Source organism: Leifsonia sp. Y878 (assembly GCF_057669685.1).
The window spans coordinates 282,255-337,704 of record NZ_JBYHFS010000003.1 but is presented as its reverse complement, the minus strand read 5'-3'; the positions used below and the strand labels follow the sequence as shown (position 1 = coordinate 337,704).

General features: G+C 64.0%; 54 protein-coding genes, 2 tRNA genes and 1 pseudogene (2 of these 57 only partly in view). 23 read left to right on the top strand and 34 right to left on the bottom strand.

Annotated features, from left to right (window positions below; all coding sequences use genetic code 11):
- A tRNA-Arg gene (locus tag AC25Y4_RS12735) sits at window positions 1-23 on the bottom strand (it extends 52 nt beyond the left edge of the window).
- A gap of 118 nt (window positions 24-141) precedes the next feature.
- Entirely contained in the window at window positions 142-1,197 is a 1,056-nt protein-coding gene (locus AC25Y4_RS12730) for an adenosine deaminase (RefSeq protein ID WP_488120785.1), read from the bottom strand.
- A 371-nt stretch (window positions 1,198-1,568) separates the two neighbouring features.
- On the opposite strand from AC25Y4_RS12730, the gene AC25Y4_RS12725 reads away from it, so the two are divergent.
- Both AC25Y4_RS12725 and cls read left to right on the top strand, forming a co-directional pair.
- Complete coding sequence (locus AC25Y4_RS12725; protein ID WP_488120784.1) at window positions 1,569-2,726, top strand: AI-2E family transporter; 1,158 nt, start codon at window positions 1,569-1,571, stop codon at window positions 2,724-2,726.
- Window positions 2,727-2,758: 32 nt separating this feature from the next.
- On the top strand, window positions 2,759-4,198 hold the full coding sequence (gene cls, locus AC25Y4_RS12720; RefSeq protein ID WP_488120904.1) for a cardiolipin synthase: 1,440 nt from the start codon (window positions 2,759-2,761) through the stop codon (window positions 4,196-4,198).
- 46 nt (window positions 4,199-4,244) lie between these two features.
- On the opposite strand, the gene AC25Y4_RS12715 is transcribed toward cls, so the two are convergent.
- The 4 genes from AC25Y4_RS12715 to AC25Y4_RS12700 form a co-directional block, all read right to left on the bottom strand.
- Window positions 4,245-5,300: a CHAP domain-containing protein gene (locus AC25Y4_RS12715; protein WP_488120783.1), complete on the bottom strand. Its 1,056-nt coding sequence runs from the start codon at window positions 5,298-5,300 to the stop codon at window positions 4,245-4,247.
- 106 nt (window positions 5,301-5,406) lie between these two features.
- Window positions 5,407-5,904 (bottom strand): HNH endonuclease, encoded by a 498-nt coding sequence (locus AC25Y4_RS12710; RefSeq protein WP_488120782.1) that lies wholly within the window; start codon window positions 5,902-5,904, stop codon window positions 5,407-5,409.
- Between the two features lie 329 nt (window positions 5,905-6,233).
- A complete protein-coding gene (locus AC25Y4_RS12705) occupies window positions 6,234-7,022 on the bottom strand; it encodes a C40 family peptidase (RefSeq protein ID WP_488120781.1) in 789 nt (262 codons plus the stop codon).
- A gap of 268 nt (window positions 7,023-7,290) precedes the next feature.
- Window positions 7,291-8,064 (bottom strand): iron-dependent transcriptional repressor DtxR, encoded by a 774-nt coding sequence (locus AC25Y4_RS12700; RefSeq protein ID WP_488120780.1) that lies wholly within the window; start codon window positions 8,062-8,064, stop codon window positions 7,291-7,293.
- Between the two features lie 88 nt (window positions 8,065-8,152).
- Between AC25Y4_RS12700 and serC the strand changes: the two genes are divergently transcribed.
- Together serC and AC25Y4_RS12690 are read left to right on the top strand one after the other, a co-directional pair.
- Window positions 8,153-9,271 carry a phosphoserine transaminase gene (serC, locus tag AC25Y4_RS12695; RefSeq protein WP_488120779.1) on the top strand — a complete coding sequence of 373 codons (1,119 nt, stop codon included), beginning with the start codon at window positions 8,153-8,155 and terminating at the stop codon, window positions 9,269-9,271.
- An 8-nt stretch (window positions 9,272-9,279) separates the two neighbouring features.
- A pseudogene (locus AC25Y4_RS12690) lies at window positions 9,280-9,444 on the top strand (DUF2530 domain-containing protein); the annotation flags it as partial.
- Here the strand turns inward: AC25Y4_RS12690 and AC25Y4_RS12685 are convergent.
- On the bottom strand, window positions 9,385-10,158 hold the full coding sequence (locus AC25Y4_RS12685) for a DUF3027 domain-containing protein (protein WP_488120778.1): 774 nt from the start codon (window positions 10,156-10,158) through the stop codon (window positions 9,385-9,387). The pseudogene AC25Y4_RS12690 and the gene AC25Y4_RS12685 overlap by 60 nt on opposite strands.
- Window positions 10,151-10,531: a cold-shock protein gene (locus AC25Y4_RS12680; RefSeq protein ID WP_488120777.1), complete on the bottom strand. Its 381-nt coding sequence runs from the start codon at window positions 10,529-10,531 to the stop codon at window positions 10,151-10,153. Before AC25Y4_RS12680 ends, AC25Y4_RS12685 begins: the two co-directional genes overlap by 8 nt.
- A 92-nt stretch (window positions 10,532-10,623) precedes the next feature.
- On the opposite strand from AC25Y4_RS12680, the gene AC25Y4_RS12675 reads away from it, so the two are divergent.
- Genes AC25Y4_RS12675 through AC25Y4_RS12665 form a run of 3 tightly spaced genes read left to right on the top strand, consistent with a single transcriptional unit; the run spans window position 10,624 to window position 14,453 of the window.
- Window positions 10,624-10,899 carry a hypothetical protein gene (locus tag AC25Y4_RS12675; protein WP_488120776.1) on the top strand — a complete coding sequence of 92 codons (276 nt, stop codon included), beginning with the start codon at window positions 10,624-10,626 and terminating at the stop codon, window positions 10,897-10,899.
- A 5-nt stretch (window positions 10,900-10,904) separates the two neighbouring features.
- Entirely contained in the window at window positions 10,905-12,764 is a 1,860-nt protein-coding gene (locus tag AC25Y4_RS12670) for a helicase-associated domain-containing protein (RefSeq protein ID WP_488120775.1), read from the top strand.
- A 45-nt stretch (window positions 12,765-12,809) separates the two neighbouring features.
- A complete protein-coding gene (locus tag AC25Y4_RS12665) occupies window positions 12,810-14,453 on the top strand; it encodes a DNA repair helicase XPB (RefSeq protein WP_488120774.1) in 1,644 nt (547 codons plus the stop codon).
- Here the strand turns inward: AC25Y4_RS12665 and AC25Y4_RS12660 are convergent.
- The 3 genes from AC25Y4_RS12660 to AC25Y4_RS12650 are packed head-to-tail and all read right to left on the bottom strand — an operon-like array spanning window position 14,450 to window position 17,418.
- Window positions 14,450-15,193 carry a pyrimidine reductase family protein gene (locus AC25Y4_RS12660; RefSeq protein WP_488120773.1) on the bottom strand — a complete coding sequence of 248 codons (744 nt, stop codon included), beginning with the start codon at window positions 15,191-15,193 and terminating at the stop codon, window positions 14,450-14,452. The genes AC25Y4_RS12665 and AC25Y4_RS12660 overlap by 4 nt on opposite strands.
- Window positions 15,194-15,195: 2 nt before the next feature.
- Window positions 15,196-16,104: a dihydropteroate synthase gene (folP, locus tag AC25Y4_RS12655; RefSeq protein ID WP_488120772.1), complete on the bottom strand. Its 909-nt coding sequence runs from the start codon at window positions 16,102-16,104 to the stop codon at window positions 15,196-15,198.
- A 9-nt stretch (window positions 16,105-16,113) separates the two neighbouring features.
- Window positions 16,114-17,418: an NAD(P)/FAD-dependent oxidoreductase gene (locus tag AC25Y4_RS12650; RefSeq protein ID WP_488120771.1), complete on the bottom strand. Its 1,305-nt coding sequence runs from the start codon at window positions 17,416-17,418 to the stop codon at window positions 16,114-16,116.
- Window positions 17,419-17,569: 151 nt separating this feature from the next.
- Between AC25Y4_RS12650 and AC25Y4_RS12645 the strand changes: the two genes are divergently transcribed.
- From AC25Y4_RS12645 to AC25Y4_RS12635, 3 genes are all read left to right on the top strand, one after another.
- The gene (locus AC25Y4_RS12645) at window positions 17,570-18,262 is read left to right on the top strand and encodes a response regulator transcription factor (RefSeq protein WP_414802590.1); all 693 of its coding nucleotides are present in this window, start codon (window positions 17,570-17,572) and stop codon (window positions 18,260-18,262) included.
- A gap of 31 nt (window positions 18,263-18,293) precedes the next feature.
- Window positions 18,294-20,030 carry a sensor histidine kinase gene (locus tag AC25Y4_RS12640; RefSeq protein WP_488120770.1) on the top strand — a complete coding sequence of 579 codons (1,737 nt, stop codon included), beginning with the start codon at window positions 18,294-18,296 and terminating at the stop codon, window positions 20,028-20,030.
- 94 nt (window positions 20,031-20,124) lie between these two features.
- Window positions 20,125-20,415: a WXG100 family type VII secretion target gene (locus AC25Y4_RS12635; RefSeq protein WP_488120769.1), complete on the top strand. Its 291-nt coding sequence runs from the start codon at window positions 20,125-20,127 to the stop codon at window positions 20,413-20,415.
- A 10-nt stretch (window positions 20,416-20,425) separates the two neighbouring features.
- Here AC25Y4_RS12635 and AC25Y4_RS12630 read toward each other — a convergent pair whose 3' ends face one another.
- The gene (locus AC25Y4_RS12630; RefSeq protein WP_488120768.1) at window positions 20,426-21,343 is read right to left on the bottom strand and encodes a hypothetical protein; all 918 of its coding nucleotides are present in this window, start codon (window positions 21,341-21,343) and stop codon (window positions 20,426-20,428) included.
- A gap of 13 nt (window positions 21,344-21,356) precedes the next feature.
- Between AC25Y4_RS12630 and AC25Y4_RS12625 the strand changes: the two genes are divergently transcribed.
- Window positions 21,357-21,539, top strand: a complete 183-nt coding sequence (locus AC25Y4_RS12625) for a hypothetical protein (protein WP_488120767.1) — start codon at window positions 21,357-21,359, stop codon at window positions 21,537-21,539.
- Between the two features lie 140 nt (window positions 21,540-21,679).
- Here the strand turns inward: AC25Y4_RS12625 and AC25Y4_RS12620 are convergent, their stop codons facing one another.
- From AC25Y4_RS12620 to AC25Y4_RS12595, 6 genes are all read right to left on the bottom strand, one after another.
- Window positions 21,680-22,771, bottom strand: a complete 1,092-nt coding sequence (locus AC25Y4_RS12620) for a hypothetical protein (RefSeq protein WP_488120766.1) — start codon at window positions 22,769-22,771, stop codon at window positions 21,680-21,682.
- A 155-nt stretch (window positions 22,772-22,926) separates the two neighbouring features.
- The gene (gene groL / locus AC25Y4_RS12615; protein WP_488120765.1) at window positions 22,927-24,555 is read right to left on the bottom strand and encodes a chaperonin GroEL; all 1,629 of its coding nucleotides are present in this window, start codon (window positions 24,553-24,555) and stop codon (window positions 22,927-22,929) included.
- 118 nt (window positions 24,556-24,673) lie between these two features.
- On the bottom strand, window positions 24,674-25,684 hold the full coding sequence (locus AC25Y4_RS12610; RefSeq protein WP_488120764.1) for a DUF3048 domain-containing protein: 1,011 nt from the start codon (window positions 25,682-25,684) through the stop codon (window positions 24,674-24,676).
- 154 nt (window positions 25,685-25,838) lie between these two features.
- Window positions 25,839-26,042, bottom strand: coding sequence for a cold-shock protein (locus AC25Y4_RS12605; RefSeq protein WP_488120763.1), 204 nt, complete (start codon window positions 26,040-26,042; stop codon window positions 25,839-25,841).
- A gap of 188 nt (window positions 26,043-26,230) precedes the next feature.
- On the bottom strand, window positions 26,231-26,800 hold the full coding sequence (locus tag AC25Y4_RS12600; protein ID WP_488120762.1) for a LytR C-terminal domain-containing protein: 570 nt from the start codon (window positions 26,798-26,800) through the stop codon (window positions 26,231-26,233).
- A gap of 12 nt (window positions 26,801-26,812) precedes the next feature.
- Window positions 26,813-27,202 (bottom strand): DUF3263 domain-containing protein, encoded by a 390-nt coding sequence (locus tag AC25Y4_RS12595; protein WP_488120761.1) that lies wholly within the window; start codon window positions 27,200-27,202, stop codon window positions 26,813-26,815.
- 237 nt (window positions 27,203-27,439) lie between these two features.
- Between AC25Y4_RS12595 and msrB the strand changes: the two genes are divergently transcribed.
- Window positions 27,440-27,838: a peptide-methionine (R)-S-oxide reductase MsrB gene (gene msrB / locus AC25Y4_RS12590; RefSeq protein WP_488120903.1), complete on the top strand. Its 399-nt coding sequence runs from the start codon at window positions 27,440-27,442 to the stop codon at window positions 27,836-27,838.
- Between the two features lie 73 nt (window positions 27,839-27,911).
- Here the strand turns inward: msrB and AC25Y4_RS12585 are convergent, their stop codons facing one another.
- A complete protein-coding gene (locus AC25Y4_RS12585) occupies window positions 27,912-28,940 on the bottom strand; it encodes a LacI family DNA-binding transcriptional regulator (protein ID WP_488120760.1) in 1,029 nt (342 codons plus the stop codon).
- Between the two features lie 131 nt (window positions 28,941-29,071).
- On the opposite strand from AC25Y4_RS12585, the gene AC25Y4_RS12580 reads away from it, so the two are divergent.
- On the top strand, window positions 29,072-30,853 hold the full coding sequence (locus AC25Y4_RS12580; protein ID WP_488120759.1) for a glycoside hydrolase family 35 protein: 1,782 nt from the start codon (window positions 29,072-29,074) through the stop codon (window positions 30,851-30,853).
- Window positions 30,854-30,916: 63 nt separating this feature from the next.
- On the opposite strand, the gene AC25Y4_RS12575 is transcribed toward AC25Y4_RS12580, so the two are convergent.
- From AC25Y4_RS12575 to AC25Y4_RS12555, 5 genes are all read right to left on the bottom strand, one after another.
- A complete protein-coding gene (locus AC25Y4_RS12575; RefSeq protein WP_488120758.1) occupies window positions 30,917-31,825 on the bottom strand; it encodes a carbohydrate ABC transporter permease in 909 nt (302 codons plus the stop codon).
- Window positions 31,822-32,844, bottom strand: a complete 1,023-nt coding sequence (locus AC25Y4_RS12570; RefSeq protein WP_488120757.1) for a carbohydrate ABC transporter permease — start codon at window positions 32,842-32,844, stop codon at window positions 31,822-31,824. Before AC25Y4_RS12570 ends, AC25Y4_RS12575 begins: the two co-directional genes overlap by 4 nt.
- A 98-nt stretch (window positions 32,845-32,942) precedes the next feature.
- Window positions 32,943-34,250: an ABC transporter substrate-binding protein gene (locus AC25Y4_RS12565; RefSeq protein WP_488120756.1), complete on the bottom strand. Its 1,308-nt coding sequence runs from the start codon at window positions 34,248-34,250 to the stop codon at window positions 32,943-32,945.
- A gap of 356 nt (window positions 34,251-34,606) precedes the next feature.
- Window positions 34,607-34,679: transfer RNA gene (locus AC25Y4_RS12560), tRNA-Thr, on the bottom strand.
- A 106-nt stretch (window positions 34,680-34,785) separates the two neighbouring features.
- Window positions 34,786-35,706 (bottom strand): DsbA family protein, encoded by a 921-nt coding sequence (locus AC25Y4_RS12555; RefSeq protein WP_488120755.1) that lies wholly within the window; start codon window positions 35,704-35,706, stop codon window positions 34,786-34,788.
- 305 nt (window positions 35,707-36,011) lie between these two features.
- On the opposite strand from AC25Y4_RS12555, the gene AC25Y4_RS12550 reads away from it, so the two are divergent.
- Together AC25Y4_RS12550 and AC25Y4_RS12545 are read left to right on the top strand one after the other, a co-directional pair.
- A complete protein-coding gene (locus tag AC25Y4_RS12550) occupies window positions 36,012-37,109 on the top strand; it encodes an ABC transporter ATP-binding protein (protein ID WP_488120754.1) in 1,098 nt (365 codons plus the stop codon).
- Between the two features lie 110 nt (window positions 37,110-37,219).
- On the top strand, window positions 37,220-38,530 hold the full coding sequence (locus AC25Y4_RS12545; protein WP_488120753.1) for a DUF4032 domain-containing protein: 1,311 nt from the start codon (window positions 37,220-37,222) through the stop codon (window positions 38,528-38,530).
- 20 nt (window positions 38,531-38,550) lie between these two features.
- On the opposite strand, the gene AC25Y4_RS12540 is transcribed toward AC25Y4_RS12545, so the two are convergent.
- From AC25Y4_RS12540 to AC25Y4_RS12520, 5 genes are all read right to left on the bottom strand, one after another.
- Window positions 38,551-39,180, bottom strand: a complete 630-nt coding sequence (locus tag AC25Y4_RS12540; RefSeq protein ID WP_488120752.1) for a GNAT family N-acetyltransferase — start codon at window positions 39,178-39,180, stop codon at window positions 38,551-38,553.
- 120 nt (window positions 39,181-39,300) lie between these two features.
- A complete protein-coding gene (gene rlmB / locus AC25Y4_RS12535; protein ID WP_488120751.1) occupies window positions 39,301-40,416 on the bottom strand; it encodes a 23S rRNA (guanosine(2251)-2'-O)-methyltransferase RlmB in 1,116 nt (371 codons plus the stop codon).
- On the bottom strand, window positions 40,416-41,831 hold the full coding sequence (gene cysS / locus AC25Y4_RS12530) for a cysteine--tRNA ligase (protein WP_488120750.1): 1,416 nt from the start codon (window positions 41,829-41,831) through the stop codon (window positions 40,416-40,418). The genes rlmB and cysS overlap by 1 nt, the downstream gene beginning before the upstream one ends.
- On the bottom strand, window positions 41,828-43,075 hold the full coding sequence (ispD, locus tag AC25Y4_RS12525; RefSeq protein WP_488120749.1) for a 2-C-methyl-D-erythritol 4-phosphate cytidylyltransferase: 1,248 nt from the start codon (window positions 43,073-43,075) through the stop codon (window positions 41,828-41,830). The genes cysS and ispD overlap by 4 nt, the downstream gene beginning before the upstream one ends.
- Window positions 43,076-43,184: 109 nt before the next feature.
- The gene (locus tag AC25Y4_RS12520) at window positions 43,185-43,667 is read right to left on the bottom strand and encodes a CarD family transcriptional regulator (RefSeq protein WP_488120748.1); all 483 of its coding nucleotides are present in this window, start codon (window positions 43,665-43,667) and stop codon (window positions 43,185-43,187) included.
- 156 nt (window positions 43,668-43,823) lie between these two features.
- On the opposite strand from AC25Y4_RS12520, the gene AC25Y4_RS12515 reads away from it, so the two are divergent.
- Window positions 43,824-44,318 carry a hypothetical protein gene (locus AC25Y4_RS12515; protein WP_488120747.1) on the top strand — a complete coding sequence of 165 codons (495 nt, stop codon included), beginning with the start codon at window positions 43,824-43,826 and terminating at the stop codon, window positions 44,316-44,318.
- Window positions 44,319-44,393: 75 nt separating this feature from the next.
- Here the strand turns inward: AC25Y4_RS12515 and AC25Y4_RS12510 are convergent, their stop codons facing one another.
- Window positions 44,394-45,074: a response regulator gene (locus AC25Y4_RS12510; RefSeq protein WP_488120746.1), complete on the bottom strand. Its 681-nt coding sequence runs from the start codon at window positions 45,072-45,074 to the stop codon at window positions 44,394-44,396.
- The gene (locus tag AC25Y4_RS12505; protein ID WP_488120745.1) at window positions 45,071-46,225 is read right to left on the bottom strand and encodes a sensor histidine kinase; all 1,155 of its coding nucleotides are present in this window, start codon (window positions 46,223-46,225) and stop codon (window positions 45,071-45,073) included. The genes AC25Y4_RS12510 and AC25Y4_RS12505 overlap by 4 nt, the downstream gene beginning before the upstream one ends.
- A 180-nt stretch (window positions 46,226-46,405) precedes the next feature.
- Here AC25Y4_RS12505 and phoU point away from each other — a divergent pair, with 180 nt between their 5' ends.
- From phoU to AC25Y4_RS12480, 5 genes are all read left to right on the top strand, one after another.
- On the top strand, window positions 46,406-47,062 hold the full coding sequence (phoU, locus tag AC25Y4_RS12500) for a phosphate signaling complex protein PhoU (protein ID WP_488120744.1): 657 nt from the start codon (window positions 46,406-46,408) through the stop codon (window positions 47,060-47,062).
- Between the two features lie 285 nt (window positions 47,063-47,347).
- The gene (locus tag AC25Y4_RS12495) at window positions 47,348-47,698 is read left to right on the top strand and encodes a PadR family transcriptional regulator (protein ID WP_488120743.1); all 351 of its coding nucleotides are present in this window, start codon (window positions 47,348-47,350) and stop codon (window positions 47,696-47,698) included.
- Between the two features lie 2 nt (window positions 47,699-47,700).
- Complete coding sequence (locus AC25Y4_RS12490; protein WP_488120742.1) at window positions 47,701-48,069, top strand: DUF1048 domain-containing protein; 369 nt, start codon at window positions 47,701-47,703, stop codon at window positions 48,067-48,069.
- Window positions 48,066-48,896 (top strand): ABC transporter ATP-binding protein, encoded by an 831-nt coding sequence (locus AC25Y4_RS12485; protein WP_488120741.1) that lies wholly within the window; start codon window positions 48,066-48,068, stop codon window positions 48,894-48,896. Before AC25Y4_RS12490 ends, AC25Y4_RS12485 begins: the two co-directional genes overlap by 4 nt.
- Window positions 48,896-49,660, top strand: a complete 765-nt coding sequence (locus AC25Y4_RS12480) for an ABC transporter permease (RefSeq protein WP_488120740.1) — start codon at window positions 48,896-48,898, stop codon at window positions 49,658-49,660. The genes AC25Y4_RS12485 and AC25Y4_RS12480 overlap by 1 nt, the downstream gene beginning before the upstream one ends.
- Before the next feature lie 97 nt (window positions 49,661-49,757).
- Here AC25Y4_RS12480 and AC25Y4_RS12475 read toward each other — a convergent pair whose 3' ends face one another.
- Window positions 49,758-50,507 carry a phosphoglyceromutase gene (locus tag AC25Y4_RS12475; protein WP_488120739.1) on the bottom strand — a complete coding sequence of 250 codons (750 nt, stop codon included), beginning with the start codon at window positions 50,505-50,507 and terminating at the stop codon, window positions 49,758-49,760.
- Window positions 50,508-50,539: 32 nt separating this feature from the next.
- Between AC25Y4_RS12475 and AC25Y4_RS12470 the strand changes: the two genes are divergently transcribed.
- Together AC25Y4_RS12470 and AC25Y4_RS12465 are read left to right on the top strand one after the other, a co-directional pair.
- Window positions 50,540-51,364 (top strand): class I SAM-dependent methyltransferase, encoded by an 825-nt coding sequence (locus tag AC25Y4_RS12470; RefSeq protein WP_488120738.1) that lies wholly within the window; start codon window positions 50,540-50,542, stop codon window positions 51,362-51,364.
- A gap of 463 nt (window positions 51,365-51,827) precedes the next feature.
- Window positions 51,828-53,603 carry an HNH endonuclease signature motif containing protein gene (locus tag AC25Y4_RS12465; RefSeq protein WP_488120737.1) on the top strand — a complete coding sequence of 592 codons (1,776 nt, stop codon included), beginning with the start codon at window positions 51,828-51,830 and terminating at the stop codon, window positions 53,601-53,603.
- Window positions 53,604-53,722: 119 nt separating this feature from the next.
- Here AC25Y4_RS12465 and AC25Y4_RS12460 read toward each other — a convergent pair whose 3' ends face one another.
- Window positions 53,723-55,054, bottom strand: coding sequence for a CoA transferase (locus AC25Y4_RS12460; protein ID WP_488120736.1), 1,332 nt, complete (start codon window positions 55,052-55,054; stop codon window positions 53,723-53,725).
- A gap of 41 nt (window positions 55,055-55,095) precedes the next feature.
- Window positions 55,096-55,450: the 3' portion of a TetR/AcrR family transcriptional regulator gene (locus AC25Y4_RS12455; protein WP_488120735.1), read on the bottom strand. 323 nt of this gene lie beyond the right edge of the window; only the last 355 of its 678 coding nucleotides appear in the window; the start codon falls outside the window, past its right edge — the gene reads right to left on this strand; the stop codon is at window positions 55,096-55,098.

The following is a 55,450-nucleotide window of genomic DNA, read 5'->3' as shown; positions in this document are numbered from 1 at the left end:
CTCTTCCGTTGAGCTACAGAGGCTGACCAGACGAGCTTACCGGCAACTGGCGACCACGTCGAAATACCGGATGCGGCCTGGCCAAGCCACGTACGGTGTTTCCGCACACGGCCTGGCCCGACCACGACATCCGCCGGTCAGCTACGCCTGCAGGTCAACCCAGGCGTCGATCTCCTGGTGGAGACGCTGCTTGCCGTCTTCGTCGAGGAAGGAGGAGGTGATCGAGTTGCGTGCCAGGCGCGCAAGCGTCTCTGTGTCGAGCTCGAACTGCTTCGTGATCGCCGCGAAGTTCGCGTCAACGTAGCCGCCGAAATACGCAGGGTCGTCCGAGTTGATCGAGATGAGCAGGCCCTTGGCGAGCATCGTCTGCAGCGGATGATCTGCCATGGTGTCCACGTTCCGGAGGCGCACGTTCGACAGGGGGCAGATCGTCAGCGGTACCTGTTCGGCAGCGAGCCGCGCGACGAGTGCATCGTCTTCGAGACAGCGGTTGCCGTGGTCGATGCGCTCAACGTGCAGGAGATCGAGGGTGTCTGCCACGTACTGTGCAGGGCCTTCCTCGCCGGCATGGGCGACGACATGCAGGCCGTTCTCCCTCGCAAGCGCGTAGACATCGACGAAGAGCTCAGGCGGATAACCCAGCTCGGCAGAGTCGAGCCCGATACCGTCGATTCTGGCGCCGGTCGCAATCAGGGTCCTGAGGATGTCCAGTGCCTCAGCCGCCGGCCGATCCCGCCAGAACGAGACAAGCAGCTTCGTCGTGATGCCATAGTCAGCCTCACTGACGTCGAGGGCATCGCGGATGCCGCCAACGACGACATCCAGCGGAATGCCGCGCAGGATGTGGGCCTGCGCGTCGAAGGAGACTTCAGCGTGACGAACGCCTGCAGCCGCTGCTCGCTGCAGGTAGCTGAGGGTCATCAGCTCAAAGTCGGCCCTGGTCTGGAGCACCTCGAGGTTTGCGTAGAGCAGGTCGAGGAACGACTGCAGGTTCGTGAAGGCGTAGCGACTCTTCAGGTCGTCGAGCGACTTCCATGGCAACCGGATGTTGTTGCGAGCCGCCGTCTTGATGATGAAGTCTGGCTCGAGGGTGCCTTCGAGGTGCAGGTGCAGCTCAGCGATGGGGAGTTTCATCTGGCGCCCACCGCCTGGCCTGTCTGTGGTGGATCTCTGGGCCGGCGGTGTGGGGACAGTCATGTGGTTCCTTTCAGGTACTGCATGTTTCTCGCTCGTCAGGGTGCTCACGGAGCCGAGGGGCATGCAGCCCAATCACGCCTGACTACTCGTTCAGCGTGCGGGTCATGCCCCTACCTGAGGGATGGTTCTGAGCCATTCCAAAACCTAACCACCTATAGAAGGGGTTCGCAAATTGCGGAAACGAGGGAACTCCTCCACCACTCCACCCGTTTGGTCACACGGAAATCGGCGAGAGCACACCGCGCCTTCGCTGGAACGGAGTGACGATGCCGATAGGATCGCGGCGCGGGCACTGCACGGGCATTCGAGCGTGAGCGCGCAGCTACCGAAGTGCCAGGTCTAACCACCGCCCCCAGCTCGAGGAGATCCAGATGGCCATCGTCCCGCCTGCCGACAGTCCCACCCTGAACCCGGCTGTCGCGGCCACTTCCCCCGTTCTCGGCGACACCGCTCATCCCGTCGGCGGCTTCGCGAGCAGCACGGCTGCCCTGTTCCGGAACGGGCCGTTCAAGCTCGGCTTCATCTCCACCCTCGGCGTGTTGCTTGCCCTGTTGCTTGGCTCAGCCATTGCCTCCCTCAGCTCGGCGCTCACACTCATCTTCTTCGCGGGCTTCGTCAGCCTCGGCCTGTACCCGCTGGTTCGGAAGCTCGAGTCAATGCGCGTCTCCCGCACCGGCGCAGTGCTCATCGTGCTCGCCAGCTTCGTCGCCATCATGGTGCTGCTCGTGAGCCTGATCGTTCCGATCATCGGCGAGCAAGCCAACGAACTCATCTCGCGACTGCCGTCGAACCTGGACAACATCGAGGGCCAGGTGTGGTTCGTCGATTTCAATACCACGATGAACGGCTACCCATTGCAGCTGCTCGGCTGGCTTGAGCGTTCTGCCGCCGACCCGAACGTCTGGCTGGCCGTCGGCGGCGGTGCTCTCCACGTGACGTCAACGCTGATCAACGGTACCTTCGCCGTGATCTTCGTCGTCGTACTCACGCTGTACTTCGTCGCCTCTCTCGAGACCATCAAGCAGAGCCTTTACGAACTGATCCCGATGAGCAAGCGCCAGGGCTTCATTGACATCGCCGAGGAGATCGCAGATTCCGTCGGCAAGTATCTCGGCGGGATGTTCATCCTCGCTGTCATCAACGCCGCCTTCACCTTCATCCTGCTCAGCATCGTCGGCGTGCGCTATGCCGCGATCCTGGCGGCGCTTGCCCTGCCCATCACCCTCATCCCGCTCGTCGGAAGCGTGATCAACACGGTGATCGTCACCTTCGTCTCCCTCTTCACCTCCCCGGGAACCGCACTCGTCGTCTTGATCGCGATGCTCGTCTACATGCAGATCGAGGCCTACATACTGACGCCCCGCGTGGTCGGCAAGGCGATCAGCATCCCCGGCTCGCTGGTGCTGATCGGTGCACTCATCGGTGGCACGCTGCTCGGCCTGCTCGGCGCGCTCATCGCCTGCCCGACCGTCGCCTCGATCCTGCTGATCATCAAGAAGGTCGTCGTTCCCAAGCAAGCCGTGAGCTGACCGCGAGCGTGAATGCATTGTCAGATCTCGATATGTCCGCGCTGGCGCTGGTCATCATCCACGTCGTCCTCGGCACGATTGCCATCATCATCATCTCGGCAAACCGGCGCCCTTCGACCGCCATCGCCTGGCTGCTCGCCATCATTTTCATCCCGTTCATCGGCGCCATCGCATTTCTCCTGGTCGGCTTCAGCCGCCTGCCCCGTGCTCGCCGCGAGAAGCAGCGAGGCGTGAGCCAGAGCATCCTGCAGCGCACCGTCGGCCTCGATCAGGTGAGCCACGGCAACGAATGGCCGGTCTGGCTGCACTCGGCAGCCCAGCTCAACCTCAACCTGGGCGCCCTGCCCATGGTGGGCGGAAACCGTATCGATCTGAGCGACGACTATCAGGGCTCGTTCGACGCCATGGCGGCCGAGATTGATCGCGCGACGAGTTTCGTGCACGTCGAATTCTTCATTCTCGTGCGCGACGCAAGCACGGCCGGCTTCTTCGACGCACTGGCTCGCGCTGCGGCACGTGGCGTGCGCGTGCGAGTTCTGGCCGATCACGTGGCCAGCCTGATGTACCCGAACCGCCGCGAGACCGAGGGGTTCCTCCGCGACAACGGCATCGAATTCGAGGCGATGCTTCCGCTTCGTCCCCTGCGCGGGCAGTGGCAGCGCCCCGACCTCCGCAACCATCGCAAGCTCGTCGTCGTTGACGGCGCCGTCGGTTTCACGGGTTCGCAGAACCTCATCGACGACCAGTACCACAAGCAAAAGAACATCGATCGCGGCCTGCACTGGCACGAACTCATGATCAGGCTTGAGGGGCCCGTTGTGCGCGAGCTCGATGCCGTCTTCGTGACCGACTGGTTCAGCGAAACGGATGCGCTCCTCCCGCTCAACACCACCCCCGTCGTACTCGCCCCCGATCCGTCTCTCCTCGACGCGCAAATCCTGCCGAGTGGCCCGAGCTTCGAGAATGACAACAATCTCAAGCTCTACACCATGCTCATCCACAACGCCCAGCGGCGCATCAGCATCACCAGCCCGTACTTCGTGCCTGAGGAATCCACTCTCCTCGCGATCATCACCGCAGCCTCACGCGGAGTGGATGTCGAACTCTTCGTATCTGAGATCGGCGACCAGGTGCTCGTGTACCACGCGCAGCGTTCCTACTATGAGGCGCTCCTGCGAGCCGGCGTGAAGATCTACCTGTATCGCCCGCCGACGGTGCTGCACTCCAAGCACTTCACCATTGATGACTGCGTCTCCATCGTCGGCTCCAGCAATATGGACATCCGCTCATTCAGCCTCAACATGGAGGTCTCTGTGCTGATCCAGGGCGAAGAATTCGCCGAGCGGATGCGCGTCGTCCAGGACGGCTATCGGGCCAACAGTTCGCTGCTCACCCTCGATGGCTGGCAGGAACGCCCCGTCATCGAGAAGGTCGGCGACAGCCTGGCGCGGCTGACCTCGTCACTGCAGTAGCGGTCTCGAGACGGCCGTGGCCGGCCTCCTCGACCAACGAGAGCGTCTAAACCGGCGGGTAGAGGTACAGCGCGACGTCGCCAGGCGCCACCGTTCGTGTGTGGTACGCGTGGCTGCCCATCCAGTTGTACTCCTCGAGCACGACCGAGCCGTCGGCACCGACGGACTGCACGTATGCCACGTGGTTGTAGTTGAACCAAGCGACTGCTCCGGCGATGGGAGTGTTGCTCGTCGCCCAGCCGTGGCCCTCCCACGCCCCAGCCCAGCTCGATGCGTTGCCGCCGCCGGGTGTCATGCTGTTCCACGTCCAGCGCCATCCGCCTGATGTCGCCCCAGCGTCACGGTTGAGTCGCCAGGCGACGAAGTCAACGCACTCGCGGTAGTAATAGCCGAGCGGTGAGAGCCCGCCGCCCTGCCCGTCGGTCGCTTCATACGGCCAGGGGTAGTCGTCACCTTCGGCCCGCACCCCACGCACGGCGAACTCAGCGGCCGATGCCCTGGCTGCCTCGATCGCGGCGGTGCGCTTGGCATCGAGCGTGCGCTGCGTGAGTTCTTCCTGGCTGGTCGCCGTGAAGTTGTCGCGCGACACGCTTACGAGAGCCGCACCGGCCGAGACTTCGAGTCCCTGTGCGCCTGCGGTCGCCCGGTCATGTTCTGAGCTGGCGTCGAGTGATTTTCCCCTGCCAGGGGAGAAGGCATAGGCCGGCAGCGCCGTTGTGAGGAACAGTGCCGGAATCGCGATCAGCGTGAACGCCGTCGTCAGGGGATTCTTGCGCTTGGAACGCGGTGAGCGGATGTTGGTCGGCGCGGCCGCTGCAACGACGGCCTTTGGCGCTGGTCGCCTGGTCCTGGGCCGAACCAACGGGACCTGGGCTGTCACCGGAATCGGAATCTGGACAGAGACCGGCGCGGGCGTTGGCGTTGGCGTTGGCGTTGACGGTGGCGTAACCGCGGGAACCGTTACCTGATGGGCGACGACCGTGACCTCAGTCGTCGGTTCGATCCGCTGAGCCTCTTCCGCCTCCCGTTGGGCGCGAAGGGCGCGCCGCGAAGGTAATGCGTCGTGATTCTCGGGAGAACCTGACGTACTGGGTTCGATCAAGTGCGATCCTCTGAAGTACCAGTTGCCGGTGGGGGGGGACGTCCCAACATTACGGGAAGCGCAGCGCCTTGTCATCAATGCGCGATACATTCGTACGCACGGATCTCTACGCAGCTGACATCAGGAACGCGTCCCACTGCGGCATCGGCTTTTCAGCGCCCCGCACCACCCAGGTTCCGCCCTGCGGCACCCGAGGTGACGTCAGCATCTCCCAGCCCATTTCTGCGGGCGTGTGGTCACTCTTCTGGTTATTGCAGCGCAGGCAGCAGGCCACCAGGTTGTCCCAGGTATCCCGCCCTCCCCGCGAACGCGGCAGCACGTGATCGATCGTGCTCGCAGACTTTCCGCAATAGCAGCAGAGGTGATCATCGCGTCGCAAGACACCGCGGCGACTCACCGGCACCGATCGTGCCCGCGGGATACGGACATAGCGAGACAACAGGATCACGCTGGGGCGCTCCCACGTGTCTGTGGCTGTCCAGACCGGGTGTTCGAGATCGCTCTGCACGATCGTTGCCTTTTGATTCATGACCAGGATGAGGGCCCGTTTGAATGACACCACGGCGAGGGGCTCATACCCCGCGTTGAGGACCAGTGTGCGCATGTGCTCCCTTTCGAAGAAGACTGGACGGCTTCCAGCCATTCGAACTACTCGCTGAGACAGCGGAGAGAAAGCGAGCGGACAAACAAAAAGGGCGCTGTCACAATGACAACGCCCAGGAGGACACACGAGAAACTACGCGGTGGCCCTGACATGTTTGGCTGCTATGCCGACGCGCAGAAGTTCCGCACGAACCCATGGAGTGGATCGTGCGTCGTTCGCGCAGTGGCTCTTTCAAGAATCCGCAGAACATCAGGGCAACAGGTTAACTCACTTTCGGCGCACCGCGAAGTCGAGGCGCGCCGAAAGTACAAGTGTTCACCTTGCGGGAATCAAATACCCAAGCGAACGATGTAGTAATCGCTTGTCCAGATTGGCTGTACTCGCACCGATGCTCCCTCGTACGGAGCGTGCAGCATGTTGCCGTTACCGGCGTAGAAGCCGTCGTGCCCGTCCATGATGACGAGGTCACCAGGCTGCGCATCTGCCAGCGAGATTCGCGTACCGGCGGCACCCTGGCCCGTGGACGAGTGCGGCAGGCTGATTCCGAACTGTGCGTACACGTACATCACAAATCCGGAGCAGTCGAAGCCGGCGGGCGTCGCTCCGCCATAGACATAGGGAACACCCTGGTACTGCAGCGCAACGTTATAAACGGATGCCAGGTCGAAGTTCGGGTAGGCCGGGTTGGCCAGGTACTCTGCGACAGAGGGGCCGGAGTACGCCGATGCGTAGCTGGCCATTTCAGCGGCAACTGCTTCGACTCGTGCCGCGGCCTCGCTCGCCGCCTTCGAGGCGGACAGTTCTTCGGGGCTGGTAGCGGTGAATCCGTCACGTGCAACTGAAACGGTGGCCGCCGAAGCGTCCACCGTTACTTCCTGTGCGCCGGCTTTGGTCTCTTGCGTTGACTCTGTTGCGGCGAACTGTGTGCCTTGTGACCCAGGGGCGAATGCGTACGCCGGCAGGGCCACCGTAGCGATCAAGCCGCCGGCCAGCGCCATGACGACAACGTTGCCTGCAACGCCGCGTCGAAAGGAACGCTTGGGCGTCGCTGTGCGCGCGACCTGTCGCGTCGCAAGGCCAGACTCGGGTCCGGATACTTCATTGTGTTTCGAGGACACCCTCGAAACGGATCGTCTCTTACCTAATTCAGCCAAAGTGTGAACCTCCGGCGCCTCAACAACACTAGGTAGTTGCCCCGTCCAATGCGCTAATCGCGTGCGTTCCGAGCCAAGAGACGGGCCAAGGAGGCGTCTTAGTTCGAAGTCCTTCGACCGACTTCTGGTCTGTGGGACGCGTTCGACGCTACGGCACCCCGGCCGATTTGTCACCTTGACTGCAAAATTCGCTCACAAGTTGATAACGAATTTGGGCCCCACTCTGGGTGGGTCAGACGCGATAGCGGCCGCTGTCGTCGGGGATACCCGAGCGATCGATCGAATCGAACGGGGCTGCTTCAGCCACAATCGGAGTCGTCACGAACAGGTGGCTCGCGACCTCGTTCGGCAGCTCAATACCGTCGACAAAGCCGTCAACCTGCACGAGCACGTACGAGCCAACGGATGCCGAGAAAACGCCGGTGTTCCCCGGCATGACGCCGGACTGCTTCAGCTGCGCAAGCAGCTCAGGGTCGAACTGCACCGGCTCGCCCAGGCGACGGATGACGGCGGTCACGGGTCCGCTCGAGCGCGCGACCACATTGACAACGCTGGTGACGCCCTGCATGAACGGGGCTGCGGGAGCATGGCCCAATTCTTCGAGGCCGGGAATGGGGTTTCCGTATGGTGACTCAGTGGGGTGACCGAGCATCTCGAGGATCTTGCGTTCGACCTGCTCACTCATCACGTGTTCCCAGCGGCATGCTTCGTCGTGAACGAACTCCCACTCGAGCCCGATGACGTCGCTGAGCAGTCGCTCCGCAAGCCGGTGCTTGCGCATGACATGCACGGCTTTGCTGCGGCCAGCCGCGGTCAGCTCGAGGTGTCGATCGCCGGAGACCACGACGAGGCCGTCTCGCTCCATGCGTGCGACGGTCTGTGAGACCGTGGGACCAGAGTGCCCGAGGCGCTCAGAGATCCGTGCCCGGAGGGGAACGATGTTCTCTTCCTCCAGATCAAGAATCGTCCGGAGATACATCTCAGTGGTGTCGATTAGATCCGTCATACCGGCCTCTCACTCGCGCAGATCGCGTCCCGCATTTTGGCGCTGGGTCAACCTTACCCGTCGCACTGGTGCCAACTAGAATCTCCCTATGCCGGATCTGACTATTCCCTCTGACCTCTTGCCCGCCGACGGACGTTTCGGTTGCGGACCGTCCAAGATTCGGCAGGAACAGGTCGACTACCTCGCCGGGTTCGGCGCCAGCATCCTCGGCACGTCGCACCGCCAGGCTCCGGTGAAGAACCTGGTCGGCCGCGTCCAGTCCGGCCTGGCAGATCTCTTCCGTGCACCTGAGGGCTACGAGGTCGTCCTCGGCAACGGCGGGTCCACCGCCTTCTGGGACGCCGCAGCCTTCTCCCTTATCGAGCGTCGCAGCCAGAACCTGACCTTCGGCGAGTTCGGATCGAAGTTCGCCGCCGCCGCCGCGGCACCGTTCCTCGAGGCCCCCGATGTCATTTCCGCTCCGGCAGGCTCCCGCGCCGAGTTCGTCGCCACGGAGGGCGTTGACGTGTACGCCTGGCCGCAGAACGAGACCTCGACCGGTGTCATGGCCCCGGTCACTCGCGTGCACGGCGACGCTGGTGCGCTCACCGTCATCGACGCCACCAGCGCGGCGGGCGGCATCGACTTCGACGCCTCACAGGCGGATGTCTACTACTTCGCACCGCAGAAGAACTTCGCCTCAGACGGCGGACTCTGGATGGCCCTGTTCTCTCCGGCCGCCATCGAACGCGTGGAGCGCATCAACGCCAGCGACCGCTACATCCCCGAGTTCCTCAGCCTCAAGAACGCTGTCGACAACTCCAGGCTCAAGCAGACGCTGAACACCCCCGCGCTCTCCACCCTGCTGCTGCTTGAAAACCAGATCTCCTGGATGAACGACAACGGTGGCCTTGAGTGGGCGTCTGCACGCACGCGCGAGTCGTCATCCGTTCTCTACGACTGGGCAGAGCGTGTCGACTATGCAACGCCGTTCGTCACGAACCCCGACCACCGCTCGCAGGTCGTCGTCACCATCGACTTCGATGAGCAGATGGACGCTGCGGCAATCGCAAAGGTCCTGCGCGCCAACGGCATCGTCGACACCGAGCCGTACCGCAAGCTCGGCCGCAACCAGCTGCGCGTCGCAACGTTCACGGCCATCGAGCCAGCGGATGTTCGACAGCTCGTCTCGTCGATCGAATTCGTCGTCGAGAATATGGGGAACTGAGCAGCCCCATGCGTCTCTGGCTGAAGGACAGCGAAAGGCGACCGGACCCGCTGCCTGCGCGCACTGATGCGCGTAAGGCTTATGTAGCGGGTACGGTCGCCTGGCTGATCGCTTTAGTCGTGCTTCTCGTCTTCTCCGGTCAGCTGCGCGCCAACGGCCTCGACTGGTGGCTCTGGTGCGCTCTCATCGGAGTCGTCCTCGGCATCGTCGGACTCGTCTGGGTGCAGTTCCGACGTCGATAGCGCGCCGTCAAGCGCGCCGTCGAAGTCAATGCCGTCGAGGGCATCAACACCGTTGTCCTCGTCACCGAATTCTTCGTCGTCGAGCTCGTCCAGTTCCTCTTCGTCGAGCCCATCGGTGAGTTCGTCTTCGTCGTCGAGCTCTTCGTCGTCGAGCTCTTCATCGTCGAGTTCTTCGTCGTCGAGTTCTTCATCGTCGTCGTCGAGTTCGTCGAGCTCGTCGAGCTCACCGGATTCAACGGCAAGCGCTGCGGCGAGGTCCTGGGCTGCCCGATAGTCGCTCAGCCGCTCAGACCACGGGATCCAGTCAGGAGCCAGCAGCGCATCGCTGCCCGGCATCAACTCGGTCTCAAGCACCGACGGCGCTGAGTTCTCGTCGATGCGGGACATGCTGACCGTCCAGTGCCACCCGGGGTATCCGGTCATGGTGCACTCGAACAGGAGCGACAACACGTGCTTCCCCTCGACGATGTGACCGATGGGCTCGCCGACGGTCTCTGCCGGGGTGATTTTCGTCAGTTCGGCGCGCGCGAGATCGACCGCGGCGAGGAGTGCCTCGTCGGCATCGATCGGAACCGCAGACCCGGCACCGTCGCTCGCATCGTCGTGCGCGAGTTCGGCGTCTGTCGTGGGGTCTGAATCAGGCATCAAGTTCCTCTGCCACCTTGCGGAGCATCGCGGCGATCTTCTTACTGTGCGAACTTTCCGGGTAACGGCCGCGACGCAGGTTGGTGCCGATGCCGTCGAGGACCTTGACCAGGTCTTCGATGATGATCGCCATGTCGTCTGCGGGCTTGCGGCTGAGCTTCGCCAGGCTGGGCGGGGATTCGAGAACGCGCACGGACAGTGCCTGCGCGCCTCGTTTGCCATCGGCAATGCCGAACTCAAGCTTCGAGCCGGCCTTCACGCTCACTCCAGCGGGCAGCGCTGAAGCGTGCAGAAAGACCTCTTGGCCATCATCGGAGCTGATGAAGCCAAAGCCCTTCTCCTCGTCGTAGAACTTAACCTTGCCGGTGGGCATGTGAACCTCGCTGTGTTCCGGGCGCGCTGAAATGCGCGTCTTCTCAACTAGCTTATTCGTTTGGTAGCGCTCTCGCCCCGTATCCTAAGAGAGTGACCAATAAACCTACGCAGTCCGCCAACCGGCTCGAACGCATTCTGGCTTACATGGTTGCGGGCGTGGTCGGCGTCTCCATCCTCGCGTTCCTCGCCGTCATTATCGGTACGTCGAGCGGGGTCGGCGCCAACGATGGCTTCAGCCAGGGTGCGTGGCCATTGGTCATCACACTGCCGTTGTTCGGCCTTCCCATCGGATTCGTCCTCATCATCGCCCTGATGGTGTCGAACGGTGTCCGACGCGGCCGCGAAGCACGGCAGAACAGACAGTAGCCGACATGCTTACGCTCGCTACGCGCCTTCGATCGATGGATGACGCAGCGTTGCGCCATGCCGTCACTATTCGCGAGATCTCCCCCAGCGGCATCCGCGACTTCTTCGACCTTGCTGAAGCATTCCTCAACCCGGATGCCATCCAGCGCGGTCTCTCCCATCTCGATCGCCCCATGCTGGCCACGCTCGCCGTGGCCGCGGACATGACGGATGCGACGACCGCCCCGACGATCCCCGAGTTGGCGACACGACTCAGCGAACTGAGCGGGACATCCGTCAGCGTTGAGAGTGTTACAGCTCGCGTTGCGACGCTCGATGCGCTCCTCTTGCTGGTGACCACCAACGGCCAGGTACGCCCGTACGAGGCTGTGGCCGCTGTGCTCGCCGGGTGGCCGGAACGCGGGCTGCCGACATACGCCGAGCTGGCCGCAGCCCCGATTCCCGCCGTGACCACATCCGTGTCTGAGGCAGAGAAGCAGCTCACCGATCAGCGGGCCGCGGAGCGCGCGTTCAGCGTGGTCTCCTCCATAGCCGAACTCATCAACGAGCTCGCCAAGGATCCGGCGCGCGAGTTGAGCCGCGGCGGCATCGGGCTGCCGGACACCAAACGTCTTGCCATGGCCATGTCTATCGAACCTGACGCCGTCCCCGCCATCTTCGCCATCGCCGTGCGCGCCAACCTCATCTCGAAGGACGCCGGGCACTGGATGGAGACGGAGACCGGTGAGGCCTGGCTGCTTGAGGGCACGACGGCGCGCTGGACGGCCCTCGCACAGTCATGGCATGCCGCGCTTCCACAGGACGTCCGCGACATCCTCTCCCAGCGTCCAGGCCTCGCCTGGGGAGAAGGACTGCACAGCTTCGTTTCCTGGCTGTATCCGGCTGGCGGAGAGTGGATGGACGAACGCGTCACCGAGTTTGCCCGCGACGCAGAACTCATCGGCATCACCGCCAACCAGATCGCGAGCACGGCAGGTGCCGCCGTACTCGCCGGCGACATGGCGACCGCCATCGAAACCGTGCGCGCATCGCTGCCGGCCGAGGTCGGCCAGGTCTACGTGCAGCATGATCTCTCCATCGTCTCCCCCGGTCCGCTCGCGCCCTCGATTGATGCTCGGCTTCGCTCGCTGGCCGATGTGGAAAGCAGGGAGCTGGCATCCAGCTATCGCATCTCGCACGCCTCTGTGACCCGTGCGCTGGCGGCGGGCGAGAGCGCAGCGTCGTTGCTTGAGTTCTTGCGGGGCATCTCGCTCACGGGCATTCCGCAGCCGCTCGAGTACCTCATCGTTGAAGCGGCTGAACGGTTCGGTCGGGTGCGTATCCGTCCAGCCGAGGCCGAGGACGCTCCTGCCCAGACCATCGTGCGGTCCGACGACCCTGAGTTGCTTGGCACCATTGCCGTCGACCAGACGCTGACTCACCTCGGGCTCGTGCGCACCGCGGACGACCGACTGACCAGCCGGTTCGCGCCCGACGTCGTGTTCTGGGCACTGAATGACGCCAGGTACCCCGTCGCCGCCGAGAATGCACAGGGGGAGATCGTGCACCTGCGCCGGCACAAGCTGGCACGGGTGGTCGACACACCGCTGCCAGATCCGGCAGTCGCCCTGATCGAGACTGTGCGCGCCAGCGACGGCGGCGAGAGTGCTGCGCCGAGCGCCTGGCTGGCACGGCAACTGGATGTCGCCATCAAGTCAAAGCAGACTGTCACGGTGAGCATCCTGATGCCGGGCGGCGGAGTCGTCGACTACCTGCTGGAGCCGGCAAGCGTGGGTGGCGGCCGGTTCAGGGCGAGGGATCGCCGGGCCGACATCGAACGCACACTGCCGATCTCGAGCATCATCAGCATCACGCCAGCTCCGTAGTGATACGCGCTTGCTGTTCACCCGGCAGGCGTAGGATTGGCGGTTATGTCTGACGGACCACTGATCGTCCAGAGCGATCGCACGGTATTGCTCGAGGTTGCACACCCTCTCGCCGAGGATGCCCGCCACGATTTGGCGGTTTTCGCCGAGTTGGAACGCGCTCCAGAGCACATTCATACCTACCGGATCACCCGGCTTGGACTGTGGAACGCCAGGGCAGCTGGGCACGCAGCGTCTGACATGCTCGCGACGCTGGAGAAGTATTCAAAGTTCGCCATCCCGCAGACCGTGTCGGTGGATATCGAAGAGACCGTCGGCCGCTACGGTCGCCTCGTCATCGAACGCGACGACGATGGCGCGCTCATCCTGCGGAGCAACGATGAGGCAGTGCTCACCGAGATCTCGCGCGCGAAGCGCATTTCTCCCCTGCTGATCGGGCACCCCACTCCCGACTCGTTCCTGATCGAACCGTGGGCTCGCGGACAGCTGAAGCAGGAGCTCGTCAAGCTGGGGTGGCCGGCTGAAGACTTCGCCGGGTACACCCCTGGCACCCCGCATCCCATCGACCTGGTCGAGAACGGCTGGAGCCTGCGCGGCTACCAGAACAAGGCCGTGTCCAACTTCTTCGAGGGCGGCTCCGGCGTCGTCGTGCTGCCCTGTGGTGCAGGCAAGACCCTGGTCGGTGCCGGCGCCATGGCAACGGCCAAGACCAACACCCTCATCCTCGTGACGAACACCGTGTCGGCCAGGCAGTGGCGCGATGAGCTGCTGAAGCGCACGACGTTGACGCCAGAGGAAATCGGCGAATACTCCGGACAGCTGAAAGAAGTGAAGCCGGTCACCATCGCCACGTACCAGATCCTCACAGCCAAGCGAAAGGGCGAATACGCCCACCTCGCACTGCTCGACGCGATGGACTGGGGCCTGGTCATTTATGACGAGGTGCACTTGCTGCCTGCCCCCGTGTTCAAGCTCACGGCGGAGCTGCAGGCCAGGCGCCGCCTCGGCCTGACCGCCACCCTGGTGCGCGAGGACGGCCGCGAAGGCGACGTCTTCAGCCTGATCGGCCCCAAGCGGTTTGACGCCCCGTGGAAAGAGATCGAGGCCCAGGGCTTCATCTCCCCCGCAGCGTGCTTCGAGGTGCGCATCGACCTGCCCCAGTCAGAGCGACTGAGCTACGCGGCAGCAGCCGACGACGAGCGTTACCGCATGGCGGCCACGGCACCGGCGAAGCTCGATGTAGTCAGGCAGCTGGTTGCGAGGCACGACGGCGAGCGCATTCTCGTCATCGCCCAGTACCTCGACCAGATCGACGAGCTCGCTGACGCCCTCGACGCCCCCAAACTCACGGGAGCCACGCCCATCGACGAACGCGAGCGCCTTTACCAGGCGTTCAGGGTCGGCGAGGTGAACGTGCTCGTGGTGTCGAAGGTCGCCAACTTCTCCGTTGACCTGCCGGAGGCCACCGTCGCCATCCAGGTCTCTGGGTCATACGGCTCACGGCAGGAAGAGGCCCAGCGCCTCGGACGGTTGCTCCGCCCCAAGGAGTCCGGCCTGTCCGCGAACTTCTACACGCTCGTCGCCCGTGACACGGTCGACCAGGACTTCGCGCAGAACCGCCAGCGGTTCCTCGCAGAGCAGGGGTACAGCTACACGATCCTCGACGCTGGGAACCTGGTGCCTGCCTAGCCTTGTCGGTCAGGGCGCGCGTAGCGCAGGAACAGCATGTCCCCGGCTGAGAACGCATGCAGCAACGACATCCGCCGTGTCGCTCGCGTGCTGCCGCGTGCGATGCGTCCAGCCGGTCCGCCCTCAAGCAGTGGGCTGACGCTCAGGCACAGCTCATCGACGGCGTCAGCCTCGATCAGCGCACCGAACAGGTGAGGTCCGCCCTCACAGAGAAGCTGCGTGAAGCCGCGGGCCGCGAACTCGGCGACCATCTGCGCTGGGTCGACGGCATCCGCTCCACAGAGGAGAACGTCGGCGACCTCGGCGAGCGCCGCCCGCTTGTCGGCAGGAGACGCAGCATGCGTCACGACGAGTGGCCGCACGACGGCTTCTGTGAAGAACGGATGCGCCGGGTCGACATCTAGCCGCGAGGAGACGATCGCGAGCGGCGGCTGTGGCGTCAGCCCGTGAGCGGTTCGCCAGGCTACGGCATCGGGCGCAAGCTCCACTCCCCCGTAGCCCTCGGCGCGCACCGTGCCTGCGCCGACGATGATCGCGTCTGCCAGCATCCGGAGCGTGTCAAAGACAAGCTTGTCGTCGGCGTTGCCCAGGCCACCGCTCAGTCCGTCGAAGGTGGCCGCGCCGTCGAGACTGGTAATGAAGTTCACCCGCACGCGTGGGGTGAGGCGGTCATCGACCAAGTAGCGCTGGATGATCTCGTCCTGGCCCAGAACCGACATGGTGCCGTCAGCGTTGGTCACGATCACGCCATGTTGTGACGCAGGTAGGCGGGTTCGCGGAAGCCAAGGATGGCCTCTGTCATGCGTACCGCGTCGACGGCAGCTGGAACGTTGTGCATCCGCACGATCCGCGCCCCCTGCAGGATGCAGAAGACCGCGGCGGCGAGGGACCCTTCGACCCGCTGGTTCCGTTCCCTGCCCAGGCTCTCGCCGATGAAATCCTTGTTCGACACCGCAGCCAGCGTCGGCAGGCCGATCGCGGTGATCTCCGCCAACCGGCGGGTCAGCTCCAGCGTCTGCATCGTGTTCTTGTTCAGGTCATGGCCAGGGTCGATGATGATGCGTTCCAGCGGCACGCCACGCTCGACCGCGAGGGCGACGCGCTGCCGCAGGAAGTCCCCGACCTCTGCGGCAACATCTGCGTACTGCGGGGACGGGTATGGCATGCGTGGTCGCGCCAGGCTGTGCGTGATCACGAGGGTGGCATCGCTGTCGGCGACGACCTCTGCAATGGCCGGGTCGTGCACACCGGTGGTGTCGTTGATGATGTGGGCACCGGCCGCGATGCCGGCACGCGCAACGTCGGGGTGGAACGTGTCGACGGAGATGATCGCGCCGGAACCGCGCAGGGCTTCGACGACCGGCACGACCCTGTCGATCTCTTCGTCAATGGGAATCGGTGGCCCAGGCGCGAACTTGGCCCCGCCGATGTCGAGCCAGTCAGCGCCATCCGCCAACGCCTGCTCTGCAGAGGCGACGGCAGCGTCGAGCGCGAACGTCGCACCCTGGTCGTAGAAGGAGTCTGGTGTGCGGTTGATGATCGCCATCACGGCGACCTCCCGGGAGAAGTCGAACACCCGCCCGCCGATTCGACGCTCAGGATGGATCAGTTCGGGAAACACGATCCCCGTCGCTGCGGGTGCAACCGTCATATCGTTCCCCTAGTCTGCGGTACCGGTGAGCTGGCTTTCCAGCGTAATACGCTCGTCGGCGAGCCGCTCGGGCGTGACCACCACTCCAGAGCGGATGAAAGCCTGAACCGTCTCATTCACATCCCACACGTTGACGTTCATCCCGGCGACCACGCGCGACCCCGCCACCCAGAATGCGATGAACTGGCGATCGTCGAGGCTGCCGCGAATCACCACCATTGCATCCCCCATGAGGTCGCCGTACCCGGAGAACTCCATGCCGAGGTCGAACTGGTCGGTGTAGAAATACGGAATCTCGTCGTACGCCACTGCCGCCCCTGCCATCGAGCGACCGGCCGCTGCTCCTGCTTTCTCCGCGTTGGCCCAGTGCTCAATCCTGAGCGGATGTCCGAGCACAGGATGGTACACAGCGGCCACATCCCCGACGGCATAGACGTCGGGGTGCGCCGACCTGAAGGCAGAGTCAACGACAATCCCGTTGTCGACATGCAGCCCGGCATCCGCTGCCAGCTGGGTGTTGGGAATGGCGCCGATTCCCACCACCACGATGTCGGCCGGCACAATCCGACCGTCGCCGAGCATCACGCCGGCGACGGTTGACGCTGTTCCGGTTGACGCTGTTCCGGTTGACGCTGTTCCGGTCGGCGCTGTGCCAGTCGCAGTGCCGACGATCTCGGCCACCGAGGTATTCATGAGCACCTCGACGCCGTTGTCCCTGTGCAGTTGCAGGAACACCGCGCCCATCTCCGCGCCGATGGCCCCGCTCAGGGGGATGTCGCCCTGCCCAAGCACCACCACCTCGTTGCCGTAGCCCCTCGCTGCCGACGCGACCTCGAGTCCGATCCAGCCGGCACCGATGATGACGACCCTGCGGTGCCCTGGCTGCAGCGCGGCGCGCAAGTGTTGCGAATCGGCCACCGTGCGGAGGGAGTGCACCCCGGCGAGATCGGCACCTGGGCCGCCAAAACTCCGCGGTGTGGCGCCGGTAGCCAGCAGCGCCTTGTCGTAGCGCAGCACTTGGCCACTGGCGAGGGAGAGCTCGTGACGTTCCGCCGACAGCCCGGCAGCGACTGCCCCCGGCAGAATCTCCACATCATGCTCCGCGTACCAGCCGGGGTCCTGCACGAAAATCGACTCGCGCTCCGCCGCTCCCGTCAGATAGTCCTTCGACAACGGCGGACGGATATAGGGATACTCGTCCTCGGCCGCCACGATGATGATCCTGCCCAGGAAGCCCTCGGCTCGCAGCGCCTCTGCTGCTCGCGCGCCTGCCAGGCCGCCGCCCACGATGATGAAGCTCTGCTCGCTCAGCATGGTGCCCTCGTTCCTGTGTCCCCCGCCATACCGCTGGGGTCACCACTGACGCTAGGTGCAAAATGAAGTTTTGTCATCGGGCATCCGCTGGCCTCAATCGCACACTGACGGCTCTCAGGAAAGATTCAGCCAACGCGCAGATACTGGGGGCATGACTGATGGCCCACGCATTCTTATTGTTGACGACGAGCCCAACATCCGGGATCTCCTCACGACCAGCCTGCGCTTTGCCGGTTTCGCGGTGCGCGCGGTTGGAAACGGCGCCCAGGCGATTTCTGCGGTGCTTGAGGAAGAGCCCGACCTCATCATTCTCGACGTCATGCTGCCCGACATGAACGGATTCGGCGTCACCAAGCGCCTCCGTACCGCCGGTTACACGGCACCCATCCTGTTCCTCACGGCCAAGGACGACACCGAAGACAAGATCACCGGCCTCACCGTTGGTGGCGACGACTATGTCACCAAGCCGTTCAGCCTCGACGAGATCGTGGCACGCATCAAGGCGATCCTGCGTCGCACGATGCAGGCCGACGAAGATGCCGTCATCCGTGCCGGTGAACTCACCATGGATCAGGACACCCACGAGGTTCTCGTTGGCGACGAGCCAATCGAGCTCTCCCCCACAGAATTCAAGCTGCTGCGCTACCTGATGCTGAACCCCAACCGGGTGCTGTCGAAGGCGCAGATCCTCGACCACGTCTGGGAATACGACTTCAACGGCGATGCCGGAATCGTGGAGTCGTACATCTCATACCTCCGTCGCAAGGTCGATGCCCACTCCAGTGAACCGCTCATTCAGACCAAGCGAGGATTCGGATATATGTTGAAGGCCGCAAAGGCATAGTCCCAGATTGGTGTCGTAATCTGGGGGCCTTATGCACGAGTCATTGACTGCGCGGCTCGCCCGCATTTCACTCCGTTCCAAGATCACGGGCGTTACCGTGCTCATGCTCACGCTTGGCCTGCTCGTGTCCGGAATCGGAACGATGGCCATGCTGAAGCAGTACGTGGTGCAGCAGATTGACCAAAGCCTGGTAGCGGATGCCGGCACGGGGCTGGACAGCACCCTGCAGGAGTCGCTGAGCGGCACCTCAGACGGCATGTCGTCTGATTACTTCCTGGCGTTATTCGACGCCAATGGCACTCCGCTGTCGCACACGACGGCCGATGTGACGCCGGAGATCTCGGTTCCGATGGACCTGGCTGCGGTGACGGAGCGTGGCAACACGATCGTCACACTCGCCAACTCGGCCAACGACACGACATTTCACGCGGTCAGCGTCCCGTTCAAACTGAATGACCAGGGCGCGCTCGGTTCGCTGCTCATCGCAGTGTCGCTGCAACCCACCGAGAACACGATGGCCACGTACCTCACGATTTTCCTGGGGTTCGGACTCGGCGTTGTGCTGGTGGGCGCATTACTCACCAACCTTCTGGTGACGACGACCTTCGCGCCACTCCGCGAGGTCGAAAGAACAGCGGCAGAGATCGCGGACGGAGACTTCAGCCAACGACTTGGCGGAGCGACGCCCAATACCGAGGTCGGCCGGCTCAATCGCTCACTGAACACCATGCTTAACCGCATCGACCGGGCGTTCAAAGACAGAGCCAGAACCATTGACCAGATGCGGCGCTTCGTCGGCGATGCCAGCCACGAACTTCGCACCCCCCTCGTGTCGGTGCGCGGCTACGCAGAGCTGTACCGCATGGGCGCCCTCCAGACGCCAGAAGATGTCGCCCAGGCGATGGAACGCATCGAAAAGGAAGCCATCCGGATGGGTGGCCTGGTCGAGGACCTCCTCGAACTCGCCAGACTCGATGAAGCAAAGCCACTCGCGCTCGCTCCGGTTGACCTCGTTCCGCTGGCCCGCGACGCCGCGCTCGACGCCATGGCGTCGTCGCCAGGCCGCGTGGTCACCGTCACCGCCGCGCTCCGCACTGAGTTCAACGACACCGCCGAACTTCCCGCCCTCTCTGACACCGGAGTGTGGGACATTCCTGCTGCTCCCAGTGGCCAGGCCACTACCCCTGTCGCTCCAGACGCCCAGGCCCTTTCGGCGGCCAAGGGCCAGAACGCGCATCCGCTCACCGGGCCAATGTCCTTCGCAGGCGCAACGCTCGCACGACTGCGCACCCGCCGCCCGAGGAAAAACGGCGTCGAAGTTCTGGATGAGCCGGTCACGCAGAATGAACACCGCGAAGCCGCCCCGGCCATTGTGATGGCGGAAGAGAACAAGATCCGCCAGGTCATCACGAACCTGATGGGCAACGCCCTCCGCTTCACCAGCGTCGAGAGCCCGATCGAGATCGAGGTGGGGGTCGATTCGGCCACCCAGCGCGCCTCCGTCGCCGTGGTCGACCACGGAGAGGGAATCCCGCCGCAGATCCGCGAGAAGATCTTCCAGCGCTTCTGGCGCGCCGACACCTCCCGCGCCAGGGAAACGGGTGGCAGCGGGCTCGGACTGGCGATCGTCGCCTCGATCGTCGCGACGCACAACGGGACCGTCGAGGTCGTTGAGACTCCGGGTGGCGGTGCCACATTCCGTGTGTGGCTGCCCCTCGCAACGTCACCGAATGCCCCTCAGCCTCTCAGTCAGTCCGACAAGGGCTAGCAGCGGCTCCTCCCCAAGCCGCGCCTTCGTGTGTAAGTGCGCACGTCACATCCGCTGCCCGTGGTGACCGTCACCCGCTTCGTACGCTGTGGCCATGACGAGATATCAAGTAGACAGTGAAGAGGTCGTCGGCGCGAGCGCCATGGCTCGTGCGACCGGCGAACGCATTGAGGCTGAAGTGAACGGCATGCTCACCCAGCTCACCAACCTGCAATCCACCTGGTCAGGGCAGGCAGCAAGCGCGTTTCAGGGTGTCGTCACCGATTGGCGCGCCACCCAGCAGCACGTGGCGGAGAGCCTCGCCGGCATCAACGCAGCACTGAACCAGGCCGGGCAGCATTATGCGGAGATCGAGCAGGCCAATGCGCGGCTCTTCGGACGCTGAGGCCTGAGGCCTAGGTACGGGCATTGAGGTTGGCGAGCACGACTTCGGCGATGGGCTGAACGTTGCTGCGAATGGCGTCGAGGTCGGTGCCTTCCGGAATTCCGCCGCCTCCAGGAGAGTGCTGGTTGATGGAGACCTGAATCCAACTGTCGTCGACGACGAAGTCAATCGTGCACGAGGCGTTCTCATCGGCGCACTGCAGATGGGCCTCCTGGCCTGGCTGTGCTCCCGCCAGCGTCACGGGACTCGATACCCCGGCAGCGGTCCACGCGGTCGCAAGCTGGTTGTATGCCCATCCGCCCCCGGGGAGGAATGACACGGCACCTACGTTCGCATCCGAATCGACGAATTGAAGGGCACATCGTTCACTGTGGGTCGACGCCATCCCGTAGGAATATTGACCGACTCGCGGCCCGTCCCACTGCGGCCCCACGATGATGCCAGACACTCCAGTCAGCTCGGCTGCCTGGGCGTCACTCAGCATGACAGAGCAGTCGAGCGGCGTTGTGTGGGCGTCGACGGGCGGTGTCCACGCGGGCGGCACTGGCTGCTCCGCTCGCAGCCCCTCGACCAGGGAATCGGTGAACTGGCGGGCGATGGCTGACATCTCAGTCTCGGACTCGGCAGTACCGGCACCCGTGCCTTCGAGCCGGAGGTCTACCCAGTAGCTGCCGATGAGACCCTGGAAATAGCATCCGCCTTGACCGTAGTCAGTCGCCATCACGCATCGCGGACCAATCGCGTCGGCCCCGTATGGAGAGGGCTCGCTGGTCGACGCATATGTTTTCTTGTATTTCTCCCACGGCGCTGCACCATCGGGCACGATCTCCAGGATCGCTTCTCGGTACGAAGGATCCGGATCCCACGGCAGTGACAGCTCCTTGTTCGCCCAGACGCACACGAGCGCGCCCAGCTGTCTGGTTGCCATCGTGGTTGGAGTATTGAATCGTTCGTCCAGGGCGACCGGCATCGCCACAACATCGTCGGACACCGCCGCCCTGACTACCGCCGGCGGCACCAGGTCGTCGCACGTTGCCGACAAGCGTGGCGTGGGTCTGTCGGACGCTGGGCTTGGCGTCGAAGTTGGTGCGGAGGTGGGCAACGGCGATACCGGCGCACTTTGAGGAGGCGATGCCTCCGCTGCGCAGCCGGTCAACACCAATGCCGTGAGCAGCACGCTCAGCCCGGCCACACCCCATCGATTCCCCATGGCTACAGGCTAGTGGTGATGGTGCGGAAGCTGCCGGAGCCCGCACAGCATGATCTAGCCCGCGGCCAGCACCTCGGCCAAGCGGATCAATCGTGACGCCGGGTTGCCCTCCTGCTCCGTGGCTGCTCCCATGCTGAGCAGCACCCAAGTGCCGCGAAGGTTCATCTCGAGCGATGCTTGGGTGGGGGTCTCCGGACTGCGCCGCACAAAGGCCGAGCCTGTTTCCAGCCCAGAGATCTCAATCGCCTCGACCTCGTCGGATAACGCGGCCACGTCCCGCGCTGCGGCAAAGAGGTCACCTGACGCAGGCAGAGTCACAATCGAGGCACTTCGACCGCCGCCGTCGCGCGCGATTCCGCAGACTAAACCACCGCCGGCCATGATTGCGCCGTACGTGGCGTTGCTGCTTCGGTAGCTATATCCGACCGTGAATGTCGCGGCGGGCAGGTCAAGTGCGTCACTGATGGCTTGTTCACTCACGAAGTCCCCGCAGAGCGTTGGCCACGACGCCGACTGCGCGGGGAACTCGGCGGCGTTGCTCGGTGGCATCGCCCGCACAGCCGCCATGACGGTATCGATCGCCGCTTGCACGCCGGTGCCGTTGACTGCTGCCGGATCGCCTGTTCCCCCGACCTCCATATCGACCCAGTACTCGCCGAGCAGCGCTCCACTGCTGCAGTAGCCCCAGGCGCAACCCCCGGACGGCTCGCCCGGCACATTCCCGTCGAGTTCGCTGCTAATTCTCGCGGCGATGTCGGCTGCGTGCGGAACGACAGTCACGCGGACGGTGTGGGTTTCTTCAGGATTCTCAGAGACGGAGTCGACACCCCACATGCACTCCAATGATCCGGAATTCCGGGCGGCAGCCGCCCAGATCCCGTCACGCCCGGCCACGTCGGCCCGCTGAACCCCCGGCAGTGGTTCGCCGAAAATGGCATCGACGGTTGCTTGCGGGAGTAGATCGCTGCAGCTGCCTGGCACCAGCTGCACAGGCCAGGTGACGGGTTCAGGCGTTGGACTGGGCGCGGGCGCTGCCGTCACCGATGGGGATACGGATGGAGTTACCGAAGGCGCTGCCGCGGCACATCCTGCCATCCCGACGACGAGCAGTACGGCGAGAGCTGAACGAATCCCCACATTCTTCATGAGCCAAGGCTAACGGCAGGAATCATAGGTCCGGGCGACATCCGCTCTCGATCGGATCACGATAGCCCCGCGCAGCCGATACAACGACGCTGGGCGCCTCCCGAAGGAGACGCCCAGCGTGTGAAGCAGGTGAAGCGGTGAACTACTAAGCGGACTTAGAAGTCCATGCCACCGGTCGGGTCGCCAGCAGGAGCAGAGTTCTTCTCCGGCTTGTCGGCGACAACGGCCTCGGTGGTGAGGAACAGGCCAGCGATCGACGATGCGTTCAGCAGCGCGGAGCGGGTGACCTTTACCGGGTCATTGATTCCGGCAGCGATCATGTCAACGTACTCACCGGTCGCGGCGTTGAGGCCGTGTCCGACGGGCAGGTTGCGCACCTTGTCTGCAACAACGCCCGGCTCCATGCCGGCGTTGAGTGCGATCTGCTTGAGCGGAGCGTCGATGGCAACGCGCACGATGTTCGCGCCAGTTGCCTCGTCGCCGACGAGGTCAAGGACTGCCTTGCTCTCGAATGCGGCCTTGCCAGCCTGGATGAGCGCAACGCCACCACCGGCGACGATGCCCTCTTCGACAGCTGCCTTTGCGTTACGGACTGCATCTTCGATGCGGTGCTTGCGCTCCTTGAGCTCAACCTCCGTAGCGGCGCCGGCCTTGATGACTGCAACGCCACCAGCAAGCTTCGCGAGACGCTCCTGGAGCTTCTCACGGTCGTAGTCGCTGTCGGTGTTCTCGATCTCGGCACGGATCTGGGCGACACGGCCGGCAATTGCCTCCACGTCTCCAGCGCCCTCGACGATGGTGGTCTCGTCCTTGGTGATAACGACCTTGCGGGCGTTACCGAGAAGGTCGAGGGTCACGTTCTCGAGCTTGAGGCCAACCTCTTCAGAGATGACCTGACCACCGGTGAGGATGGCGATGTCCTGCAGCTGCGCCTTGCGACGGTCGCCGAAGCCAGGAGCCTTGACGGCAACCGACTTGAAGATGCCACGGATCTTGTTCACAACGAGCGTGGCCAGAGCCTCGCCGTCGACGTCCTCAGCAATGATGAGGAGCTGCTTGCCGGTCTGGATGACCTTGTCAACGATCGGCAGCAGGTCCTTGATGTTGGAGACCTTGGAGTTGACGATCAGGATGTAGGGGTCTTCGAAGACCGCTTCCTGACGGTCGGGGTCGGTGACGAAGTATGCCGACAGGAAGCCCTTGTCGAAGCGCATGCCCTCGGTGAGTTCGAGCTCGGTGCCGAAGGTGTTCGACTCCTCGACGGTGACAACACCTTCCTTGCCGACCTTGTCGATTGCCTCAGCGATGATCGCGCCGATTTCGGCGTCGCCGGCAGAGATGGATGCGGTGGCCGCGATCTCTTCCTTGGTCTCGATCTCCTTGGCGCTGGCGATGAGTTCGGCGATGACTGCTGCAGTCGCCTTCTCGATGCCGCGCTTCAGGCTGATCGGGTCAGCGCCGGCTGCAACGTTGCGCAGTCCTTCGCGAACCAGTGCCTGAGCCAGGACGGTTGCGGTCGTGGTGCCATCGCCTGCGACGTCGTCAGTCTTCTTGGCGACCTCCTTGACGAGCTCAGCACCGATCTTCTCGTACGGGTCGTCGAGTTCGATCTCCTTGGCGATGGACACGCCATCGTTGGTGATCGTGGGAGCGCCCCACTTCTTTTCGAGCACGACGTTGCGTCCGCGCGGGCCGAGGGTGACCTTGACCGTGTCAGCGAGGATGTTCAGGCCGCGCTCAAGGCCACGACGGGCCTCTTCATTGAAAGCAATGATCTTTGCCATGTGTGTTTCTCGTCCCTCCCGGACGTTCCAAAAAAGTGGTGGGTTAGCACTCAAATAACGAGAGTGCTAAGTCGATTCTGGCACTCTGATGCCGAGAGTGCAAGTAATCGGCGGGCCGCTATGGCAGCAGTTCCACCGAGCCCTGGTCTGTCGGGACCAGCTCAATCCAGGTGTTGCCCGCCGCGAGTCGAATCGTGACGCCGTTGTCGTCAACCAGACGGATCGGAGCAGCCTGCGCGTCCTTGAACCAGGTCGCGTGAATGCTCTTGCCGCCGGTCGAGACCCACGCCTCTCCGGTGCCGATCATCGTCGTTTTCGGAACGTCTCCGTACGTCCAGTCGATCTCGACCCGCAGCACGACAACGTTGGTCGACGCCAGCTGATGGTCGTCGCTGTCGAGGTCGGGTTCACCCTCCTGCGACCGCAGGTATGCCCCGTCGGCTACCGACCACGTCCAGCTCGGCCACCGCGCGTCAGAGAATCGTGTGTTGATGGTGCCCGTTGGCACGCCATCGACAACGGCAGACGAACCGGAGGCAGTGGCTGCATACGCGAACTGCTGCAGAGGAGGAGTGAGCTCCGCGTGCTGGGCGATGAGTTCCCTGGCCTTCACCACGACATCGTGCGGAGAGTCCTTGCCATCGATCCGGTAGAAGAGGCCTGCCTCGTCATAGTCGAAGACCGCATTCACGACATCGGTGCGCTTCATCATGTCGATGAACTGCTCCTGGCCACCTGAGTAGGCGACGATGCCACCCAGTGGTGCGATGATGTCGGGGTCCATCGGTCGGATCGAGCGCACCGGCCCGAGGAGATCGGGGACATCTGACTGCCAGACTGCGACGTAGCGGGTGATGCCACCCTCCACGAGTTCTTCGAAGACGATGTCGGTGCGCTCCAGGCCGATCTGGGGGCGAGCGTCACTGTGGTTGTCGATCTTCGCGGCGAGCGACGGGTTCTGCAGGCTTCCCGCCGGAATGGTCGTCCCTCGGAGCGGTGCAAGTTCGGTGGCGTCTGGCTCCTCGTATGACGAGTGGCGCTGTGCGGCATCCGCTGTCGAAGCCGCCGATGGTTCGACGGCAGAGCAACCCCCAAGGAGCAGTGCGGCAGGCACGGCCAATGCAAACATCGAAACGAGAAGACGGGGGCGCGAGGAGGCTCTCAGGTTCGAAGTCACGACCCAAACACTAATGCCGCCCGGAGTACCGGACGGCGTTAGCTGGGGCGTGCCCCGAAATTTGCGTGCTAGATGTGAGGTGCTTGATACGGATGCCTGATACGGACTAGAGCGGACGAACCGCTTCAGCCTGCGGGCCCTTGGCACCCGTTCCAACCTCGAAGACGACCGCTTGGCCTTCTTCGAGGACTTTGTAGCCGTTCATGTCAATGGCGGAGTAGTGAACGAATACGTCCTGCCCTCCCTCGTCAACCGTGATGAAGCCGAAGCCCTTCTCAGCGTTGAACCATTTAACGGTGCCGTTCGCCATGTGTTACTCCCCTTGGTGCGTAGTGCGTGGTACATATCCACGTCCAGATACTAGCCAAACGCAGCCAAAAGAAAATAGCTGTGACCACCTTAAACGTCGCGAAATGGCAACAATTTACACGACGTTAATGCGATGGACCACCCGCCGATTCACGCGGTCGGCGGCACGGGTTCTGAAGGGGGGTGAGCCTAGCCTGCGGGAACGAAGTCGTTGCCCACCACGACGGTGATGGCCGCGCCGCTTTCCGCGAAGTCGGGTGACAGCAGGGTGGTGGCGCCTGGAATGGCGCTTGCAACGCCGAGTGCCGCTCCCTCGAGAGTCGGGTCCTGGTAGTACACGACGGTCGTCGGGACGTCTTCGGTGCTGGCGTTCGAGGTTGCGCCAACGCTCCAGCCGGCATCCGTCAAGGTCTGTCCGACGGCTGCAGCAACACCAGTGCCTGGCGTTCCGTTCAGCACCGTGATGCTGATGCTCGGGTCAAGAGTGGCCTCCGGTGTCGGAGCGACAGTTTCAGCCGGTGCTTCCTCTGTGGGAGCGGCTGCGGTGCTGCTCGCTGCGCCAGGCAACTCAAAGTTGAGCCTGTCGTTGAGGGCGAGAAGGCCGACGGCCCCCAGGCCGACGAGCACGATCGTCGCGAAGAGGGCCCAGGCGAAGGTGACCCAGCCTTTCCTTCTACTTCCGACGGCGCGGTGGGCTCCGACGCGTTCAGTCGTGTGCGGCAGGGTATCGAAGCGGTCTTTCGCAGGTTTTTTCGGCATCGTCTGTCTGATTCAGTCCTCGGTAGGGTGGTCACTCGGTTGGCTGGAGTCGGCGTTGATCGATCGACGCGCCCGTGACTCTGCCCTGGCCTCACGCATCCGGTGCAGTCGATTCACCAGCATCGGGTCATGGACAAGCGCGCCCGGATTGTCGATGAGCGCGCCTAATACTTGATAGTACCGGGCAGACGACAGCCCCAACTCAGAGCGGATGGCCTCTTCTTTGGCGCCGACATGCCGCCACCACTGTCGTTCAAAGGCCAGGACAGCCAGGTCTCGTTCTGACAGGTCGGTGTGCGTGGTCGCAGAACTCATCTGGGTGGCTGACCGCATTTGGGTGGCTGACTGCGCAGTGCCGTTCGACAGCGAGGTGCCCGCGCTTGAATCCTGTACGTTCCGCACCCGTGCCTCCTCTGTTGCCGCGTGGCTGGTCCGAGCCACTGGCACGGTTAGCGTCATCCTATTTGGGAGCGCCTGAGAGTTCGCGGAAGCGGCACGGCGCGCGGGCAAGTCGGCGGTGTCGCGCTGGAGCGTGCCGCGAGAGACCAGTGGAATGGAATGCCGAGGGGCTGCCGCGAGTTTAGGCTTGTGGAGTGTGTGAGCTGGCAGTTTCCAGCTCTGCTGACGAAGGGACGCACCATGGACTACGAAGTACAGAAGTCTGACGCCGAATGGCGTGAGGAGCTGACCCCTGATCAGTACGCGGTTCTGCGCGGAGCAGCGACCGAACGGGCCTGGACAGGCGAGTTGCTCGATGAGAGCCGCTCTGGTGTCTACACCTGCGGCGCCTGCAACGCCGAGTTGTTCAAGAGCGGTACCAAGTTCGATTCCGGATGCGGATGGCCGAGCTTCTACGAGTCAGTGCGCCCTGACGCGGTCGAGCTGATCGAAGATCACTCACTGGGCATGGCACGCACGGAAGTACGGTGCGCGAAATGTGGATCCCACCTCGGCCACGTCTTCGATGACGGCTTCGGCACCCCCACGGGCGACCGCTACTGCATGAACTCGATCTCGCTGAACTTCAAAGAAGCGTAAGCAGCACAGCGCCGTAAGTAGTACAGACGAGCCGCCGGATTCGCCTCAGCATGAGGTGAGTGCGGCGGCTTCGTTATGCGCTCGGCGCGGGTGGCGGAGCCGTCGAAGCCCTGACGATGAGGTCGGCTCGAAGTGGCTCCACCGGGCTCGCGTCGCGCTTCTCGATCATGTCGATCACCTGGGTTGCCGCTGCGCGCCCCACCTCTTCGAACGGCTGGCGCACGGTCGTGAGCGCCGGCGCGGCGTATGCAGCGAGTGCGATGTCATCGACGCTGACGACCGAGACGTCGTCTGGCACAGTGCGCCCGGCCTCGTGCAGCGCCCGAATGACGCCGAACGCCATCTCATCGCTGGAGACGAACACCGCGGTGGCGTCGGGGATCGCCGCGATCGTGCGCCCTGCCCTGTACCCGGACTCCGGGGACCAGTCACCGGGGATCACCGGCGGCGGGGTCACCCCGCGTTCGAGGAGCACCGCTTCCCACTCCTCACGGCGCGCATTGGACTCCTGCCAGAACTCATCCCCTGAGACGTGCCAGACGGTCCGGTGGCCGAGATCGAGCAGGTGCTCTGTGGCCGCGCGGGCAATGGCGCGCTGGTCGACGAGTGCGTCGGTTCCGACGCCACCTGACTGTCGGTGGCCGACGGTTGGCGTGCGTTCGGTGCGCGTGCCGAGTGCCTCGGCGAGAAATCCGACGGGCGCGAGGATCACGATCCCTTCTGCACCCTGTCGCTCGAGGCGATCAAACGCACTGAGAAAGGATGCAGGGGCTGAGTGGTGCGGGACGCTCGCCGAGGTCACCGCGTAACCCTCCTCTGAGGCAACCGCCTCGACGCCGAGCAGGATCGCGCTGGTCGAGTACTGGGCAGAGGAGATGGAGATCACGCCGATGGTACGGCTGCGACCGGATGCAAGGGAGGCTGCGGCCGCATGCAGTCTGTATCCGACGGCATCCACGGCGGCGAGGACGCGTTGCGCGGTCTCTGGGCGCACATTTGGGTGCCCTGAAATCACGCGGGACACCGTTTGGGTCGATACCCCGGCTGCCCGGGCGACGTCGACTTGGTTCGGTGCCCGATCCGGCTGTGAACGGCGTGGCATGTGCCCAGTGTAGTGAGCGTTCACACATTACTGGCGAAACACCACACGAGAGCGCCGAAATGCGAGATAATGTGAGCGCAAACATTCTTCTCAATTGGGCACCATGCCCCGCAACACAAGGGAGGCCGCGGATGGTCGCGACCGACAGCCACATCAGCGTTGATTCAGTAGCTGCGCTCACATATCGCGACAGCGTTATGCTGCGCAATGGGCGCCCTCACCGGATGCTCGCCGGCGCGGTGCACTATTTCAGGGTGCACCCCGACCAGTGGGAGGACCGCCTCCGCCGTCTCGCGGCAATGGGAGCGAACACCGTCGACACCTACATCGCCTGGAACTTCCATGAGGAGACGGAAGGCGAGCCTCGTTTTGACGGATGGCGTGACATTGAGCGATTCATCCGCCTCGCCGGCGAGGTCGGCCTTGATGTGTACGTGCGTCCGAGCCCGTACATCTGCGCTGAGTGGTCGAACGGCGGGTTGCCCGTCTGGCTCACCGGACGCTCGCGTGGCGTGCGCAGCAGCGATCCCGCATACCGCGAGGCCGTCGAGGCCTGGTACGAGGCGCTCCTCCCCCGCCTGGCACCGCTCCAAGCTGCGCACGGCGGCCCGATCGTGGCCGTGCAGGTCGAAAACGAGTACGGCTCCTTCGGCTCAGATCACGAGCACCTCGAACACCAGCGTGACCTGCTTCGACAGCACGGCATCGTTGAGCTTCTCACCACGGCCGACGGCATCACCGCAGGCATGCAGGACAACGGTTCTGTCGATGGTGCGATGCCCAGCTTCACCTTCGGCACCGGCGTGGCAGAGGCCGTTCGACTTCTCCCCGATGCCACTCCCCTGCTCTGCAGCGAGCTGTGGGGCGGCTGGTTCGATCACTGGGGCGAGCGCCACCACGTGCGGAGCGCCACAAGCATGATCAGCACCGTCGACGAGCTGCTGGCCGCCGGCGGTTCTGTGAGCCTGTACATGGCGCACGGCGGCACGAACTTCGGCCTGTGGAACGGCGCGAACTGGGACGGCACACTGCAGCCGACGGCGACAAGCTATGACTCCGACGCTCCCATCGCAGAAGACGGCAGGGTCGGCGCCAAGTTCGAAGCACTGCGCGCATCGTTCGCTCCGTTCCACGACGGACCGCTGCCTGAGCTGCCCCCCGCACCGCGGTTCCAGGCTCCCCAGACCGTCCAGCTCACGGCAGAGGCATCACTCATCACCGCTGTACAGGCACTTCCCGCGAGCGCGCCACGCCCTCACCCGGCCACGTTCGAAGATCTCGGCATCTCCGACGGGATCGTCGCCTATGAAACGACAGCCGTGCTGCACGGCGAAACCGTGCTCGCGATCACGGGTCTCCACGACCGCGCCACCGTGTTCCTTGACGGTGAACGAGTCGCAACCCTCGACCGCGACGGAGAGACCAGCACCGTCCTCAACGAGTCTGCGCCCGACGGTGTTACACGCTCCGTCGTGATCACGATCGTCGTTGAGAGCCTCGGCCGCATCAACTACGGTCCGAAGATCGGCGAGCACAAGGGCATCCTGGATGGCGTGCTCCTCGGGCGCCGCTACGCGCACGGCTGGACCCACCGCGTTCTCCCCTTGGAGGATCTGCAGCCGGAAGGGTCGCCTGGAACCGACGGATACGCCTCTGTCGTTATCCACGTCGCAGAACCTGCCGACGCCTGGCTGGCATTCCCCGGCGGGGTGAAGGGCATGGTCTGGGTCAACGGCTTCCTCATCGGCCGGTACTGGAATGTTGGTCCGCAGGTGACCCTGTACGCGCCTGCACCCCTGTGGCGCGCCGGCCACAACGAGGTCCGCATTCTCGACCTCGAGCAGCTCGGCTGGGCAGTTGAGGTGCGCGACCACGCCGAACTCGGCGAGGTCGAGGAGTTCATCGGCTCCTAGCACACGCAACGAAAGAAGGCCCGCGGCATACGCCGCGGGCCTTCTTTCGTTATTGTCAGTCGATCAGCCCTTGACCGCGCCGGCGGCCAGGCCGGAACGCAAGAACCGCTGCAGGCTGAAGAACAGGATGATCAGCGGAATGACGCCGAGAAGCGCTCCGAGCATCACCGCACCCTTGTCGGGCGAGAAGTAACTGATCATGCCGAACAGTCCGAGTGTGACCGGTTTGAGCGCTGGTGTTGAGACCATCAGCAGTGGCAACAGGAAGTTGTTCCACGTTGCGACGAAGACGAACAGGAAGATGGTCACCATGGCAGGTGCCAGCAGGCGCAGCACGATCGTGAAGAAGATGCGCACCTCACCGGCGCCGTCGATGCGGGCGGCCTCCAGCAGCTCTGTCGGCACAGCATCCTGGGCGTAGACGATGCCGAGGAACACGCCGAACGGCGAGACCGCCGACGGGATGATGATCGCCCATGGCGTGTCGACCAGGCCGAGCGCGTGGAACTCAAGGTACAGCGGCACCGTTAGCAGTGCGACAGGGAGGAGCAGCCCGGCCATGATGATGCCGACAGCGATCGTCTTGCCTGGGAAGACGAATTTTGCGATCGCATACCCGGCCATCACCGCGAACAGGGTGCCGATCACGCCAGCGGAGAGCGAGTAGAAGATCGAGTTGCCGACCCACTGCCAGAACATGCCCTGTGTCCAGGACATGAGGCTGTCGTAGTTCTCGGCCAGGTTCCACTCCGCGAACCAGAACCCGAACGTGGAGGTCAGGTCGCGGTTGTTCTTCGTCGAGGCAATCACCAGCCAGAGCACCGGTGCCAGGAAGTACAGGGTGGCCACGACGAGCACGGCAACACCGACGATTCGAGCCACAGGCCCCGGCAATGCCGACTTCGGCGGCAGATCAGCCGCAGATTCCCTCGCGCGGCGTTTGGCGGATTCAATCATTGTGCTGACGCTCATGCCTTGTCGCCCTTCTTGCGCTGGAGCAGTGCATAGACGGCCGCGAGCACTCCCGCGATAACGGCCATCAACAGCGAGTAGGCCGAAGCAGGGCCAGTGCCAGATGGGGAGACAGCGCCCATCATCGAGTTATAGGTCAGCATCATTGGGGTGTATTCCTTGCCCATCCAGGGGTTAGCGCTCTCCATGATCACCGGCTCGTTGAACAGCTGGATGGTGCCGATGATCGACAACAGCACGGCCAGGAGCGCCGCTCCGCGCACGAGTGGGATCTTGATGCGGGTCGCGATCTGCCACGCCGTCGCACCGTCGAGACGGGCCGCCTCATACAGGTCCCTCGGGATCGTCTGCAGGGCCGCGAGGAAGATGAGCATGTTGTAGCCGGTGTATGTCCAGGTGGTCATGTTCGCCATGGAGAACAGCACGGTTCCCGGTGCCATGAGGTCAGTGCCCGCCGGCAGGTACTGCATGAAGGGCGAGACCTCCGGGGTGTAGAGGTAGAGCCACATCATCGCGGCGATGACGCCGGGGATGGCAAAGGGCAGGAAGAAGGCGAGGCGGAAGCCGCCTGGGCGACGCACGATGAAGGAGTCAAGCAGCAGAGCCAGTCCGAGCGCGGCAATGATCATGACGGGGACCTGGACGATGCCGTACACCAGCACGCGTCCCATCCCAGCCCAGAATGGACCGCTGCCGATGGCGAGCGCGAAGTTGTCGAAACCGACGAAGGTGTCAACGAGCCCTCCGCCACCGTAGAGGCCGTCACCGCTCGGGAGCTGCGCGAACATCGAGGAGTAGATCGAGACACCGATCGGCACGAGGAAGACGATGGCGAACAGCACGGAGAACGGCGCCATGAACATCCAGCCGGTGATGGCCTGCTTCCGAGCGCCCCGCGTGAGCTTCAACGCACGTTGCCCTGTGCTCCCCGTGTTCCCTGGAGGGGTCGACGCGGACGGGCCAACGCCTCCGCCTGGACGCGCCGATGGCCCGGTGCGGCTCTGTGTGGAAAGGGTCATGGGGTGGTGGTCTCCTTCAACTTCAACCTCTGGCCCGGCGGCTCACACGGGATTCCGTGTGAGCCGCCGGCACGGCAGTCAAGCCGTGTCGTTCCTTATTACTTTGCGACGGGAAGACCGAGGTCTTCGAGCGTTGCGACTGCGGTGGTCTGCGCGGTTGTGAAAACGTCAGCGACCTGTGTGGTGCCGTCTCCGACGCCCGCAGCAGTCTCGTTCATCTTGGTCAGCGAGGCGAAGCCCGGTGCGTAAACGAAGTCGGGGTTCAGGTTCGACGATGCCGTGGCAAGCTCAGCGAGCACGTCCTGGCCACCGAACTGACGCAGCAGCTTCTCGCTCGTGGTCGGGGTGCCGTTTGCGGCGACAACCAGACCCTGAGACGCGAGGTCGTCGATCTGGGTGTTGAACCATCCGTTGAACGCCATGGCCTCTGCCGGGTGCTCGCAGCCCTTCATGACCGCGACGCCGGAGCCGCCGTCAGGACCGGTCAGCTCGCCGGCGCCGAAGTCGGGCAGCTGCGCGATGCGCCACTGGCCCTCTGCCGGGGTGCCGTCGAGTGAGTCGAGCATGAAGCCTGCTTCCCATGCAGCGCCAACGTGGCCGATCAGGCTTCCGTTGTTCAATGCCTGGGTGAATGCCTCGCCCCAGCGCTCAGTGACGAGCGCCTGCTTGTTGTTGACCAGGTTCTGCCAGAATGCGGCGACCGTCTGGCTGCCAGCACCCTCAGCGTCAACGGTCCAGCCGTCGTCGGTGGCGCCGAACCAGGAATCGCCGGCCGCTGCGGCCTGCGCCGACAGCCAGGAGAGCGCCTCATCGGGGGTGAATGCGGCAACGTACTTGCCAGACGCGGCTGCCGTAGCTGCGTCGCTGCTCAGTTCGTCGATGGTTGTGGGAACCGGGAGACCCAGCTTCTCGAACTCGGTTGCGTTGTAGTAGTACACGAGGGGGCCGGTGTCCTGAGGAATACCGACGACAGCGTCGCCGACGGTCATCATCGCGTATGCGCCGGCAGAGAAGTCGTCGGCGTACTTACTGGCCTCGTCGGCCACGTCTTCGAGCATTCCCTTGACGAACAGCTGCGGCACCTCTGAGTACCCGACCTGCGCGAGGCAGTCGGCCTTGCCGGCCTTCACGTCGGTCTCGAGCTTCAGGATCATGTCCGTGGCCGCGCCGTCGAACTTCGTCGCCGTCACGTGGATGTCGGGGTTTTCCTCATTCCAGCGGTCCACGATCTCGTTGACCGGCGTCATCCCCTCGCCGTCAGGCAAGCGGTGCAGGTAGCTGATCTCGATGGGGCCACTGTCGCTGCCAGAGCCGCTGTCGCTGCTGCAGGCTGCGAGTCCGAGGACGGAAATCGCCGTGACCGTCGCGATAGCGGCGGAACGTACGACACGAGTGCTGTGTTTCATGTATCGCTCTCCTTTGAGGTGATCGCCGCTCCACTGACGCGGCGCGGAATCATCGTGCGCGCGACGCATTGGAGTGCGCTCCGCCGATGTAGACCATATGAATGTTTGCGTTCACAATACTCCTTTGTCGCATGAAATCAAACAGAAATGCATGATCTGCCATTTCAAATGCGCAACGCGAACACTGCCACTCCATAAGTTCGACAATGGTGTCGCATTGCGCGACAACGAACGCGAACCAACGCGGCGCTCAGCGGGTGCACGGAATTTCACATGAGGGCATTGCCTCTGCTCGCGCTGGATAAAAAAATCGCCCTGCATCCCAGCGCGAGTGCGGTGGAGTCAGGGCGATACAGGGCCGGCCACGGGACTTGAACCCGTAACCCCCACTTTACAAGAGTGGTGCGCTACCAATTGCGCCAGGCCGGCATGAGGCACATAAAAGCGCCTCGACCATCCATCCTAAATGACAGATGGGGGTGGTTGTGTCGCCGCAGCGAGAATTCGTGTTCTCACGGCGGCGACACACCAGTAACTATCCGGCCGCTGCGGGCTCCGGAGTGGGCGTCGGGGTCGAGGTTGAGTACGTCTCACCCGTTGCCTGCTGGACGAACGCCGCGAATTCCTTCGGGTCATCGAGCGAACCGACGTACTGCTTGCCGTTCACGAGCACGGTTGGTGTAGTCGTGATGGCGGCGAGCGTGGAGTTCGGGATGGGGCCAGACAGCGCGCGGCTGGTTGATTCCTGCACCCAGGACTTGAACGTCATGTCGTCAACGCAGGACTCGACGGCCGTGAGCGCTGTACTGACACCCGATTCCTTGATGACGTCCTTGATCTCGTCATCGTTGAGACCGGTCGAACCCTCATTGGGCTGGTTGTCGAACATCGCAGAGTTGAACGCGTAGAAGTCGTTCGGTGTGTAGTTCGCCACGCAGGCTGCGGCGTTCGCGGCCCGCAGCGAGTACTTGGTGCCCGCTGACTTGCTGGTCATGATCGCCAGCGGGTGGATCTCGACAGTTGCAGCTCCCATGTCAACCCACTTCGCGATCTGCTCGCCGTTGGTGCTCTCGAAGTCACCGCAGAGTGGGCAGAGGTAATCAAGATAGATGCGGATGTCTGCCACAGCACCCGTGGAATCCGGCGTTGACGGAATGGGCGTCGCATCCGATTCAAGCGCAACCGTCTCTGTGGCTGACATGCCCTCGCCGATGAGGACGCCGTCGCTGGCCATGTTCTGCGGGCCTGGACCCTCTGGGCTGATGTTCTTCACGAGCACGAGCGAGACGATCGCGACGACCGCGACGGCGGCGACCACAATTCCGCCCTGCAGGAACACGCGACGACGACGGTCCTGCTTCTTCTGCTGCTCGCGGAGTGCCTTTGCCTTCAACCGCGCTGCGTCACGTCGTTGGTTCTTCGAGGCACGGCTGTCGCCTGTTCCGCCAATTGTCATCGATGTTCGCTCCGGGTAGCTCTCTGTCGCACGCAAAATTTTGCATGCAAATGCACTCAAGATAGTAGGACGGCAGTCTGGGAAACGGCCAAACGTTTACTGGGCGCGATGAGCGATCATTCGACAGTGAACGACCGTTGCGTGAATGGTGAACGACCGTTGCGTGAATATGGAGCGTCATCGCATCCGTTAGACATGCAATACTAAGACCGATGATTGGACGGGGTAACCGGTCCCTCATCGGCATAAACCCCATTCACAACGGATCGTCCGGCACGTACCTGCCGGTGAAGGAGAATATCGTCATGGCTTCAGTGACCTTTGATAAGGCAACTCGCCTTTACCCGGGCTCCACCCGCCCGGCCGTCGATCAGCTTGACCTGCAGGTCGCTGACGGCGAATTCCTCGTACTTGTCGGCCCCTCCGGTTGCGGTAAGTCAACGTCGCTCCGCATGCTCGCCGGCCTTGAAGAAGTCAACGATGGCAACATCTTCATCGGTGAGCGCAACGTGACGGATGTTCCCCCGAAGGACCGCGACATCGCCATGGTCTTCCAGAACTACGCGCTGTACCCGCACATGACGGTTGCTGAGAACATGGGCTTCGCGCTCAAGATCGCCGGCATCAACAAGGACGAGCGTGCAGCCCGCGTTCTCGAAGCTGCCAAGCTGCTCGACCTCGAACCGTACCTCGGCCGCAAGCCGAAGGCCCTCTCCGGTGGACAGCGTCAGCGCGTTGCCATGGGTCGCGCCATCGTGCGTAGCCCCCAGGTCTTCCTCATGGACGAGCCGCTGTCGAACCTCGACGCCAAGCTCCGCGTCCAGACCCGCACCCAGATCGCGTCGCTCACGCGCCGCCTCGGTGTCACCACCGTTTACGTCACGCACGACCAGACTGAGGCGCTCACCATGGGTGACCGCATCGCAGTGCTGAAGGACGGCGTCCTGCAGCAGGTCGGCACCCCGCGCGACCTGTACGCAAAGCCGGAGAACGTCTTCGTTGCCGGCTTCATCGGCAGCCCTGCCATGAACCTGTTCCAGGCTGACGTCGTCGACGGCGGCATCCGCTTCGGAACCGCCACCGTTCCCGTGCTGCGCGACACCCTCGCATCCGCATCGGGCAACCAGGTCACGATCGGTGTGCGTCCGGAAGACATCCACGTTGCAACCGCATCGGGCGAAGGCCTCGAAGTTGCTGTCGACCTCGTCGAAGAGCTCGGTGCTGACGGTTACCTCTACGGTCACTCCACCGTTGACGGCAAGCGCACCGACATCGTCGCTCGCGTCGATGGCCGCTCGCACCCGTCGGCCGGCGACACGGTCTTCCTGACCCCGACGCCGAACCACCTGCACGTGTTCGACGCCGAAAGCGGCCTCCGTCTCGGCGGCGCCGTCACCGACTAAGCACCAGCATTACTCGAAGGCCGGATGAAGCGAATGCTTCATCCGGCCTTCGTCGTTAACCGCTGGCCGTGCGGCATTAGCTCACCGGCAGTCCCGCTAGGCTCGATTCCATGAGTGGCTCCCTTAACATCATCTCGGCAACGGTCGATCCTGCCCTGCTTGACCTGCCGTGGCACCTGCCGCTCGACGCCTGGCCCAACCAGAACATCGCGTCTTTGCCGAAGGGAATCTCCCGGCACCTGGTGCGCTTTGCACACCTCAGCGGTCACGTCGTTGCCATCAAGGAAACGACCAGCGAGATGGCCAAGGGCGAGTACGACATGCTGCGCAAGCTGCAGAGCCTTGAGATCCCGTGCGTTGAACCGGTCGCCGTCATCACGAACCGCACGGACGAAGATGGCGAACCGTTGAAGGCCGTGCTCGTCACGCGCCACCTGAAGTTCTCGCTTCCGTACCGCGCGCTCTACTCGCAGACGCTTCGGCCTGACACTGCCACGCGCCTCGTAGACGCACTCGCGGTGCTGCTCGTGCGCGTGCACATGGTCGGCCTGTTCTGGGGCGACGTCTCACTATCGAATACGCTGTTCAGGCGTGACGCCGGTGCGTTCGCCGCCTACCTCGTCGACGCGGAGACCGGCCAGCTCTACACGGGCGGCCTCTCCAATGGCCAGCGGGAGAACGACCTCGAAATCGCCAGGGTGAACATCGCCGGCGAACTGATGGACCTCGAAGCCGGCGGCCGTGTCGCAGACGAGCTCGACCCCATCCGCGTCAGCAACGGCATCGTCGCCGCCTACCGCCTGCTCTGGACGGAACTGACCGGCTCTGAGTCGTTCTCCAGCTCTGAGCGCTGGCGCATCTCAGAGCGCGTCGACCGCCTCAACAACCTCGGCTTCGACATCGAAGAGCTCGCCATCAAAACGGATGACACCGGAACGACCGTTCGCATCCAGCCGAAGGTCGTCGACGCCGGGCACCACCAGCGCCGCCTGCTGCGTCTCACAGGCCTCGACGCCGAAGAGAACCAGGCCAGGCGCCTGCTCAACGACATGGACTCCTACCGCGCCGCGTACGGCGAAGCGGATGCCGATGAGGAGATGGTCGCCCACGAGTGGCTCGTGCGCGTGTTCGAGCCCGTTGTGCGCGCTATCCCCCGCGAGCTCAAGGGCAAGCTCGAGCCGGCAGAGGTCTTCCACCAGCTGCTCGACCACCGCTGGTACATGGCGCAGAACCAGGGACACGACATCCCGCTGGCCGAAGCCGTCACGTCGTACGTGCAGGACGTCCTGCGCCACCGTCGCGATGAGGCGACAGTGATCGACCCGCCGACCGGCTCGATCACCCTGCCGATTCCGACGACGAGCGGGGCAGCGGCGGATGCAGAGGACGATGACGCAGAAGACTGGCGCCTCAACGTCTGATCGACGACGCACTGCGGATATTACGTCATTTGCCGCTTGGGGCCGCGGAACGTTGCGATGGGGGTGACGTCAAGCCAACCAAGGTTGTCGTAGAGATGGCGCCCGTCAGCACTCGCTACAAGCAGGCCCGTCTTCGCGTCCCTGTCTGCAGCCCAGGACGTAAGCCCTGTCATGATGAGACGGCCGAGACCGCGGCGTCTGAAACGCGGTGTCGTCTCTATACGGTCGAAAATGACGTCAGTTCCGCGCACTGCGGCTTGTCCGCTGGCAGCAATTTCACCATCCAACTCGATATGGGCGCGTGCGACCGGCCCGTCTGCCTCGATGCGAATCTTCTCCGGCATTGCAGTGCGCACAACAGTGGACGCCATCATCATTTCCTCGTGCGTCACAGCGTCGAGGATAGACAGCGCTGTGAGGGCATCCGCTCCCGGGGCACCGACGACCGTTAGCCACACGTCTGGGCGGGCTGTCGCTGCCGCAAATTGGCGAACTTCCTCAAGGGAGGGAGAGGCAATGATGTATTCCTGTGAACGGGTCTCGGCAGCCACCTCGACAAGCCAACCGCGTCCGAAACGCTCGCGAGACATCCCACGAGAGTCGCCCCAACCCTCGACCCATCGGTCGACCAAATCACTCGTCAGATCCATGATCCGACCCTAGCCGGTACATGTGACGACACGACGGCGGACGAGATCGTGGCTCAGGCCGTGAAGAATCCAGCCTGGCAAGTGCTCGGCGCATGTTGGCCGAGCACTTGCACACAGCTGTTAGTCCGAGGTGACAGCCGACGCAGCAGACTTGGCTGCCTTCGTGGCGGCCTTCGCCGTCTTCGCTTCCGCGCGGAGGCGCGAGATCTCGTACAGCGTGACGCTGGCCGCGATACCGGCGTTCAGCGATTCGGTGCCGGCGCTGATCGGGATCGACACGATGGCGTCGCAGGTCTCTGCAACGAGGCGGGACAGGCCCTTGCCCTCGCTGCCGACGACGATGACGACGGGACGGTCAGCCAGTGCGAGGCCGGGCAGCGACACGTCGCCGTCGCCGTCGAGGCCGAGCACGAACACACCGCGCTCCTTGAGCGCCTTGAGCGTCGCCGTGAGGTTGGTCGCCATCGCGACGGGCAGGTGTGCAGCAGCGCCGGCAGAGGTCTTCCACGCCGACGCAGTGACACCGACGGAGCGACGCTGCGGCACGATGACGCCGTGGCCACCGAATGCGGCGGTCGAGCGGATGATCGCACCCAGGTTGCGCGGGTCAGTGATGCCGTCGAGCGCGACGAAGAGCGGCTTGTGGCCGCGGCTGATCGTGAGCTCAAGCAGCTCGAGCGCGTTCGCGTACTCGTAGGCAGGAACCTTGAGCGCGAGGCCCTGGTGCACGGAGTCACGGCCGGCGAGGCGGTCGAGCTCAGGACGCATCACCTCGAGGATCGGGATGTTGCGGCTGGTCGCCATCTTGAGGACTTCCTTGACGCGATCATCCATTTCGATGCGCGTGGCAACGTACAACGTTGACGCGGGGATATTGGCGCGCAGCGCCTCAACCACCGAGTTGCGACCGGTGACGACTTCGTGCTCGTCGATCTGCTTGGCACGCCTCGTTGAAGAGCCGCCGCCGCCGGTGTTGCCGGTGCTTGCACCGCGAGGTGCGCTCTTACCGAACTTGCCGGCGTCTGGACGGCTGCTGTTGCGTCCGCCGCCGGCCGCCACGTATCGGTCCTGGGCGAGCTTGCGCTTGCCAGCGGGGTGGTACGGACGGTCTTCGGCCTTGGGGGTTGGCTTCTTGCCTTCGAGTGCCTGTCGGCCCTGGCCGCCAGAACCGACCTGCGGTCCGCGGCTGCCCTTGCGCACGGCCCCGGTGCGCGCCTTACGGTCTGTGTTCTTCATCAGTCAAAACTCCAATGGGCACCCGTCGGGGTGTCTTCGATAGTGATTCCGGCGGCGACGAGTTCGTCCCGGATACGGTCTGCAGCCGCGTAGTCACGGCCTTGTCTGGCGCTCTCGCGGTCGTCGAGCAGTCGCTCAACGAGTGCGGTGAGTGCAACCATGGCTGGTTCATCTGTCGCAACGGCCCACTCAGGTGACAGCGGGTTGATGCCGAGAACCTCGCTCATGGCCAAGACCTGGCTGCGAGCGGATGCCGCAGCGTGCAGGTCTTCGGCGTCGAGTGCGGCGTTGCCGCTCCGCACGGTGTCGTGCAGCACGGCCAGGGCCTGCGGAACGGCCAGGTCGTCGTTCATGGCTGCGGCGAATGCGTCAGGCACGACCTCGACGCCAGAGCCGGCGAACCGGGTGTCTGACAGTCGTCGGTCGGCCCGATCGAGGAAGCTCTCCACCCGTTCAAGGGCGGCTTCTGCCTCGGTGAGGGCTCCGTCATGGAAATCGATCGTCGAGCGATAGTGCGCGGCGCCGAGGTAGTAGCGCACCACGATGGGGCGAGCCTGGTCGAGAAGCTCTGCGGCGAAGATCGAGTTGCCGAGCGATTTCGACATCTTCTGGCCGTTGACGTTCACGAGGCCGTTGTGCACCCAGTAGTTCGCGAAGGCGTCGCCGGCAGCGGCCGACTGGGCGAGTTCGTTCTCGTGGTGCGGGAAGCGCAGGTCGAGTCCGCCACCGTGGATGTCGAACTGGGTGCCCAGGTATCGCGATGCCATGGCCGAGCACTCGATGTGCCAGCCGGGGCGGCCAAGGCCCCACGGCGACGGCCATGCGGCTGAGTCGGGCTCCGTGGCCTTGTGGCCCTTCCACAGCGCGAAGTCGCGAGGATCGCGCTTGCCGCGCGGGTCGGCATCCGTTGCCGCTTCCATGTTGTCGGCCTGCTGGCGGGTGAGCTCGCCGTACTGCGGCCAGCTCTTGGTGTCGAAGTAAACGTCGCCTGAACCGTCGGGGGCCGCATACGCGTGGCCGGCCTCAATGATCCGGGCGATGATGTCCTGCATCTGCTGGATGCTGGCGGTCGCCCGCGGCTCGTACGTTGGAGCGAGCACACCGAGGGTCTGGTAGCCGGCCGTGAACTCGAGTTCATACCGGTAGGCCAGCGCCCACCATTCCTCTGAGCTGCCCTCGGCGTTCACGAGGATCTTGTCGTCGATGTCGGTGACGTTGCGTACGAAGGTGACGTCGTTGCCCTGGTAGCTCAGCCAGCGGCGCAGCTGGTCATAGACCAGGGCGCTCCGCAGATGCCCGATGTGCGGGGACGACTGCACGGTGGGACCACAAACGTAAATACCGACTTTGCCGGGTTGCAGGGGAATGAAGTCACGGAGGGCCTGGGCCTTCGAGTCGTAGAGTCGCATGGTCACGCCCTCCAGTTTAGGTGAGGGGTGCCTGTGAAGACGGGGATGAGTACCGCTGTTGCGATGGCTGCGATGCCCTCTCCCCTGCCGGTGAAACCGAGGGCGTCTGTCGTGGTTGCCGAAACGGAAACCGGAGCGGAGAGGATGCCGCTGAGCAGCGCCACAGCTTCGAGGCGCCTGGGCGCGAGCTTGGGTCGGTTGCCGATGATCTGCACCGAGACGTTGCCCACCCGGAAGCCTGCGTTCTGCACGAGTTTCAGCGTCTCTGCAAGGAAGACGTCACCGTGTGCGCCCGCGAAGCGGGCATCCGCTGTTCCGAAGATGCCACCGATGTCGCCGAGGCCGGCCGCTGCGAGCAGTGCGTCGCAGATGGCGTGGCTGGCGGCGTCGCCGTCGCTGTGGCCGGAGAGGCCGCGCTCCCCCGGCCAGTGCAGGCCGGCAAGCCACAGCGGTGACTCGTCGTCGAAGGCGTGCACGTCGATGCCGGTGCCCACCCGTGGTGCGGCAGCGGGAGGGGTCACGGCGGCGAGCAGCTGCTCTGCGCGATTGAGGTCCCACGGCGTGGTGATCTTGAAGGCGAGCGGGTCGCCGGCGACCACGCTGACCGCGTGACCGGCCTCTGCGACCGTCGCCGCGTCATCCGTCACGTCGGTCATGACGGCGTTGGTCGCAGCGACCAGGATGTCGCGCGGGAATCCTTGCGGGGTCTGCACCGCGGAGAGTTCGCTGCGATCGACGGTGCCGAGAATCGTGCCGTCTGCGTCAACTCGTTTGATCGTGTCGACGACCGCGAGTCCTGGCACGATGCCGTGACCAGTCGTCTCAACCGCACGAACGACGCTGTCGAACAACGCAGCAGGAGTGAGCGAGCGAGCGGCGTCATGCACCAGCACCGTGCGGATGCCTGGGCGAAGTGCGTCCAGCCCTCGCGCAACAGATTCCTGACGGGTCTGGCCGCCGGCCACCACGGTGAGATAAGCGGATGCTGCGCCTGCGGCATCCGCTCCGATGGACGCCGCCACGGTCATCCATTCGGTAGGCGCGACCACGATCACCTGTGCCGCCGTCCGCATACCGAACACGCCTGCGAGCGCGTGGTGCAGCAGCGTCCGACCGGCGAGCATGGCGAACGCCTTGGGTTCGACAGCTCCCAGACGCGTGCCGCTGCCCGCGGCGACGACGATGACAGCAACGTCAGCATTGTCGGCGAGATCGGCAGCGCTGGCGGCGGGATCGGGCGATTCAGTCATGGAAGGAGGCTATCTGGTGAGGGGCGAATGGAGTCGAAGCTGAGCACATGCGAAAGGCGGCACCTGCCGGCGCCGCCTTCTCACGCAATGTGAAAAATCGAAAAGTGAACTACGAGGCAAGAACCTCGTCGAGAACAGTGGATGCCGCATCTTCGTCGGTCTTCTCGGCCAACGCGAGTTCGGAGATGAGAATCTGGCGGGCCTTGGCGAGCATCCGCTTCTCACCGGCTGACAAGCCGCGGTCCTGGTCGCGGCGCCACAGGTCGCGGACGACCTCAGACACCTTGATGACGTCTCCGGAAGCGAGCTTCTCAAGATTCGCCTTGTAGCGGCGGGACCAATTGGTGGGCTCTTCTGTGAAGGGAGCCCGCAGCACCTCGAAGACCTTGTCGAGGCCTTCTTGGCCGATAACGTCACGCACGCCGACGAGGTCGACATTTTCGGCGGGGACTTCGATAACGAGATCGCCCTGAGTGACGTTGAGCTTCAGGTAAACTTTTTCTACACCCTTGATGGTTCGCGTCTTCACCTCGGTGATAGTCGCGGCTCCGTGGTGGGGATATACAACGGTTTCGCCAACCTCAAAAAGCATGAACGAATATCCTTTCGGCGACTTCTAGGATACCACAGCAGGTAATGGTAGGGTTCGCCGCGCCGAAATGCCTCCTCGCTGCCGATAGGCTAAACTCAAAGCGAAAATCTGCAGCGCCATGCCACATCCGGCGGGTGCTGAATTGTTGGAGGTCTTGTGAGGGCGCGTATCGCAACGTCAGTCGTACTGGCGGCTGGAATCTTGCTGGGGACGAGCGCGTGCAATCTGCTTGCGCCCCAGGCAACGACGATTCACTACGACCCGAGCGATGGTGTGAGCGCGAACGTTGGAGACATCGCCGTGCGGAACGCACTGCTCATCTCGAACGGCGAGGGCGACGCAACTCTCTCGGCCACCGTCGTGAACAAGGGCGACTCAGCCCACAGCCTTGAAGTTCAGTACGAGGCCGGTGGCGCCAAGGTGAGCACCGACGTCACCATCAACCCGCGCAGCACCGTCGTGCTTGGTGGAGCGGACGGCCCGGCCGTCACTGTCTCTGCAGTGGACGCCGTACCGGGAAGCCTGTTCCCCGTCTTCGTGCAGTACGGCAGCGAGACCGGCGTTGAAATGCTGGTTCCCGTGCTTGACGGCACGCTCGATGCATACTCGACGTTGGTACCGACGCCGGCTCCCACCCCTGTGGTGCCGTAGTTTCGTAACTGTTTACAGGAAAGGCCCCACGGTATCCGTGGGGCCTTTCTTGTTGCCTGGCGGCTTGGCGGCTTGTTACGCCTCGAAGCGATAGCCGAGGCCGCGCACGGTGACGAGCATCGTCGGTTCAGACGGGGTGGCCTCAATGCGTGAGCGGATCCGCTTGATGTGCACGTCGAGGGTCTTGGTGTCACCGAAGTAGTCGGAGCCCCACACCCTGTCGATGAGCTGGCCGCGCGTGAGCACGCGTCCGGCGTTTCGCAGCAACAGCTCAAGCAGCTCGAATTCCTTCAGTGGCATAGCCACTTCAGCGCCGGAGACGGCCACCGTGTGGCGTTCGAGATCCATGCGCACTGTACCGGCGACCAGCACGGAGTCGTCTTCCTCCACGTGGTCGTTCCGGCGACGGAGCGCTGCACGAATGCGCGCCAGCAACTCGCGCGTTGAGTACGGCTTGGTGACGTAGTCATCCGCTCCGAGTTCCAGCCCAACGACGATGTCAACTTCTGAGTCCTTGGCCGTGAGCATGATGATCGGCACCCAGGAACGCGTGCGGATCTCGCGGCACACCTCTGTTCCTGGGAGCCCTGGGAGCATCAGGTCGAGCAGGATGAGGTCGGCGCCCGTTCGCTCGAACTCCGTGATGGCGCTCGGCCCGTCCTCGGCGATCGTCACCTCGTAGCCTTCACGTTCGAGCAGGAAGGCCAGTGGTTCGCTGAGCGAACTCTCGTCTTCGACCAGAAGGATATGGGTCACTGTTGTTCTCCTGCCGTAGCCTGGATTGGCGTTGTTGCTTCGGGAAGCCTGATGGTGAAAGTCGAGCCGCGACCCTCCTGCGACCACACTCGAACGTCGCCGCCGTGGTTCTGTACGACGTGCTTGACGATCGACAGGCCGAGGCCCGTGCCGCCTGTGTGGCGAGAGCGAGCCTGGTCGACTCGGAAGAATCGCTCGAATACCCGGTCGATGTCGGCCTCGGGGATACCGACCCCCTGATCGGTGACGGCGATCTCGACGACGCCTTCATGGCGGCGCACACCGATACCGACGCGGGAGCCGGCCCCTGAGTAGTGCACGGCGTTCGCAACGAGATTCTGCACGGCCATGACGAGCAACTTCTCGTCGCCGTTCACCTCCGCGTGCGACTTGCGACCGAGAGCGAGGGTGATGTCGTTGGCCGCTGCGACGATTTGGTTCTGATCGACGGCCTGCGCGACGACCTTGTCGACACTGACCAGTTCGGGGTGCTCGAGGGCATCCTGGGATTGCAGCCGCGACAGCTCGATGATCTCCTGGGTGAGGCGGGCGAGGCGGCCGGACTCCGTTGTGAGCCGGTTGGCGAACCTGCGGACCTGGTGCGGCTCATCCGCTGCCTGGTCAAGCGCCTCAGCGAGCAGTCCAACGGATGCGATGGGTGTCTTCAACTCGTGGCTGATGTTCGCCACGAAGTCGCGGCGCACCTCGTCGAGCCTGATCGCTTCTGTGCGGTCTTCGGCGAGCAGCAGCACGTAACGGGTGCCGAGCCTGGCCAGCCGCACCCCGAAGTGCATGCTGGCGTCACCGAACGGGCCGCGCGTGAGCACCAGTTCTTCTGAGATGGGTTCGCCGGTCTTTCGCACGATACTCGCGAGCTTGGTGAGTTCTGGGTGCACGAGGTGCTGGTTCCAGACCAGGCCGAGCGAGAGCGCCCCAGGCGAAGCTTTGACGACGTTGTTGGAGGGGTCGAGAACGATTCCGGCCGACTCCAGCGCATCGAGCACCTGGTCAATGCCGTCGGGGACTGCGGGGTTCACGACTTCAGCCGCCATCTGCCCCTGACGCGCAGCAAAGCTCAGCAGAGTAACGAAGCCCGCACCGACCATGAGCCCGAGTGCCAGCGACAGAAGCACCAGCCAGGTCGATTCCATTTTCCAAGCGTACCGAGCATCACGGGCAGTCTTCGCCCGATCGCCCCGCGAGGCACGCTACTTTAGTAAGTGTTCAGGCCTTCGGCACCTGTTGTTCATCTGCCGTCGGCATCATGAGCCATAAGGCCGTGTCGGTCTTGCGGGCCACTGTGCCCACGCCCCAGGAAGGACCACCCCCGCATGCGTGAAGTATTTCAGCAGGAGCTCGCCGAGGTACAGGAACGCCTCGTTGAGATCTCCGGCCTGGTCGCCGTGTCCATTGAGAAGGCAACGCGCGCGTTCAACGAATCTGACGTCGGTCTGGCCGAAGAGGTCATTGCAGACGACGACAAGATCGACGACCTCACGGTTGAGCTCGATGAGCTCGCCATCACCATCCTTGCCCGCCAGCAGCCGGTCGCACGCGACCTGCGCATCGTGGTGAGCGCGCTGCGCATCAGCGCCTCCCTTGAGCGGATGGGCGATATGTCGACCCACATCGCCCAGTTGGCGCGTTACCGGTTCCCAGACAAGGTGATCCCGAAGAGCTTGCGCCCCACGTTCAGGAAGATGGGCGCCCTCGATGTCGAGATCGCAACCATGCTCACCGAGCTGCTCACGTCTGAAGATGTGAAGCTCGCCGAGACCATCCGCAACGAAGACGACAAGGTCGACGCCCTGCACCTCAGCGTGTTCGACGCCGTGCTGGGCGAAACCTGGAAGGGCCAGGCCGCCGACACCGTCGACGCCACCCTCGCCAGCCGCTACCACGAGCGCTTCGCCGACCACGCGGTGTCCATCGCAAAGAAGGTGCAGTACCTCGCAACGGGTGACTGGCACCAGGACAGCGCCGACTAGCCACTCCCCTCCCCCTCGGCTCCGCTCGGTTCCGCTCGGGGGTTCTCATCCGCTACGCGAAAGCGCAGTTCTTGTCGTTATGACTTCGGTCAACCGACACGAACTGCGCTTTCGCGTTTTTGCGTTGTGCGTTTGGCAGGGCGTGCGGAAATTGCATTCACATTTTTTTCGTTCACCCCTTGCGCGATCGCCACTACTCGGTGAAACTAGCTACCAGTAGTCAGTATCACTGAATAGCAGCGTCACTGAATAGCAGCATCACTGAGTAGTGGAAGGGAGGGTTTCATGGGCAAGCAAGCGACCGAAATGCTCAAGGGCACCCTCGAGGGAATCGTCCTCGCAATCCTCGCCGTGCGACCTGCATACGGCTATGAGATCACGGCACGGCTGCGCGACGAGGGCTTCTCCGACATCGTCGAGGGCACCATCTATGCGCTGCTGGTCAGGATCGAGCAGCGCGGCCTCGTTGACGTGGAGAAAGTCCCGTCTGAGAAGGGGCCGCCGCGCAAGGTCTATTCGCTGAACGCGCAGGGCGGCGAGTACCTCGAAGAGTTTTGGAGGACCTGGAGCTTCCTCGCAGAACGCATCGAACAGCTCCATCACCACATCGAACGTACGAACGAAGAAGGAGAGTAACCATGGCTGCGAAATGGATCGAGGCCGTCACCGGCTCGCTCGAGCAGAAAAAGCAGTACAAGCAGGCCAAGGCACGAATGGATGATCTGCCGGCACCGTACGCCGCCGCGGCGAACGCTGTGCATCGCTACCTCTTGTACTCGGGCGATGTGACCGACGGCGACACCATGGTGACGATGATCGGCGACCTTGCCGACCTGTGGGAGCGGGCCGCGACCGACGGCACCCCGGTGCGAGCGATCGTCGGCGACGACCCGGTCGAGTTCGCCGAGGCATTCGCACTGGCCTACAGCGGCAAGCGGTGGATCGACAAGGAACGCGCTCGCCTCAATAAGGCAATCGACGACGCAGAACGCGAGGAACAGTTATGACCATCAACCAGGCCCTCGAACCGGCGATCCGGGTGCAGGGCATTGAGAAGTCGTTCAAGGACATACATGTATTGCGGGGCGTCAACCTCGACGTGGCGGCGGGAAGTATTCTCGCGCTGCTCGGTTCGAACGGCGCCGGCAAGACAACGCTCGTGCGAATCCTGTCAACACTGCTGAAGCCCGATGCGGGCACAGCAACTGTCCATGGCTTCGACACCACCGTGAATCCCGGTGACGTGCGCGAGTCGATCAGCCTGACCGGCCAGTTCGCTGCGGTCGATGACGTGCTCACCGGTCGTGAGAATCTCGTGCTGATCGCCAAGCTGCGTCATCTGAAGAACCCGGGTGGGATCGCCGACGACCTGCTGGCCCGCTTCACGCTCACCGAAGCAGGCAGCCGCAAGGCTGCGACGTACTCGGGCGGCATGCGACGGAGGCTCGACATCGCGATGAGCCTGATCGGTAATCCGCCGATCATCTTCCTCGACGAACCGACGACAGGCCTCGACCCCCAGGCGCGCATCGAGGTGTGGCAGACCATCAAACAACTCGCCGTCCAGGGCACCACGGTGCTTCTCACGACGCAGTACCTCGACGAGGCCGAGCAGCTGGCCGACCGTATCGCGATCCTGCACAAGGGCACGATCATCGAGAACGGCACCCTCGCCGAACTCAAGCAGCTTCTCCCGGCCGCGACTGTCGAATACGTCGAGAAGCAGCCATCCCTTGAGGAGGTCTTCCTCGCCCTCGTTGGTGACACCGGCGAGACAGACGAGACCGCCGACGAACGTGCCGGCGACACGGTCCCCGCACGAAAGGAATCCTGATGACCACCCACGTCCTCGGCGATACCGGCACTCTTACCGGCCGATCGCTGCGTCACATCCTCCGCAGTCCAGACACCATCATCACCACCGCGGTCACCCCGATCGCCCTGATGCTGCTATTCGTGTACGTGCTCGGCGGCGCGATCAACACGGGATCCGACGAGTCGTACATCAACTACATGCTCCCCGGCATCCTGCTCATCACGATTGCGTCGGGGGTCGCGTACACCGCGTACCGACTGTTCCTCGACATGCAGGGCGGTATCTTCGAACGCTTCCAATCCATGCCGATCGCCCGGTCGAGCGTGCTCTGGGCGCACGTTCTCACCTCCCTGGTTGCGAACCTGGTCTCGGTCGCAGTCGTCATCGGCGTCGCGTTCGTGATGGGGTTCCGCACCGGTGCCTCCGTGGGCGCCTGGCTCGCCGTCGCCGGCATCCTGATTCTGTTCACCCTCGCGCTGACCTGGCTCGCCGTGATCGCCGGACTTTCGGCGAAAACCGTTGACGGTGCGAGCGCGTTCAGCTACCCGCTGATCTTCCTGCCGTTCATCAGCTCGGCGTTCGTGCCCACTGATTCGATGCCAGGGCCGGTCGCATGGTTCGCCGAGAACCAGCCCGTGACTTCGATCGTGAACACCATCAGAGCGCTGTTCGCCGAGCAACCCGTCGGCAGCGACATCTGGATCGCCCTTGCCTGGCTCATTGGCATCCTCATCGTCGCCTACGCCTGGGCTATCTCCATCTACCGGCGCAAGGTTCGCTGAGGTCGAGCGCCGCTCAGGCCAGGCGCACTGTCACCAAACAACTCCGCCCACCTCCCCATGAAGGGAGGCGGGCGGAGTCTTTACGGGCTAGGTCGTTCTACTTCTTGCCCTGTGCCGCGACGGCTGCGGCGCCTGCAGCGGCAGCCTCAGGGTCGAGGTATTCGCCGGGGCCGAGCGGCATGAGGTCTTCGCCCAGCTTGTAGACGAGCGGGATGCCGGTCGGGATGTTGAGCTCAGCGATGTCGTCGTCCGAGATGTTGTCGAGGTGCTTGACGAGGGCGCGCAGCGAGTTGCCGTGTGCGGTGACAAGTACCGTCTTGCCGTCGCGCAGGTCGCTGGAGATGTCGGATTCCCAGTAGGGCAGCATCCGCTCGATGACGTCCTTCAGGCATTCGGTGCGAGGAACGGCGTCGCCGAGTGCGGCGTAACGCGGGTCGCCGACCTGCGACCACTTGGCATCCGCTTCGAGCTCGGGCGGCGGCACGTCAAAGCTGCGACGCCACAGCTGGAACTGCTCTGGACCGTACTTCTCGAGGGTCTCTGCCTTGTCGAGGCCCTGCAGCGCACCGTAGTGACGCTCGTTGAGGCGCCAGGAGCGCTTGACGTCGATCCAGGCGCGGTCGGCCTGCTCAAGAGCGAGATTCGCCGTCGAGATGGCGCGGGTCAGTACAGAAGTGTGCACGATATCGGGCAGGATCTGCGCTTCGGCGAGCAATTCGCCGGCACGCCTGGCCTCGGTGATGCCCTGTTCGCTGAGCCTTACATCCACCCAACCGGTGAAGAGGTTCTGCTGGTTCCACAGGCTGTTTCCGTGACGAAGAAGAATGAGAGTGTATGGGGCAGACATGTCATCCACTCTAGCGAGTGGACAATAGAGGTATGCCTGTTGGAACCATTACGCGCGGCACAACGAACACGAATCGCTTGCGTCGCGTCGATCGATGGGTTGGTCACCTCCCCGTCCTCCGTCACACCGATGATCCCCTTGTTGTCGACCTCGGCTATGGCGCGAGCGCCGTGACCAGCCTCGAATTACACCACCGCCTGGCGAAGAAGCGAGCGGATGTCGCCGTGCTCGGTCTCGAGATCGACCCAGCTCGGGTGAAGGGCGCGAACGACCAGCTCGCCGAGGTGCGTGCAGGCACGACCGGATTCGCTCCTGATGCGCGTGTCTCGTTCGCCGTCGGCGGTTTCGAAGTGCCGCTCGCCAAGGGACGAAAGCCCGCGGTCATCAGGGCCCTCAACGTGCTCAGGCAGTATGACGAGTCAGAGGTGGTGCCGGCTTGGCGGATGCTGGCACCGCGGTTGCAGCATCACGGCGTGCTGATTGACGGCACCTGCGACGAGATCGGGCGTATCGCTGCCTGGGTGGATGTCACACGCCACGGTCCGGTGCGCTTCTCCATCTCGCTGCGGCTCGCCGACCTCGAACGCCCGTCGATCGTGGCAGAGCGGCTGCCGAAGATTCTGATTCACCGGAACGTGCCAGGGGAACGGATTCACCAGCTACTGGTCGACCTTGACCGGCACTGGCAGCACCAGTCGCCGCTCGCCGCCTATGGACCAAAGCAGCGCTGGGTGGCGACCGTGATGGCCCTCAAGGCGCAGGGCTGGCCTGTACAGGGGACGCCGCATCGTTGGAAGCTCGGTGAACTGACGGTGCCGTGGGCATCCGTTGAGCCGCAGGGATTCGCCTGGAAGTAGCGTGCTCGACGGCCGAACGGCCGTGGTGTGCGGCGGTGTGGACTGCGGCGGCGGGGGTCGTGCCGTGCGCCGTTGTGAGGCCTGCGGTAACTGATGCCCGAGGCGGGGTGTGCAGTGGTGCCGGCGGTGAACGATACATGGGCACAACAGTACGACTTAAATGAGGAAACCTCTAGCTTTATTCGAACATTTAATCTAGAATTGGGGTATGGATCCAGCGCTGGAACACCCCGAACGGCCGGTGAACACTCCCGCCACTTCACACTCCACGCGCTCGGTCTCATCCCTTCCCGCGACATCCCTTCTCGCGGCCTCAGTTCCCGTTGCTTCCACTTCCGCAGCGTCAGTTCCTACAGCTCCGGCTCTTCCCACGGCTTCTCTTCCCGCGGCTTCGTTTCCCGCTGCTCCAGCTCTCGTTGCCTCCACTTCCGCAGCTTCAGTTCTTACTGCTTCGGCTCTTCCCATGTCCTCCTTCGCCGACCGCGCCCTGGCGACCGTCGTTCGGCTCGCTGCGGTACAGCGCGGACCCGTGGACTTCAATTGGTCCCATGCCGAGAAGCAGCTCTCGCGGTGGGTGTTCGAATGGGACGTGCAGCAGGCCGAGGAAGATGCCGCAGAGCAGGCCGCGGAACAAGTAGCCGCAGAGCAGGCGGCAATGCGGACGACTGAGGAGGCGGTCGCTGAGCAGATGGCTGCGGCCCAGGTCCTGGTCGGTGACGTCGGTGGCCCCGGGACGGAGTCCGCGCACGGCGCGATCAACCTCGCGCTCCGGAAAGCGGAGACCGCGCAATCCACGACCGCCCGGTCGATGGCCGTGGAGGTCGCGGCGGCGGCCGAGGTCATACGCCTGGCCCGTAACAACCTCAGCATCTACTTGACGCCGGGCGGGATGAGTGAGCCCGACGCTTTGGACCTGGCCGAACGGACCGCGGCCACCGACCTGAGTCTCCGTTTGCGTCGCTCGCCCGATCAGGTGCGGACCATGGCCCACGAAGGACTGGTGCTCGCCGAGTCGCTGCCGCAGCTCTGGGCACTGTTCCAGGCCGGTCACACCGGGTACGCGCAGGCCCGCGCCGCCGTCAACCATCTCACCGGGTTGACCGACCCGGAGGTCATCGCCCACTACGACACCGAACTTGCCCAGAAAGTCACCGAGCTCTCACCGGAAGCATTCCAACGCAAAGCCCGCACCCTGCAGCAACGCCTTCTCGCAGAGCCCCCTGAGCTCCGTCACGCACGTGCCATGGCTGACCGCCGGGTCGTGATTGAGCCGGCCAACGATGGCATGTGCACGGTTTTCGCGGTGATCAGCGCCGCGGACGGCATCCGGATCAACGCCCGACTCGATGCCACCGCCAAGCGGATCGCGAAGAAGGAAGCGGAAGAAGCCAAGGCTGCCGGAACCGGCAGGGACCGGTGCCGTACCCGGGCGCAGATCCGCACCGACCTGTTCGCCGGCTGGCTCGCGGGCGACGGCACACCGACCGCGGCAAAGGTGCGACCGCTGCTGTTCGTCCCGATCCATGGGCTGCTCGGTGGCACGAAGTCCGCCGAGCAGCCCAGCCGTGCTGGGCAGGCCGACCGCTCCGGGCACGGCGGGAACTCGGGTCGTGAGGGTCACGACGGGCAACTCGACCACGGCGATGTCGACGGGCACACCGGCCCCGCCGATCCAGCTGCCCGGGCAGGCTGGCCGGTCCCATTCGATCAGCCCGCAGTTTTGCAGGGCTACGGACCCATCGACCCCGTCACCGCCGCGCAACTCTTCATCGATGCCCCGGCGTTCCGCCGGGTGGGCACAGACCCGTTCACCGGCGAGATCCTCAGCTTCGACCGGACCCGCTACCGACCCACAAGAGCGCAACGCGAATGGCTCGCCGTGAAATACGGCACCTGCGCACGAACCGGCTGCAACCGGCTCGCCGTCACCGCAGACGTCGACCATCTCAAAGAATGGGTTCGAGACCACGGCCTCACCAACGAAGACAACCTGATCCCGCTGTGCCCATCCGATCACCGGTTGAAGACGCTGACGAAGATCCGGTACAAACGAGACCCAGACGGCAGCGTCACCGTGACCACCCCCACCGGATACGTCGGGATCAACGCACCACCCGATCCACTGCCCCGGCATCCGCTGCCCACGAATTCACTGCTCACGAATTCACTGGCACGTTCGCCACTACTCCGACAGCTGCGGGAATCCCGCACACCACTGCCAGAGAACCCGCCGTTCTAAATAGCGCAGTCTCAATAGTGCAGTTGGTTCCAGCGCACGCGCGCTCATCTGGAGCCAGACACCTTTTCAGGCAGACCACCGCGTCTCAGGCCGGCCGCGTCTCAGGCCGGCCGCGCGCCTCAGGCAGGCTCAAGCCAGGCCGCCCGCGAACTCCCCAGTCGCACGACGGGACCCTGCTCGCGACCAGCGATATCGACCACTGAGCGAGCACGGCGCACCGAGCCATAGTCGCTGTCAACGGTCTCAAGCTCGGGAGCGAGTGCGGCGGCATCCGTTGGCAAAGGCTGCTCTGCGTTGTCGACCACGCCGAGTCCGATCAACGCCTGGGCGGTTGCGGCCAGAGATGCTCCAATGTGCGCGGCCCTGCCATCGGCAAGTGCCGCGCAGATTGCTCCCGCCAGCACATAGCCGGTGGCGTGGTCGAGTGCCTGGGCACGCAACGCGCCTGGTTTGTCGTCGCTGCCCTCGATGACGGCGATCCCCGATGCTGCCTGCACGAGCGAGTCAAATCCGCGGCGTTCCGCCCAGGCGCTGCCTACTGGGTACGCGCTGAGGGAGGCGGTCACGATGCGCGGATGACGCTCGCGCAGGCTGCGCTCATCGAGGCCGAACCGGTCGAGGCTGCCAGGGCGGTATCCGAGAATCACAACGTCGGCTTCGGCCAACAAGTCGTCGAGAAGGGTCGCATCGCGGCGGAGGTCGAGCGTGATCGACCGCTTACCTGCTCCTGTATCGATGTGCTGCACGGCGATCTCCGCCGGATCGACGGGGTCGACCCGCAGCACGTCTGCGCCGAGCAGCGCGAGCGCTCGGCTACACGTCGGCCCCGCGATCACCCGCGAGAGATCGAGCACGCGCGGCGCCCGCCCGGCCGGTCCGCGTGCACCAGTACCAGCGCCACCTGCGGCGGCATCGCCGTCGCCGTTCACGTTCCAGTCCAGCAGCGGCGCTGGGGCGATCACGTCGGCAAACTCCTCTGGGCGGCGCACGCGCACGCAGAGGGCATCGTTGGCGACGGCCAGGGCCTCGGCATCCGCCGCAGACATCCCCGCCAGCACAGCAGCGAACTCCTCACGGCTGGCCGTTTCTTCCAGGCCGAATGCCGCGCAGAGCCGATTCAGGTGATGCGGATAATTCGCGTGCGTGCGCACCCACCCGTCATCCGTTGCAAAGAACCCGCTGAGGGGAGCCCACGCCGCTGCAGGCACTCCGTCGACGCTCAGATAGGTGAAACTGCTGAAGTTGACGCCGACCCTGCGCGGATTGACAGTGATCCGAGGTAGCCCCAGAAGGCGTGCCGCCTGACTGGCAAAGAACGCCACGCTGTCTGTCGCCAGTTCGCCAGCACGCAGTCGCGCCGTGAGGCCCGTTTCGCCCGGGTCGACACGCACCCGCTGCGCCGCCGCGTCATCGACGACCGCAGCGGCCAGGTTCGTAAAGAGGCTGCCCATGCGGTGAGCATACGCCCAGGGGGACACACGCCGAGGCGCGGCTAGCCTCGTTCGGTTGTGGTGATTCCGTTGATGAGCACGGTGATTCCCCATCGAAGGCGTTCGGCGGGTGTGCCTGCAACGATCTCGGCACCGGCGGCGGCGACGTGTGGGAGTTCTGCAGGATTGGCCGAGGCGATGTGGCTAGCGAGATCGGCTAGATCACGGTGGGGGGTCCGTTGCGCCGTGGTGCGCGAGCCCCTTTCTGCAGCCAGGAAGGTTGGATAGGCGAAGAGCAGATCGACGCCCCATGCCGCCTGGCCGGAGGGAACACCGCCCTCCTCGAGCAGTCCGAGGATGGCGTCGACGAGCCGAAGATAGTTGGGGCCCGATGTGTGGGTTGACATTGAGATCCGG

Bases quoted from the DNA above. Each gene is read 5' to 3' on its own strand.
- AC25Y4_RS12730 (WP_488120785.1), bottom strand. From the start codon at position 1,197: ATGACTGTCCCCACACCGCCGGCCCAGAGATCCACCACAGACAGGCCA.
- AC25Y4_RS12725 (WP_488120784.1), top strand. From the start codon at position 1,569: ATGGCCATCGTCCCGCCTGCCGACAGTCCCACCCTGAACCCGGCTGTC.
- cls (WP_488120904.1), top strand. From the start codon at position 2,759: ATGTCCGCGCTGGCGCTGGTCATCATCCACGTCGTCCTCGGCACGATT.
- AC25Y4_RS12710 (WP_488120782.1), bottom strand. From the start codon at position 5,904: ATGCGCACACTGGTCCTCAACGCGGGGTATGAGCCCCTCGCCGTGGTG.
- AC25Y4_RS12700 (WP_488120780.1), bottom strand. From the start codon at position 8,064: ATGACGGATCTAATCGACACCACTGAGATGTATCTCCGGACGATTCTT.
- serC (WP_488120779.1), top strand. From the start codon at position 8,153: ATGCCGGATCTGACTATTCCCTCTGACCTCTTGCCCGCCGACGGACGT.
- AC25Y4_RS12685 (WP_488120778.1), bottom strand. From the start codon at position 10,158: ATGCCTGATTCAGACCCCACGACAGACGCCGAACTCGCGCACGACGAT.
- AC25Y4_RS12680 (WP_488120777.1), bottom strand. From the start codon at position 10,531: ATGCCCACCGGCAAGGTTAAGTTCTACGACGAGGAGAAGGGCTTTGGC.
- AC25Y4_RS12670 (WP_488120775.1), top strand. From the start codon at position 10,905: ATGCTTACGCTCGCTACGCGCCTTCGATCGATGGATGACGCAGCGTTG.
- AC25Y4_RS12665 (WP_488120774.1), top strand. From the start codon at position 12,810: ATGTCTGACGGACCACTGATCGTCCAGAGCGATCGCACGGTATTGCTC.
- folP (WP_488120772.1), bottom strand. From the start codon at position 16,104: ATGACGGTTGCACCCGCAGCGACGGGGATCGTGTTTCCCGAACTGATC.
- AC25Y4_RS12650 (WP_488120771.1), bottom strand. From the start codon at position 17,418: ATGCTGAGCGAGCAGAGCTTCATCATCGTGGGCGGCGGCCTGGCAGGC.
- AC25Y4_RS12645 (WP_414802590.1), top strand. From the start codon at position 17,570: ATGACTGATGGCCCACGCATTCTTATTGTTGACGACGAGCCCAACATC.
- AC25Y4_RS12640 (WP_488120770.1), top strand. From the start codon at position 18,294: ATGCACGAGTCATTGACTGCGCGGCTCGCCCGCATTTCACTCCGTTCC.
- AC25Y4_RS12635 (WP_488120769.1), top strand. From the start codon at position 20,125: ATGACGAGATATCAAGTAGACAGTGAAGAGGTCGTCGGCGCGAGCGCC.
- AC25Y4_RS12630 (WP_488120768.1), bottom strand. From the start codon at position 21,343: ATGGCAACCAGACAGCTGGGCGCGCTCGTGTGCGTCTGGGCGAACAAG.
- AC25Y4_RS12620 (WP_488120766.1), bottom strand. From the start codon at position 22,771: ATGAAGAATGTGGGGATTCGTTCAGCTCTCGCCGTACTGCTCGTCGTC.
- groL (WP_488120765.1), bottom strand. From the start codon at position 24,555: ATGGCAAAGATCATTGCTTTCAATGAAGAGGCCCGTCGTGGCCTTGAG.
- AC25Y4_RS12610 (WP_488120764.1), bottom strand. From the start codon at position 25,684: ATGTTTGCATTGGCCGTGCCTGCCGCACTGCTCCTTGGGGGTTGCTCT.
- AC25Y4_RS12605 (WP_488120763.1), bottom strand. From the start codon at position 26,042: ATGGCGAACGGCACCGTTAAATGGTTCAACGCTGAGAAGGGCTTCGGC.
- AC25Y4_RS12600 (WP_488120762.1), bottom strand. From the start codon at position 26,800: ATGCCGAAAAAACCTGCGAAAGACCGCTTCGATACCCTGCCGCACACG.
- msrB (WP_488120903.1), top strand. From the start codon at position 27,440: ATGGACTACGAAGTACAGAAGTCTGACGCCGAATGGCGTGAGGAGCTG.
- AC25Y4_RS12585 (WP_488120760.1), bottom strand. From the start codon at position 28,940: ATGCCACGCCGTTCACAGCCGGATCGGGCACCGAACCAAGTCGACGTC.
- AC25Y4_RS12580 (WP_488120759.1), top strand. From the start codon at position 29,072: ATGGTCGCGACCGACAGCCACATCAGCGTTGATTCAGTAGCTGCGCTC.
- AC25Y4_RS12575 (WP_488120758.1), bottom strand. From the start codon at position 31,825: ATGAGCGTCAGCACAATGATTGAATCCGCCAAACGCCGCGCGAGGGAA.
- AC25Y4_RS12570 (WP_488120757.1), bottom strand. From the start codon at position 32,844: ATGACCCTTTCCACACAGAGCCGCACCGGGCCATCGGCGCGTCCAGGC.
- AC25Y4_RS12565 (WP_488120756.1), bottom strand. From the start codon at position 34,250: ATGAAACACAGCACTCGTGTCGTACGTTCCGCCGCTATCGCGACGGTC.
- AC25Y4_RS12555 (WP_488120755.1), bottom strand. From the start codon at position 35,706: ATGACAATTGGCGGAACAGGCGACAGCCGTGCCTCGAAGAACCAACGA.
- AC25Y4_RS12550 (WP_488120754.1), top strand. From the start codon at position 36,012: ATGGCTTCAGTGACCTTTGATAAGGCAACTCGCCTTTACCCGGGCTCC.
- AC25Y4_RS12545 (WP_488120753.1), top strand. From the start codon at position 37,220: ATGAGTGGCTCCCTTAACATCATCTCGGCAACGGTCGATCCTGCCCTG.
- AC25Y4_RS12540 (WP_488120752.1), bottom strand. From the start codon at position 39,180: ATGGATCTGACGAGTGATTTGGTCGACCGATGGGTCGAGGGTTGGGGC.
- rlmB (WP_488120751.1), bottom strand. From the start codon at position 40,416: ATGAAGAACACAGACCGTAAGGCGCGCACCGGGGCCGTGCGCAAGGGC.
- ispD (WP_488120749.1), bottom strand. From the start codon at position 43,075: ATGACTGAATCGCCCGATCCCGCCGCCAGCGCTGCCGATCTCGCCGAC.
- AC25Y4_RS12520 (WP_488120748.1), bottom strand. From the start codon at position 43,667: ATGCTTTTTGAGGTTGGCGAAACCGTTGTATATCCCCACCACGGAGCC.
- AC25Y4_RS12505 (WP_488120745.1), bottom strand. From the start codon at position 46,225: ATGGAATCGACCTGGCTGGTGCTTCTGTCGCTGGCACTCGGGCTCATG.
- phoU (WP_488120744.1), top strand. From the start codon at position 46,406: ATGCGTGAAGTATTTCAGCAGGAGCTCGCCGAGGTACAGGAACGCCTC.
- AC25Y4_RS12495 (WP_488120743.1), top strand. From the start codon at position 47,348: ATGGGCAAGCAAGCGACCGAAATGCTCAAGGGCACCCTCGAGGGAATC.
- AC25Y4_RS12490 (WP_488120742.1), top strand. From the start codon at position 47,701: ATGGCTGCGAAATGGATCGAGGCCGTCACCGGCTCGCTCGAGCAGAAA.
- AC25Y4_RS12485 (WP_488120741.1), top strand. From the start codon at position 48,066: ATGACCATCAACCAGGCCCTCGAACCGGCGATCCGGGTGCAGGGCATT.
- AC25Y4_RS12480 (WP_488120740.1), top strand. From the start codon at position 48,896: ATGACCACCCACGTCCTCGGCGATACCGGCACTCTTACCGGCCGATCG.
- AC25Y4_RS12475 (WP_488120739.1), bottom strand. From the start codon at position 50,507: ATGTCTGCCCCATACACTCTCATTCTTCTTCGTCACGGAAACAGCCTG.
- AC25Y4_RS12470 (WP_488120738.1), top strand. From the start codon at position 50,540: ATGCCTGTTGGAACCATTACGCGCGGCACAACGAACACGAATCGCTTG.
- AC25Y4_RS12465 (WP_488120737.1), top strand. From the start codon at position 51,828: ATGTCCTCCTTCGCCGACCGCGCCCTGGCGACCGTCGTTCGGCTCGCT.
- AC25Y4_RS12460 (WP_488120736.1), bottom strand. From the start codon at position 55,054: ATGGGCAGCCTCTTTACGAACCTGGCCGCTGCGGTCGTCGATGACGCG.